Origin of the sequence: Enterovibrio makurazakiensis (assembly GCF_050336585.1) — a bacterium.
Taxonomy (GTDB): domain Bacteria; phylum Pseudomonadota; class Gammaproteobacteria; order Enterobacterales; family Vibrionaceae; genus Enterovibrio; species Enterovibrio gelatinilyticus.
Genome location: NZ_JAKJSE010000031.1, coordinates 1 through 57,671 on the forward strand (window position 1 = coordinate 1; position 57,671 = coordinate 57,671).

At 46.7% G+C, this 57,671-nt stretch carries 48 protein-coding genes (1 of these 48 running past the window's edge); 25 read left to right on the plus strand and 23 right to left on the minus strand.

What is annotated here, in order from left to right:
* Window positions 1-184: 184 nt before the first annotated feature.
* Window positions 185-1,732 carry a glutamate synthase-related protein gene (locus L4D06_RS21090; protein ID WP_429741158.1) on the plus strand — a complete coding sequence of 516 codons (1,548 nt, stop codon included), beginning with the start codon at window positions 185-187 and terminating at the stop codon, window positions 1,730-1,732.
* A gap of 111 nt (window positions 1,733-1,843) precedes the next feature.
* On the opposite strand, the gene L4D06_RS21095 is transcribed toward L4D06_RS21090, so the two are convergent.
* The 7 genes from L4D06_RS21095 to L4D06_RS21125 all read right to left on the minus strand — a co-directional run bounded on the left by L4D06_RS21095 (window position 1,844) and on the right by L4D06_RS21125 (window position 10,501).
* Window positions 1,844-2,980, minus strand: coding sequence for an ABC transporter ATP-binding protein (locus L4D06_RS21095; protein WP_429741160.1), 1,137 nt, complete (start codon window positions 2,978-2,980; stop codon window positions 1,844-1,846).
* Between the two features lie 9 nt (window positions 2,981-2,989).
* The gene (locus L4D06_RS21100; protein WP_429741162.1) at window positions 2,990-4,621 is read right to left on the minus strand and encodes an alpha-amylase family glycosyl hydrolase; all 1,632 of its coding nucleotides are present in this window, start codon (window positions 4,619-4,621) and stop codon (window positions 2,990-2,992) included.
* Window positions 4,622-4,628: 7 nt separating this feature from the next.
* The gene (locus L4D06_RS21105; protein WP_429741164.1) at window positions 4,629-5,459 is read right to left on the minus strand and encodes a carbohydrate ABC transporter permease; all 831 of its coding nucleotides are present in this window, start codon (window positions 5,457-5,459) and stop codon (window positions 4,629-4,631) included.
* 1 nt (window position 5,460) lies between these two features.
* Window positions 5,461-6,381 (minus strand): carbohydrate ABC transporter permease, encoded by a 921-nt coding sequence (locus L4D06_RS21110; RefSeq protein ID WP_274166524.1) that lies wholly within the window; start codon window positions 6,379-6,381, stop codon window positions 5,461-5,463.
* A 61-nt stretch (window positions 6,382-6,442) separates the two neighbouring features.
* Window positions 6,443-7,705 carry an ABC transporter substrate-binding protein gene (locus tag L4D06_RS21115; RefSeq protein WP_274166525.1) on the minus strand — a complete coding sequence of 421 codons (1,263 nt, stop codon included), beginning with the start codon at window positions 7,703-7,705 and terminating at the stop codon, window positions 6,443-6,445.
* A gap of 29 nt (window positions 7,706-7,734) precedes the next feature.
* Complete coding sequence (locus tag L4D06_RS21120) at window positions 7,735-8,103, minus strand: glyoxalase superfamily protein (RefSeq protein WP_429741167.1); 369 nt, start codon at window positions 8,101-8,103, stop codon at window positions 7,735-7,737.
* Between the two features lie 415 nt (window positions 8,104-8,518).
* Window positions 8,519-10,501 carry a replication initiator protein RctB domain-containing protein gene (locus L4D06_RS21125; protein ID WP_274166527.1) on the minus strand — a complete coding sequence of 661 codons (1,983 nt, stop codon included), beginning with the start codon at window positions 10,499-10,501 and terminating at the stop codon, window positions 8,519-8,521.
* Window positions 10,502-11,876: 1,375 nt separating this feature from the next.
* Here L4D06_RS21125 and L4D06_RS21130 point away from each other — a divergent pair.
* The 6 genes from L4D06_RS21130 (at window position 11,877) to L4D06_RS21155 (ending at window position 19,467) form a co-directional block, all read left to right on the plus strand.
* On the plus strand, window positions 11,877-13,085 hold the full coding sequence (locus tag L4D06_RS21130; protein ID WP_274166528.1) for an AAA family ATPase: 1,209 nt from the start codon (window positions 11,877-11,879) through the stop codon (window positions 13,083-13,085).
* A 4-nt stretch (window positions 13,086-13,089) separates the two neighbouring features.
* Window positions 13,090-14,058: a ParB/RepB/Spo0J family partition protein gene (locus L4D06_RS21135; RefSeq protein WP_274166529.1), complete on the plus strand. Its 969-nt coding sequence runs from the start codon at window positions 13,090-13,092 to the stop codon at window positions 14,056-14,058.
* Between the two features lie 92 nt (window positions 14,059-14,150).
* Window positions 14,151-16,235 (plus strand): tRNA(Met) cytidine acetyltransferase TmcA domain-containing protein, encoded by a 2,085-nt coding sequence (locus L4D06_RS21140; protein ID WP_429741170.1) that lies wholly within the window; start codon window positions 14,151-14,153, stop codon window positions 16,233-16,235.
* Window positions 16,232-16,981, plus strand: coding sequence for a phosphatase (locus L4D06_RS21145; RefSeq protein ID WP_429741172.1), 750 nt, complete (start codon window positions 16,232-16,234; stop codon window positions 16,979-16,981). The genes L4D06_RS21140 and L4D06_RS21145 overlap by 4 nt, the downstream gene beginning before the upstream one ends.
* Window positions 16,982-17,123: 142 nt before the next feature.
* A complete protein-coding gene (locus L4D06_RS21150; RefSeq protein ID WP_274166532.1) occupies window positions 17,124-17,513 on the plus strand; it encodes a PilZ domain-containing protein in 390 nt (129 codons plus the stop codon).
* Between the two features lie 295 nt (window positions 17,514-17,808).
* Entirely contained in the window at window positions 17,809-19,467 is a 1,659-nt protein-coding gene (locus L4D06_RS21155) for a flagellar assembly protein A (protein WP_429741174.1), read from the plus strand.
* A gap of 96 nt (window positions 19,468-19,563) precedes the next feature.
* On the opposite strand, the gene L4D06_RS21160 is transcribed toward L4D06_RS21155, so the two are convergent.
* The 8 genes from L4D06_RS21160 to L4D06_RS21195 form a co-directional block, all read right to left on the minus strand.
* The gene (locus L4D06_RS21160) at window positions 19,564-21,681 is read right to left on the minus strand and encodes a type I secretion system permease/ATPase (protein WP_429741176.1); all 2,118 of its coding nucleotides are present in this window, start codon (window positions 21,679-21,681) and stop codon (window positions 19,564-19,566) included.
* A complete protein-coding gene (locus L4D06_RS21165; RefSeq protein WP_429741250.1) occupies window positions 21,674-23,605 on the minus strand; it encodes a bifunctional diguanylate cyclase/phosphodiesterase in 1,932 nt (643 codons plus the stop codon). The genes L4D06_RS21160 and L4D06_RS21165 overlap by 8 nt, the downstream gene beginning before the upstream one ends.
* A 6-nt stretch (window positions 23,606-23,611) precedes the next feature.
* Window positions 23,612-24,280, minus strand: coding sequence for a transglutaminase-like cysteine peptidase (locus L4D06_RS21170; protein ID WP_274166536.1), 669 nt, complete (start codon window positions 24,278-24,280; stop codon window positions 23,612-23,614).
* 16 nt (window positions 24,281-24,296) lie between these two features.
* Window positions 24,297-24,890: an OmpA family protein gene (locus tag L4D06_RS21175; RefSeq protein WP_429741178.1), complete on the minus strand. Its 594-nt coding sequence runs from the start codon at window positions 24,888-24,890 to the stop codon at window positions 24,297-24,299.
* Between the two features lie 13 nt (window positions 24,891-24,903).
* Entirely contained in the window at window positions 24,904-26,214 is a 1,311-nt protein-coding gene (locus tag L4D06_RS21180; protein WP_429741180.1) for a TolC family outer membrane protein, read from the minus strand.
* A 54-nt stretch (window positions 26,215-26,268) separates the two neighbouring features.
* Entirely contained in the window at window positions 26,269-27,669 is a 1,401-nt protein-coding gene (locus L4D06_RS21185) for an HlyD family type I secretion periplasmic adaptor subunit (protein WP_274166539.1), read from the minus strand.
* 180 nt (window positions 27,670-27,849) lie between these two features.
* Window positions 27,850-29,157, minus strand: a complete 1,308-nt coding sequence (locus L4D06_RS21190; protein WP_429741182.1) for a sigma-54-dependent transcriptional regulator — start codon at window positions 29,155-29,157, stop codon at window positions 27,850-27,852.
* The gene (locus tag L4D06_RS21195) at window positions 29,154-30,962 is read right to left on the minus strand and encodes a sensor histidine kinase (RefSeq protein WP_429741184.1); all 1,809 of its coding nucleotides are present in this window, start codon (window positions 30,960-30,962) and stop codon (window positions 29,154-29,156) included. Before L4D06_RS21195 ends, L4D06_RS21190 begins: the two co-directional genes overlap by 4 nt.
* Before the next feature lie 121 nt (window positions 30,963-31,083).
* Between L4D06_RS21195 and pdxH the strand changes: the two genes are divergently transcribed.
* Complete coding sequence (gene pdxH, locus L4D06_RS21200) at window positions 31,084-31,722, plus strand: pyridoxamine 5'-phosphate oxidase (RefSeq protein WP_274166542.1); 639 nt, start codon at window positions 31,084-31,086, stop codon at window positions 31,720-31,722.
* A gap of 88 nt (window positions 31,723-31,810) precedes the next feature.
* Here pdxH and L4D06_RS21205 read toward each other — a convergent pair whose 3' ends face one another.
* Window positions 31,811-32,515: a helix-turn-helix transcriptional regulator gene (locus L4D06_RS21205; RefSeq protein WP_429741187.1), complete on the minus strand. Its 705-nt coding sequence runs from the start codon at window positions 32,513-32,515 to the stop codon at window positions 31,811-31,813.
* A 492-nt stretch (window positions 32,516-33,007) separates the two neighbouring features.
* The gene (locus L4D06_RS21210) at window positions 33,008-34,846 is read right to left on the minus strand and encodes an SUMF1/EgtB/PvdO family nonheme iron enzyme (protein WP_429741189.1); all 1,839 of its coding nucleotides are present in this window, start codon (window positions 34,844-34,846) and stop codon (window positions 33,008-33,010) included.
* A gap of 662 nt (window positions 34,847-35,508) precedes the next feature.
* Here L4D06_RS21210 and L4D06_RS21215 point away from each other — a divergent pair.
* From L4D06_RS21215 to L4D06_RS21235, 5 genes are all read left to right on the plus strand, one after another.
* A complete protein-coding gene (locus tag L4D06_RS21215) occupies window positions 35,509-36,282 on the plus strand; it encodes a helix-turn-helix domain-containing protein (protein ID WP_429741191.1) in 774 nt (257 codons plus the stop codon).
* 202 nt (window positions 36,283-36,484) lie between these two features.
* Complete coding sequence (gene putA, locus L4D06_RS21220; RefSeq protein WP_429741193.1) at window positions 36,485-39,592, plus strand: bifunctional proline dehydrogenase/L-glutamate gamma-semialdehyde dehydrogenase PutA; 3,108 nt, start codon at window positions 36,485-36,487, stop codon at window positions 39,590-39,592.
* Window positions 39,589-40,326: a delta 1-pyrroline-5-carboxylate dehydrogenase gene (locus tag L4D06_RS21225; protein WP_274166547.1), complete on the plus strand. Its 738-nt coding sequence runs from the start codon at window positions 39,589-39,591 to the stop codon at window positions 40,324-40,326. The genes putA and L4D06_RS21225 overlap by 4 nt, the downstream gene beginning before the upstream one ends.
* A gap of 54 nt (window positions 40,327-40,380) precedes the next feature.
* Complete coding sequence (gene putP / locus L4D06_RS21230; RefSeq protein WP_429741195.1) at window positions 40,381-41,877, plus strand: sodium/proline symporter PutP; 1,497 nt, start codon at window positions 40,381-40,383, stop codon at window positions 41,875-41,877.
* Window positions 41,878-42,131: 254 nt separating this feature from the next.
* On the plus strand, window positions 42,132-42,722 hold the full coding sequence (locus L4D06_RS21235; RefSeq protein WP_429741197.1) for a type I secretion C-terminal target domain-containing protein: 591 nt from the start codon (window positions 42,132-42,134) through the stop codon (window positions 42,720-42,722).
* A 49-nt stretch (window positions 42,723-42,771) separates the two neighbouring features.
* On the opposite strand, the gene yieH is transcribed toward L4D06_RS21235, so the two are convergent.
* Window positions 42,772-43,464, minus strand: a complete 693-nt coding sequence (gene yieH, locus L4D06_RS21240) for a 6-phosphogluconate phosphatase (RefSeq protein WP_429741199.1) — start codon at window positions 43,462-43,464, stop codon at window positions 42,772-42,774.
* A gap of 376 nt (window positions 43,465-43,840) precedes the next feature.
* Between yieH and L4D06_RS21245 the strand changes: the two genes are divergently transcribed.
* Complete coding sequence (locus L4D06_RS21245; RefSeq protein WP_429741201.1) at window positions 43,841-44,545, plus strand: fumarylacetoacetate hydrolase family protein; 705 nt, start codon at window positions 43,841-43,843, stop codon at window positions 44,543-44,545.
* Here the strand turns inward: L4D06_RS21245 and L4D06_RS21250 are convergent.
* The 3 genes from L4D06_RS21250 to L4D06_RS21260 form a co-directional block, all read right to left on the minus strand.
* Entirely contained in the window at window positions 44,523-45,101 is a 579-nt protein-coding gene (locus L4D06_RS21250; protein ID WP_429741203.1) for a DUF1415 domain-containing protein, read from the minus strand. The two genes, L4D06_RS21245 and L4D06_RS21250, sit on opposite strands and share 23 nt — an antisense overlap.
* Before the next feature lie 101 nt (window positions 45,102-45,202).
* On the minus strand, window positions 45,203-45,712 hold the full coding sequence (locus L4D06_RS21255) for a CreA family protein (RefSeq protein WP_429741205.1): 510 nt from the start codon (window positions 45,710-45,712) through the stop codon (window positions 45,203-45,205).
* A gap of 242 nt (window positions 45,713-45,954) precedes the next feature.
* A complete protein-coding gene (locus L4D06_RS21260) occupies window positions 45,955-46,284 on the minus strand; it encodes a hypothetical protein (RefSeq protein WP_274166208.1) in 330 nt (109 codons plus the stop codon).
* A gap of 245 nt (window positions 46,285-46,529) precedes the next feature.
* Between L4D06_RS21260 and L4D06_RS21265 the strand changes: the two genes are divergently transcribed.
* From L4D06_RS21265 to gltS, 4 genes are all read left to right on the plus strand, one after another.
* Complete coding sequence (locus tag L4D06_RS21265; protein WP_274166209.1) at window positions 46,530-46,985, plus strand: hypothetical protein; 456 nt, start codon at window positions 46,530-46,532, stop codon at window positions 46,983-46,985.
* Window positions 46,986-47,193: 208 nt separating this feature from the next.
* Complete coding sequence (locus L4D06_RS21270; RefSeq protein WP_274166210.1) at window positions 47,194-47,712, plus strand: hypothetical protein; 519 nt, start codon at window positions 47,194-47,196, stop codon at window positions 47,710-47,712.
* 211 nt (window positions 47,713-47,923) lie between these two features.
* Entirely contained in the window at window positions 47,924-48,364 is a 441-nt protein-coding gene (locus L4D06_RS21275; RefSeq protein WP_429741207.1) for an L-alanine exporter AlaE, read from the plus strand.
* Between the two features lie 265 nt (window positions 48,365-48,629).
* Complete coding sequence (gltS, locus tag L4D06_RS21280; protein ID WP_274166212.1) at window positions 48,630-49,859, plus strand: sodium/glutamate symporter; 1,230 nt, start codon at window positions 48,630-48,632, stop codon at window positions 49,857-49,859.
* 148 nt (window positions 49,860-50,007) lie between these two features.
* Here the strand turns inward: gltS and L4D06_RS21285 are convergent, their stop codons facing one another.
* Together L4D06_RS21285 and L4D06_RS21290 are read right to left on the minus strand one after the other, a co-directional pair.
* Complete coding sequence (locus tag L4D06_RS21285) at window positions 50,008-50,361, minus strand: VOC family protein (RefSeq protein ID WP_274166213.1); 354 nt, start codon at window positions 50,359-50,361, stop codon at window positions 50,008-50,010.
* 27 nt (window positions 50,362-50,388) lie between these two features.
* A complete protein-coding gene (locus L4D06_RS21290; RefSeq protein WP_429741209.1) occupies window positions 50,389-50,829 on the minus strand; it encodes a DUF3291 domain-containing protein in 441 nt (146 codons plus the stop codon).
* A 246-nt stretch (window positions 50,830-51,075) separates the two neighbouring features.
* Here L4D06_RS21290 and L4D06_RS21295 point away from each other — a divergent pair, with 246 nt between their 5' ends.
* From L4D06_RS21295 to L4D06_RS21325, 7 genes are all read left to right on the plus strand, one after another.
* A complete protein-coding gene (locus L4D06_RS21295) occupies window positions 51,076-53,283 on the plus strand; it encodes an esterase-like activity of phytase family protein (protein ID WP_429741211.1) in 2,208 nt (735 codons plus the stop codon).
* 285 nt (window positions 53,284-53,568) lie between these two features.
* On the plus strand, window positions 53,569-54,120 hold the full coding sequence (locus L4D06_RS21300; protein ID WP_429741213.1) for a PepSY domain-containing protein: 552 nt from the start codon (window positions 53,569-53,571) through the stop codon (window positions 54,118-54,120).
* A gap of 100 nt (window positions 54,121-54,220) precedes the next feature.
* A complete protein-coding gene (locus L4D06_RS21305; RefSeq protein ID WP_274166216.1) occupies window positions 54,221-54,478 on the plus strand; it encodes a hypothetical protein in 258 nt (85 codons plus the stop codon).
* Between the two features lie 26 nt (window positions 54,479-54,504).
* Window positions 54,505-55,239 (plus strand): response regulator transcription factor, encoded by a 735-nt coding sequence (locus tag L4D06_RS21310; RefSeq protein ID WP_429741215.1) that lies wholly within the window; start codon window positions 54,505-54,507, stop codon window positions 55,237-55,239.
* Window positions 55,236-56,444, plus strand: coding sequence for a sensor histidine kinase (locus tag L4D06_RS21315; RefSeq protein WP_429741217.1), 1,209 nt, complete (start codon window positions 55,236-55,238; stop codon window positions 56,442-56,444). Before L4D06_RS21310 ends, L4D06_RS21315 begins: the two co-directional genes overlap by 4 nt.
* Window positions 56,445-56,821: 377 nt before the next feature.
* Window positions 56,822-57,193 carry a hypothetical protein gene (locus tag L4D06_RS21320; RefSeq protein ID WP_274166219.1) on the plus strand — a complete coding sequence of 124 codons (372 nt, stop codon included), beginning with the start codon at window positions 56,822-56,824 and terminating at the stop codon, window positions 57,191-57,193.
* A 90-nt stretch (window positions 57,194-57,283) separates the two neighbouring features.
* Window positions 57,284-57,671: the 5' portion of a GNAT family N-acetyltransferase gene (locus L4D06_RS21325; protein WP_274166220.1), read on the plus strand. Its footprint extends 89 nt past the window's final position; 388 of the gene's 477 nt are visible here — the first part of the coding sequence; the start codon lies at window positions 57,284-57,286; its stop codon lies beyond the right edge, outside the window.

The window sequence follows — 57,671 nt, forward strand, 5'->3', positions numbered from 1 at the left end:
CTAGTTGTTTATAAGCATAAATCCTATATTGATTAACACCATACTAAGATGCCTCTAATTTAGAAAATGCTCATTGTTGAACACACAAACAGGGTAAATTACGACCATACTGTGATCTCCAAGCCCTCTATAAAACCTAACAAGCTTGGACAGTGGAAGTTATGTCGTTTAAAAGGAGATACTGATGACAGATCCTGTCGTGTTTGATAATAAACCTACAAAAGTCGACCTAGAAAAAGGCAAAGAGTATTACTACTGTCGTTGTGGGCGCTCAGCATCACAACCCTACTGCGACGGTTCCCATGCAGGTACTGATATCACCCCGCTCGCTTACAAAGCAGAGAAAGATGGCGAAGCCTATTTCTGTGCCTGTAAGCATTCTGCCAACTTACCCTTTTGCGATGGCACACATACACGCTATACCGAAGAGGATGTGGGTAAACCCGCGCCAGAAGTGATCGTTACTGACGCGGCAACACAACCCGCCGCAAAAGCGACGAAAGAAGAGCCGAACGTGGAGCTGATCCACCAGCTTGCAAAAGACGGCCTGACTAAGTTTGGGCATCACGGTCCTATGACCTCTATGGGTGTGCCTCGCTATCAATTACCAGAGTGGGATCAAATCCAAATCATGGTGGCGCAAATGGCGGCCAAACCATTGCTGGACGACGCAGTCGTAGGCACCGAATTGGTGATTGGCCCTAATGCGAAAAAACCGCTGACATTGAAAACGCCGCTGTTTGTATCCGACATGAGCTTTGGTGCACTGTCTGAAGAAGCGAAAGTGGCGTTAGCCAAAGGCGCTGAATTAGCGGGTACGGGAATTTGCTCAGGTGAAGGCGGTATGCTGCCCGAAGAGCAAGCTGCCAACAGCCGCTATTTTTACGAACTGGCCAGTGCAGAGTTTGGTTACAACAAAGACTTAATGAAAAAAGTCCAAGCCTTCCACTTTAAGGGCGGTCAAGGGGCAAAAACGGGTACTGGTGGTCACCTGCCAGGTATCAAAAACAAAGGGAAAATATCTCAAGTACGCGGCATTGCTGAGGGCACCGATGCCATCTCCCCGTCCACGTTCACGGACATGAAAACCGCGGCGGATTTTGCGCGCTTTGCGGATGACGTGAGAAAAGAAAGTGGCGGCATTCCTATTGGTTTCAAACTCAGTGCCAACCATGTTGAACGTGATATGGCGTTTGCACTGGAAGCGGGCGCTGACTACATCATTCTTGATGGACGTGGTGGCGGTACAGGTGCAGCCCCTGTCATGTTCCGTGACCACATCAGCGTGCCAACGATTCCCGCATTGGCGCGTGCACGTCACTTCCTTGATTCGCAAGGTGTCAACGGCGTAACACTGATCATCACTGGCGGTTTACGTGTACCGAGCGACTTTGTGAAAGCTATGGCATTGGGTGCGGACGGTATCGCCCTATCCAACAGCGCAATGCAAGCCATTGGTTGTGTCGGCGCGCGCATGTGTAATTCAAACATGTGCCCATCAGGCATTGCAACGCAAGACCCAGAGCTTCGCAAACGCATGAACGTGGACGTTGGCGCAGAGCGCTTACAAAACTTCTTCAATGCATCGACACACTTGATGCAAGTGATGGCACGAGCATGTGGACATGATCACCTCAACAAGTTTGTGATTGATGATCTGGCGACCTTCCACAAAGACATGGCAGAGCTTACAGGGATCCCATATTCCGGTGTTGGACCACGATCGTGGTAATTCACAAAGATTAAGCAAAAAAAGAGGCAGGGATCATCCCTGCCTCTTTCATTTCTAGTTTATGTTACTGAGATCTGACGAGCTAATTTGCAATCAACGCATCTCAACGCGTCAGTCGTTAGCAACAACCAGTGAAGGCTTGGTCTCTCCCACGACAGAACGCGGGTGTGCCTTACCGTCTTTGTCGAACAGATGGCAGTATTCCGCAGGGAACTCAATACAACGCTTGTCTCCCGCACGAATCGTCGTTTGCCCTTCTATGCGAATAACTACGGGGTCGTTACTTTGTGGTGTATTGAAATACATCAAGCATTCGTTACCCAATTGCTCAACCACACTAAGCTCAACACCCCCCTCTTGTATCGCATCCTTCTCGCCAAACTGAATATGCTCAGGACGAATACCTATCACCGCAGGATCGCCGACCTTGGCATGACGAGTATTCGCCGCCACGGTGATTTCCTGACCACGGTGAATTTGCACACGTGTCATCACATCCCCTGTTTCCACGATATCAGCCGTTAAAAAGTTCATTTTTGGCGAACCAATAAAGCCAGCCACAAACGTGTTTGCAGGGTGATTATATAGCTCAAGGGGCGAACCAACTTGCTCCACTCGACCCGCATCAAGCACCACGATCTTGGTAGCGAGCGTCATGGCTTCAACCTGATCGTGTGTCACGTAGATCATGGTTGCGCCCAAACGCTCATGCAAGCGAGCGATCTCCATACGCATCTGTACACGCAAAGACGCATCCAAATTTGACAGTGGTTCATCAAACAAGAACACTTTTGGCTCACGCACAATTGCTCGACCAATCGCAACACGCTGACGTTGTCCGCCCGACAACTCTTTCGGCTTCCGCTCCAACAGAGGTTCTAGCTGTAATGCCGCCGCCACTTCGCGCACTTTTTCATCCACGGTTTTCGGTTCGGTTTTAGCCAATTGAAGGCCAAAGGCCATATTTTCGTAGACCGTCATATGCGGGTAGAGCGCGTAAGACTGAAATACCATACCGATCCCACGCTCTGGTGGTGGAAGATCGTTACAAACACGCCCTTCGATCATAAGTTCGCCACTGGTGATATCTTCCAGCCCCGCGATCAATCGCAACAATGTCGATTTACCACAACCCGATGGACCGACAAACACCACGAAATCACCGGATTGAATATCTAGATCTACATCTTTGGTAACATGAACTTTGCCAAATTTCTTATTTACTTGCTTTAAAATGACCTCAGCCATAATGCATCCTTACCCGTTTAATTTTGTTGCGAATGCCGCCTGATACGGTGGCAAGATGACCGAGTCATCACGAATATCAAAGGTAAAGCCATGTCCTTCCAACGCTTGCCAATCGCCTGCGGGCAAAGTCATGGTCATCTCTGAGTCAGTGAGATTGAACGCCGCTATCACTGTCTGATTAGACGTAGAACGAACAAAGGACAATCCTTGCAAACTTGACGACAGGTCAGTGAGATCGCCATTCACCAGTGCAAGGTGCTGTTTACGCCAGCGCAAATAGCCTCGGTAATGCGCGAGCATGCTATTTACGTCCGCTTCCTGTCGATCCACAGCGAGCGCATTGTGTCGCACATCAACAGGTAGCCAAGGCTCATTTTCACTGAATCCCGCGTGATCTTGCTTTGCTGCCCAAGGGATGGGTGTGCGGCAACCATCTCGACCTTTGTATTCGGGCCAAAACGGAATGCCGTAAGGATCTTGAATCTTATCGAAGGGAATATCGGCTTCAGGAAGTCCCAACTCTTCACCTTGATACAAGCACACACTGCCTCTTAGCGAGGTCAGCAGCGCAAGCAGCACCTTGCCATAGGCGAATGGATCAGACTCTTTGTCACCCCATCGAGAGATGCAACGCACCACATCGTGGTTTGACAATGCCCAACACGGCCAGCCATCCCCAATCGCCGCTTCGATGTTTTTGATCACTGATGCCAAGTACGACGGAGAGCGATGCACGTTCAGCAAATCGAAGGTATACGCCATATGGAGTTTGTCGTTACCGCTGGTGTATTCCGCCATCAATGCCAGTGGATTGTCATCGCCAATCTCCCCCACTGTCGTGATGTGATCATATTGGTCCAACAGTGTTCGTAAGCGCTTAAGAAACCCAATATTCTCCGGCTGCGAAATATCGTAACGGTGCTTTTGCATGGAATACGGGTTGGTACCCGGTACGCCAAGTGATTTGCTGTCACCCGCAGACAATGGCGGGTTATCGCGCAATTGACGGTCATGGGTATAGAAATTGACGGTATCTAGACGAAATCCATCCACACCAAGATCCAGCCAAAATTTCACAACCTCAAGCAAATGTTCAACCACATCTGGATTGTGAAAGTTCAAGTCAGGCTGGCTGACCAAGAAGTTGTGAAGATAGTACTGTTGGCGGCGACTCTCCCATTGCCATGCGCACCCACCAAAGATCGAGAGCCAATTGTTCGGCGGCGTACCGTCAGGTTTAGGATCGGCCCAGACATACCAATCCGATTTAGCATTGTCGCGGCTCACGCGACTCTCCTCGAACCAAGCATGCTCATCCGACGTATGGCTAAGCACTTGATCAATCATAACTTTGAGTCCGAGGTCATGTGCGGCATGAACCAATGTTTTGAAGTCGTCTAACGACCCAAACAGAGGGTCAACATCGCAATAATCAGAGACGTCATAGCCGAAATCTTTCATTGGAGACGTAAAAAATGGCGACAGCCAAATCGCATCCACACCCAATGCTGCAATGTATGGGAGTTGCTGGGTGATACCCGGTAAATCCCCTATTCCATCTTGGTTGGCATCATAAAAGCTACGCGGATAGATTTGGTAAATCACTGCGCCACGCCACCAAGGCATAGTTTGTTGTGTCATATTGTCATTATCCCTTCACAGCGCCCGCAGTAAGGCCTGAAACAATGCGGCGCTGAAATACCAGTACCATCACAATGAGTGGCACAGTGACAATCACTGAAGCCGCCATGATCGTGCCCCATGGCAATTCATATTGACCCGCGCCCGATATCAAGGCGATCGCCACTGGCACAGTTCGCTCCTCGTTGGTCAAGGTGAACGTCAGTGCAAACAGGAACTCATTCCATGCAGCAATAAACGCCAACAAGCCTGTGGTCACCAACGCTGGCCAAAGCAGCGGCATCAACACCTTCGTAATGATTTGCCACGGCGTTGCACCATCCACTATCGCTGCCTCTTCCAGCTCTAATGGCAATTGCTGCATGAAGGTGGTCAGCACCCAAACCGTGAACGGCAAAGTGAAGATCATGTAAGCCAAGGCCAAACCGGGCATGGAGTTATAAAGCCCCAATCCGCGGATCAACTCGAACAACCCAGACAACACTGCCACTTGTGGGAACATGGACACGCCTAAAATCGTAAGAAGAACCACGTTTCGCCCTCTAAACCTTATACGCCCAAGCGCATAAGAGGCTGTAACGCCAAGCAAAAGTGAAATGGCGACGACCACGGTAGAAACACCCACAGAGTTGAGCAAATTCCGACCAAACGTCCCGCCAGAGAATACGGATGCGTAGTTGCTCCAATCAAACACTGAAGGGAAATATTCCACTTCAAACAAGGCTGATCCAGACTTGAATGAGGTGACAATGGCGTAGTAAAACGGGAACACGGAGAAAACAACGATCACCGCAACGAGCAGGTAAAAACCGGCTTGCAAATACCATTTTTTTGCCATGTTAAGTCCCCTCATTCATGTTTCTACGCCCGATATAGAGGTAGAAAATGGTGCACAGTGCCACAATCAAGAACAACAATGTTGAGGCTGCGGATCCGTAGCCGACGTCCTGGAAATCCACCAAATTTTGCCGTGCATATATCGACATCGACATGGTGGCTTCATTCGAGGGTGTGAGGACGTAAATCAAATCAAAGACCCGCAATGCATCAAGGGCACGGAAGACTACCGCCACCATCACCGCAGGCATGATCAAGGGAAGCGTCACTTTGAAAAACACGCGAACTGGATGGATCCCGTCGATTCTTGCGGCTTCGTAGCAATCGGAAGGCAGCATTTGCAATGCAGCGAGGACCAAGAGCGCCATGAACGGTGTGGTTTTCCACACATCGACCGCAATCACCACGTTGAGCGACATGTCGCTGTCTGCCGTCCATGCAAGGGGGGCTGCGATTAGACCAAATGTCATCAGAAAGTCATTCACAATGCCGAATTGATCGTGAAGCATCCAGCCCCACATTTTTGCCGAAACGATAGTAGGAATTGCCCACGGCACCAATACTGCCGCACGAACTAGCCCCTGCCCTTTAAACTTGGTGTTGAGCACTAACGCCACAATGATGCCGAAAACAGTTTCTAGACTGACTGACACAACAGCAAAGTACAGGGTGTTCCACACTGACTGCCACCATGTTGGGTCAAATAAAATGCCGTAGTATTCGCCGTCTTCGTAGATGAAGTAGTTATCAAACCCAATGAACTCTGTGATACCACTGCCGTCGAGCGTGGCATTGGTCATGCTGAACCAGAAGGTTCGCAGCAATGGCCACCCCGCCACCATGGCAAGGGTTATGAGCATAGGCGCGAGAAACCACCAAGCGGCGCGTACGCGTTTCCGCGTGAGAGCGCTTGTCTGTTCCATAGTATTTCCTTTTGAATGCAGCAGTCAGACGTCTAGTACGCCTGACTGCATGAAAGCCACCTTACCAACGACCACCGCGACTGATACGCTTGAGATCTTTTTGCAATTTCGTCAATGCAGCGTCTGCATCTTTACTGCCAGACAGAACGCTATGGGTCGCATTCCAAAACGCATTAGAAACTTGGTTATATTTCACGCCAGTCGCAGTAGACGGACGCGGCGTACCATTTGCAAAGGTGTCATAGAGGCTGCCGAAGAAGGGAACCGCAGTCAGCACTTCTTCATCTTCATAGAGGGATTCAATGGTAGGGTTGTAGGAGCCAACAATCGCACGACGTTTTTGCTCTTCAAGTGAGGTTAGATACATCACGAGACTTGCCGCTAGCTCTGGATTTTTCGAGTACTTGGAAACCGCAAGCTGCCAGCCACCCAAGGTGCCTGAATGGCTGCCATCATCGCCGCCTTTTGGCAAAGCAACAACACCAATGTTGCCTTTGATTGGAGAATCTTCGCTGTTGCCTAGTGACCATGCGTATGGCCAGTTGCGCATGAACACCGCGTTACCCGTTTGGAAAACGCCGCGCGCTTCTTCTTCACCATAGTTGAGCACGCCAGGCGGAGAAATCGTATCAACCCACCCTGCCGCGGTAGTCAGTGCTTGTTTCGCATTGTCATTATTGATGGTGATCTTGCCGTCTTGATCGACAATGGTACCGCCATTGTAGGAAGCAACCCACTCTAGCGCATCACAGGTCAATCCTTCGTAAGCACGCCCTTGCCAAACAAAGCCCCACATCTTGTCATTGCCCGCTTCGCGTTCACCATTCATGACTTTTTCGGCAGTTTCCGTTAACGCCTCCCACGTTTCAGGTGGCTCTTCGTCATACTTTTCGAGTAGATCGGTACGATAGTAGAGCACGCCAGCGTCGGTAAACCACGGCATGGCGACTAATCGATCTTTCACTGTGTTATTGGAAACAATGGAAGGAAAGTGACTGGCTTCATCACCATTCGAATACGGCTTCAAATCGATGAAATGGTTTCCGAGGATACCCGGCCAAATCACGTCAATCTGGAATACATCAATGTCGTTAGCACCCGCCGCAAGTAGCTGTTGATACAAGGCAAGTCGCTCGGTGGTTGAGTTTGGCGTCGTGACAATTTTTACAGTATGGCCGGTGTCTTTTTCCCAAGCCGCAACCCCTTGCTGACATAGTTCCAACTCTTGGCCTACCGCACCACATGATATGGAAATCGTCTCTGCGAATGCGCTAACACTGAGTAGAGAAGAGGCGAACATAGCTCCGATAATAGAACGTTTCATGAAAAACTCCCTGTCGCGTCATCCCGGCATTACACGTCTTTTTCTGTTTTCCACAAAGAAGATGGCACCTCAAGTTCCGACGTTTCGAAGCTGGGGTTATCTTCAATAGGAAGAGAAAAATCCGAGTAAGGTTTTCGACCGATCAACCAACCGAAAGGAACTGACGTGTACAGTGAGGTATCCAACAGCACGCGTTGCGTGCTCGATGCTTCGTCTTGAGCCTGATTATTGGCGCAATTCTCTGCAATTTTTATCACCTGATGCCAGCTATCAAAACCATTTTGGCGTGCGATCAGTTCCAGCGCCTGCATGTGGGTACATTGCAAGATACGTCGCTGCTGTTTCGCTTGCCGCTTAAAGGCTTTGAGATCTGAAGTGCTCAGGATCTTGGAAGTCACAGTGTTCCCTATGGATCATTGACCGGTGAAAATACGCACGAAGCGGCCCACTCACGACAAGCATCCCTTCCGGGTGACAACCAAATTCTTAGAAGTTTTAATTGAGGGGATATTGCGCTTGCTTTGCCATTGTGGACGGCAGGCCGATATCTGCGGCACTGGTTAAACGCTAGCATCGCATTAACAAATTTGCAATATTTTGCGGTATGAGTAATTTCTCAATTTGTCATATTGATAGAACTAATGCCGAAATTTTAGGCAAAAAAAACGAGCCATAAGGGCTCGTCAACGGGTTAGCAAATAATGCATCGGGTGGCCCCGAATGCCAATAGGACAAAGGTATCTATTCGCCTTTAATCCTAGTAGCTTCAGAAATTTCCCATGTCAGAGTTCTGTCAATACAGCGTCATATTTATTAACCGCCTGAAGCGACTTCGTCCAACACTGCAAGCACTGAACTGTCTAAATGACCGTCATAAACTTGGCGACAAACTTTACGTCGAACGGCAAGACCAGAGATCAAACGCTCAATGGACAAATGTTTGACATCTTGTTGCTGATTATAAAACTCGATGGTTTTACTTAGCGTTTCATAAGGCATGATATCGCCGTCTACCCGCAGCCAATCAAGCTTGTCCATGAACGACTGACACTCCTCTGCAATTGTGGCAACTGGGTGACCTGTCATTGCAGACAAAGCGGTAATACTGCGCTGCAAAGCTTCTGATGATGTGTACTTTGACAAGGTGATCGTCAATTCATCAGCATTGATCTCAACGAGATGTTTACGTTGCTTAACGCGACGCCCTAAACGGCCTCCGCGCTTTTCTTTGCGCTGGATAGGTTCAAACTCACCATCAATGATCCCGGAAAGCTGATCAAGGTCTTGCTTGGGCAGAATCTCGTTACGAAGGGGGTTGGGCATTGTAGGTGCCAAGGATCGTTTTCCTTCGTTGTACGTTTTGGCACGGGAATATCGGATCACCTCGTCGACATTACACTTGATGTCGATCCTGAAATCCGAATGCTTTTTATCATCATCCATTCGCGACACAGTGAGATGGTAACCGTAAAGGTTCAGTGCGAAGACATCCTCGGTTTGCGTTTCCTTCTTCGCCATTTTACGAAGCTCACGAATAAGATCACTCGAAAAACGTCTCCATTCGATGTTTCTAGCGATTTTCTGGTTCAAGTCACTCAGTGTCATCGAATCTTCTAATCGACGCGACATACGGCTTCTGAAGAGGCTATAGAGCTGAAATACTAAGGTATGCTGACGAAGGATCTCTGGCGGGAACAAGAAAAAGTAATCGCGTGTCATCAATTCTTCAAAAAATGACGGTTCCCAAACCAAGATATACAGATTTGGCTTAATACGGATTTCGCCGTCCTCTCCTTCTCGAGGCGCCTCTTCTGAGGCCGTTATAGTACGAGCTATAAATCGGAACCGGTCACTTTTGAAACCTTCAGGCATGTTTTCGCTGAGCCAACGACCTGTTAATTCATGTAACTGAAAATCAGTAAATTCAATACGATCAATACTTTCTCTAATAGAATCACGGGCAGGTCCACTGTCCTTTTTTCCGCGCAGAGACAAGATATCGGTAATATAAACGGGCGTTTTGTTACCGATCTTTTGAGTTTGCAGTTCGTAATTTGGCAGATGATGATCGTGGTATTGAACCGTCAATGTGAACAACGCAAACAACGTCATCAGATCATCCACAGTCATGATCGACTTTGAAGATCGTGTTTCAATGATCGCTTTAGTACCACTGATTGCGACCATGGATTTTTGATAGCTCTTTTTCGTGCGTGGCGGCGCAAGTGCTTGGTCAATGATCCCAGCCCAACTGGTTGGGGCGATCACAATGTGATCTTTCTCATCCTGCATGGAAGGCGGAATGCCCAACCCGTGCTCGCTAAGCAGTTGCTTATTAACATGATTTTGAGCTAATGCTTTGGATCGCTTTTGTTTTTCCATCACTTTGGCTTTTTCAGACATTAAGCCTGATGCGCCAAGTACAGAAATAAGCTGACTTGGATTCACAAAATGATGCAGCATGGTTTTTCCGGCCAAGCCTTCTTCGAATCGAACTCCTTGTTGTTTAAACAATCCAATTTGCACCGCAGCCCGAAGACGCTGTTGAATTGCTGCACGAGTGAGATGTCCATCTGTCGCTTCAATCAATTCTGTTGTGGAGACATAGCCGTCTTTTGATGCGAATCCACGCAATGAAATTAAATTGAGCAGCTCAAGAATGCTTTTAGTTACCCCTTTGAAATGTTCATACTGGGGAAGCCAATCGATCAATTGACCATGAACTTGAAATAGGTGTCCATCTTTGTGTGATCGTGGGGCTGTGATCAGTATTTTTTCAACGGGGTTTGAGGCCATCTCGCCACAGCTCCTTGTTAAGCCGAAAGGTTATCAGAATACACTTGACCGTAATTAGGCCATCTTTCCGAGAAGATTAATAGAAAAAAATGAAGAAAGAAAGATCTTTTTTGAAGAGTCTTTTTAACTGATCTTTATGATTAGATAGGATCTAAATGATTATATGATCTTATGATCAGGGCGTCTTTGTTAACGTAAAGCATTGAAAATTAAGTTTAATATTTATGACCCCATCGAAAGCATGATCATGTTTATTACGGAATGATGATCATTAAATGTTTGAAAGCATGATCATTAGACATGCGAAACTATGATCATCAAACTTATGAAAACGTGATCATCAATGGCCCAAAAGAATGATCATGGTTCGATCACAGCTTATCCACAGATGTTCGCTCTCTGATTGGGTATAACGTTATATTTTTCTACCGCTGTTGAAATTTTCTTTTCAAATAGGAGCGGAAAGATGATCATGAAAACGCGATTTGGACTCTGTTTTACATGTTTCTGCCAATTCTAAGTGGATTGTTGAACGGTATTTACGCAAGCGCATATGTGAATACGTTCAATTGAAATTACATCACGCGTAATTTAGTCAGGTATGCATATGTGTCCGAGGTACGAAAGAATGATCAAGCATCTCATTCGGTATTTCAACTGAATACTAGCATTCAACGCTGCCTTCCTATATTCAGGCTCTTTAGTGTTTGATTCTGCTCTCGAATCAGTATTGAAAAGGCATGAGTCGTAATTTAGACGGTGCCACTCATCGTTCCGAGTGGTGATCAACATGGATTTACAATCAAAACTGTCTTGATCATTTTTTCGGTAGTTGAGGATCGAACAGCAGAAAGAGATGTCGATTTGTTGCACTGAATTTCTCCTTGATCATTGTTCCTTATTGTCTGAACTTGTAGGGAATGATGATCAAGGTATCTTGCCCGCGCTTTCCTATTCATTCGGCTATTGTCTTTCATTTCTTGATCATTGTTCCGTAAACATGATCAAGAGAGAGCCGTTGTCTGCAGGAATCATGCATACTCTCTTCTCTTTTTGCCTTTTTTATCGTCGTAATGATAAATATCATGTCGAAACACATTTCACCGTAATCTAGTCGGGTGTTTTCAACGTTCCGGCATTTTTTAGCACTTTGAGCGATGTTTTTCTGGTTTACATTGTAAAAAGGTGACGCCGTAACACTTTAAATGTTGGAGATTTCTACGCAAGTTTAGACACAGAATTTTGCGCAGTTTTCTATTACATTGTATTAAAGTGACCTCGATCTTGATTCTTAAGCAACTTGTTCAGCTTTTTATTGTAAGTACCGTTATATGTTGTACAATCATTTTAATTCTCTTTTATGGCGAAAAGAAAAATGAATAGGGAAAAGACGATAGAAAACCTGCAAACTATTGCAGAGCAAACCAAACAGGTACAAGCCGATAGAATTGAAATCGTGATGGAAGAGCGTCATGATCAATTGTTTCCACCAATGTCGAAAGCGTTAATGGAAACGCGTTCTGGTTTAACTCGTCGTAAGCTTGATGAAGCCATTACGCGAATGGAAGAAGCGGGACATCAGTTTACAAAGAACAACGCCAATCACTATTCAATCACCTTAGATGAAGCTCACAATATTATGGAAGCGGCAAAAATGCCGGCGTTCCATCAAGGCAAAGGTGCAAACCACAAGCCGTGGGTGATCAACATTCAGAACCAAAAGGGTGGTACCGGCAAGTCGATGACAGCGGTACATCTTGCGGCGTGTTTGGCGCTCAACTTGGAAAAACGTTACCGCATCTGTTTGATAGACCTTGATCCACAAGGGTCTCTACGCCTTTTCTTAAACCCTCAAATTAGCGTAACTGAACAAGAGGGGATATATTCTGCTGTCGATGTGATGTTGGAAAACACGCCTCAGGAAGCTGACAAAGAGTTCATGATGAAAAATGTGCTCTTACCCACTCAATACCCCAATTTGAAAACCATCGCAGCCTTCCCTGAAGATGCGATGTTTAACGCCGAAGCCTGGCAGAGCTTGGCAACTGATGGTTCATTAGATGTAGTACAGCTTCTCAAAGAGAAGGTGATTGATAAAATTGCTGATGAATTTGACGTGATCATGGTTGATACTGGTCCACATATCGACCCACTCGTGTGGAATGCGATGTATGCGTCAAATGCCTTGTTGATTCCTTGTGCGGCGAAACGCTTGGATTGGGCTTCTACTGTTAACTTTTTTCAACATTTGCCAACCGTTTATCAAATGTTTCCTGAAGATTGGCCAGGGCTGGAGTTTGTCCGTCTTGTTCCGACTATGTTCGAAGATGACAATAAGAAGCAGGTTTCTGTGCTGACAGAGATGAACTACCTGCTCAGTGATCAAGTGATGATGGCAACTATTCCACGTAGTCGTGCGTTTGAGACGTGTGCAGATACCTACAGTACAGTGTTTGACCTGACTTCTCAGGATTTTGAGGGCGGCAAGAAAACACTCTCTACCGCACAAGAAGCGGTTCACCGAGCAGGACTGGAACTTGAGCGCGTGCTTCACAGTCACTGGTCGCAACGCAATCAGGAGTGATTAAATGGCCATTAAAACCTCTGAATTAAATGCGCGTTTGTTTGGGAAAGCGGATAAGCGACGTGCGTCCACTGTACAGGAAGCGCAAAAGGCAGCGTCTGAGAAAGCCGCTGTGATCGAGTTATCTGTTGCCGGTGAAGCGACGGTGGAATTTGAGCTGGTTCGTGTTCCTTCATCAGATGTGGTGACTCGCACTTCGGTGTTTTCTGAAAATGCGCGTGAACAATCGTTTCTAAACGAATTGGCGCTGTCAGATATTTTGGTGACGTTGAAGGACCGCGGCCAACAGTATCCTGCTGTTGGACGTTGGCTTGAAGATGACAAGATAGAAGTGCTCGACGGTAGTCGCCGTCGCATGTCATGTATCTTGGCGAATCAAGATTTTCTGATCTATGTTGCCAAGGGCATCAACAGTAAGCACGCAAAGTTCTTGTCCGACGTCGCGAATGCGCATAAGCCACTTTCACTATTTGAACGCGGTAAAGAGATGCAGACCATGCTTGAGCGTGGTGATGTGCTTGACCAAAAAGAATTGGCGAAAGTATGTCAATGTAGTGAAGCATTAGTGAGTGGGGCACTTAAGGCCGCCGCTTTGCCTTTGTCGCTGTTACAAGCTTATCCAAGTGTCGGTGAGCTAGGCAGACCTACCATTGTTAAGTTGCACCGTATGTTTTTCTCTCTGACTCATGATGAGCAGACCATGTTTTTGGTTAAGCTTGATGAGAACCCAGTTTGGAAAACGGTGGATGCATCAGGCGTAAGCCGCATTACTCGCGAAGTGACTTTGATTTTGGAACAGTGGTGCGAATCGTTGAAACCCGCGGTTGCAAAAGTAGAGGCTCCGTCTACTGAGCTCGTTAAAGGACGCGCAACGTATCGCCGTAAGGGTGATGCATTGTCGATAAGCCTAAAGAAAATGAGTGAAGAGGATGCTGAAGCGATTCTCTCGTTTATCAAATCTCGCCTTGATTGACGACATCTTAAATCAATTTTAATTAAATAAAACGTGCCTATAGGCACGTTTTTTTTTGAATCCACCGTCGTTCCGGTATCATGACTTTGTGTTTGATAACTATTGGCGACCCCGTGCTTTCTGACCCTATTTCTGCTCTACGACAACTCCACCAAATGGCAAAGCGAGGAAATGTTCGTGTGCCTGTTTTTATTCGCGGTGATCGAGATTTTACGTTTAGATTGGTATCTGCCGTACCAGGTATTTCTGTCGTCACGGATGATTCCAGTGTATTCCATGAGGCAACTTTTCCCCGTTTGAAGTGGAACGATGCCAGACAGTTGTTGGGACAAGAAATTGGTTCACTTGCGCTTGATGTGCGTGAACATATTGACGTTGAAAAGCTTTGTGCGATCAGTGGGTGCATTCGCGGGGGCGAGCTACTGTTCTTTCTCGTCAACAACGAAGAAGAAGCAATTTCAGGTTTTCGTCAGCGCTTTATAGATTTTTCATCTCACTCCAATGCAGCGATGTTTTGTCAATCAGGGCTTTTCTGGCTCCCCAAAGCCTCCATTGCTGATACCGAAAATGTTGTTCAACGCGAAACTACATTGGGTCAAGATACCGCAATTGATGCGATTGAGCGTGTTTTGTTGGGGCATCGTCGTCGTCCGGCACTATTGGTTGCTGATCGTGGACGCGGAAAATCATCAGCCATGGGCTTGGCTGCTGCCAAAATTATGCGTATTGCAACGAAGCGATTAATCGTCACATCGCCGACAGTCGCCAATGTTGATATCTTACTTCAGCACGCTGCTTCAGTGGGTGGCATTAGCCGCGAGGGCAAGTACGGTTTAAGGAGCGACAATGGCAGCGAGTTGGTATTTGTTGCCCCCGATGCCTTGTTGCTTAACCGGCCTGAATGCGACTTGCTATTGGTCGATGAGGCGGCTGCGATTCCTCTTCCTATGTTAGATGCCTGCCTCGAGCACTATAGCCGTGTGGTATTTTCTACCACTGAGCATGGTTACGAAGGAACGGGACGCTCTTTCAGCATCCGCTTTCGCCAATTGCTGGATGAGAGAACGAAAGGCTGGAAAGAGGTTCGATTGAAACAGCCGATTCGTTGGTCCGAAAATGACTTGTTGGAGCAATGGCTATTCGATACTTTCTTGTTCGATGCAGAGCCTAACAATGCCATTGCAAATGATGAGACAAATCTTCGTTTCATTGCTCAACACGAATTGTTAAATGATGAATCTTTGCTAAGGCAAGTCTTCGCGCTTTTGGTCAGTGCTCATTACCAGACTTCACCTAACGATTTGGTACAGTTACTTGACGGGCGCAATCAGTCTCTAATAACGGCGTTTAAAGGCGACACGTTGGTTGGCGTTGCTCTCGCCCAACAAGAAGGCGGGTTCGATAAGGATTTGGCGAAAGCGGTCGTGGCAGGTAAGCGGCGAGTGAAAGGCCATCTTCTTGCACAGAGTTTAGCTACGCATACGGGAATCATTGACCCGTTGCTGACGCCTTTGCTTCGAATTACACGTATTGCTGTTTTGGACAAAGTTCGTCACTGCGGAATAGGGCGCTCGCTGGTAGTCGCGATGGAATGTTTAGCAAGGGAAAACAACATTGCCACGATCGGTACCAGTTACGGCGTCAATTCTGAACTCTTTCAATTTTGGTCTTCGTTGGCCTATCTTCCCGTTCGACTGGGAGTATCGAGAGATGCGGCGAGTGGAACATATTCATTGCAGATGGCAAAAGCGCTATCTACAACAGAGTGTTGGCTAAGCAACGCAAACACACTCTTTGGTTTGAACTTCACACTTCAGCTTCATGAGCAATATAAGGCGATGAACCCCTATCTCATTGCGCAGCTGTTGTATCGAATACCTTGCATCGAGACACCTTGTTTGTTGGCCAAAAAACAAGTGTCTTTATTCGCAGAAGGTATACTGGGATATGATCTAGTGACGGGAAGTCTATGGCGTTGGTTTGTCCATTGGCTTTCCCTCAATAATGCCTTTTTTAATCAGGATAGGGCATGTACGGCGTTGATTGAACGTGTGGTCAAGCGTCGCTCTTGGCAGGATGTTGCTAGGGATTGTAATTATCAAGGACGCAAAGAAACAGAATCTGCCATTCGTTTTTGGGTGTCAGAACAACTCGCAAACGAAAAGGAACTCGAATGAAATTTATTGCTGACACTCATACGCATACTCTCGCGAGCGGTCACGCATATAGTACGGTGATAGAGAATGCTGCTGCCGCTGCCAAAGCTGGACTGCAGTATATGTGCGTCACTGATCACGCCACATCGATGCCGGGTGCACCGCATCATTGGCATTTCGTAAATCAACGTGTGTTACCTTCCTCTTTGAGCGGTGTGCGCCTTCTTAAAGGCGTTGAGGCCAACATTATGAATGGCGACGGTGAGCTCGACATGCCTATCTACGTCTATGGGGATTTGGAGTGGGTGAATGCGAGCCTTCATGAGGCGGTGTTCCGTTCTTCAGATGAACAAACGCACACTCAGGCTTTAATCAATGCCATGAGGTCTGAATGCGTTGATGCTATAGCCCATGTGGGCAACCCTTCTTACCCTATTGACGCAGAAGCTGTTGTTCGAGAAGCCGCTAGGTGTGGTGTTGCCATTGAACTCAATAACTCATCACTTAATGGCTCTAGGCAGGGCAGCGAACCGAATTGCTTAGCGATTGCGGCATTGGCAAAAGAACTCGGAGCTTGGGTAACGACGGGTTCAGACGCCCATTTCGCGCATAATGTTGGCGATCTTGTCAGTGTTTCTGAATTGATCCATAAAGTGGGTTTGCCGAAAGAGCAAATCATTACGACTGATACCGCGCTGTTTGAAGCGTTTATCACGAAACGCCAATTGATCCGCAAGCAGCGAGTACAAGCCGAGATATCTCGGTAAGTGATTTACACTGTAAACCCTCAAAATTAAACAAGGTTTCATGACTTGTGCGTCTAACTTTCAATACACTTGGTGTAACGGAATGCTAATATAATACAAACTTGCTGCAAGACGACTCGTTGGTGCGGTGGGGGGAGCCAGTATGATTAAGACCTATGAAAAGTTATGCGATGTATTGATTGAACAATCTGGTGGCGAAAGTGCATGTAAGCGATTTCAAGAGCGCGTCGAACTGGGTAATGGTGGCATCTATGCCCGGCTGCACGTTACTCCACACCATATAGAGAATGATCACGAAGAGTCGGAATTTGGACACCGTGTCCTTATACGTGACGTCAGCAGGAGCGGTTTAGGGCTCGTGACTGATGAGAATATAGAACTTGCTGCGTGTTGTTATTTGAACGTGGTTGATGTCCCTCAGCTAAAGGGCAGCCTTGTTTATCAAAATAACGAAGAAGAAGGCAAGTTTCGTTACGGTTTTAGTTTAGATGAGTGGCTATCTGATGAAATGCATCAAGCCTTGTCACCTTAGGTATGAGACAGTCATTTTCTTAAATAACTTACTGATTTTAAAAGCACGCTGATAGAGTGTGCTTTTTTTGTATGTCGGTTAAACAGATTAATCCCGCTCAATTAAAGCAGAATGGATAAAACTCTCTATAATTCATTTATATGGCTTTCGTTTCATAGCTGAGCCACTTGTGGTTTATTTAATGCGATCTGAATCTAACTTGCCTGTTGCGGTGATACTGTCTGAGTCTTGCATCTGGGTACAATGCTAGCGTGATGTTCGTTCGTATTTTTATTTTTCTGATTTAGGGGATTCCATGCTGCAACAGCTTTTGCGGCTGTCCAATGATGGTCGCAGGGTTTACATGACCGTAGTATCAAAGGCAGAAGAAGATGCACCCCAGATAGAGAAAAAGCATATTGTTAACTGGCTTCAAGAAAACAATGTGGCTAGTTTTTTTCGTTTCGACGAGACGATAGAGACTGTTCTCGAGAAAATCAATGCATCGAATGATGCGTGGAAAGGGGAGCCTGATGATGTCGTTGTGGCAGAACGCCGCGATGCGACGGTTAGTGCTCGCTTCGACGATCAAAAGATGACTGCGCTTCTTCGAGTTAACGGTGCTTGCGGCGGTAACCCGATAAAAGGAAATGATTTACTGGGTGCTTTGAAAAAATCGCAGATTGTGCGAGGTGTTAAAAAGCAAACATTGCAGAAATTGCTTACAGCATCTGCACGCTTAAAGCCAGGCGAGTACCTAGAAGTTCCAATAGCCTCAGGCAAATGGCCGACACCAGGTGAAGACTCCAAGATTGCTTACTTAGTACAAGATAGCAAAGCGCGTGTATTGCGGCCTCAAGAGCGTGAAGATGGAACTGTCGACATGCGTGATCTAGGCAGAATGATCACAGTACTGGAAGGGCAACCACTCGCAAAACGTATTCCGCCAACAAAAGGTATTGAAGGATTCCGAGTCACGGGTGAAGTTTTGCCTACGACGACGGGTAAAGACTTACCCCTCAAGCTCTATCCTGGCAGTAAATTCAGCGCGAATGACGAGAATGTGATTGTTTCCGAAACAGCAGGGATGCCCATCTTACATCCTGATGGTGTTGAAGTTGATAATGCTCTTTGCATGAAGTCGGTCACAGTGGCTACTGGCCACATAAACTTCGAGGGAAGTGTGGTCATTAACGGTGATGTCAACTCGGGCATGAAAGTACAGGCGACTGGCTCAATCACAGTTGGTGGTGTGGTTGAGTCAGCTTCTCTAGAGGCTGGCGGTGATATCATTATACATAATGGCATCTTGGGTCGTCAGGTTCAGTCAGATCAAGAAATTACTACAGTGATTAAAGCTAAGGGGTCTGTGGTTGCAAAGTTTGCTCAGTACGCGAGCATTGAAGCTAGAAAAGACATTACGATTAGTCAGCACGCTATGCACTGTAAAACGTATACTCATGACCATCTCATTGTCAGTGATCAGGCTAAACGAACCGGAACGCTCACGGGAGGAACTCACATTGCTGAGCGTGGCGTGCAGGTAGTTACGCTGGGGGCGGCTTCGGGTGTGCATACTCATGTTTATGCTTTTACAGGTTTGAGTGAATTGATGGAAGAAACTCAGAGCTTATCGAAAGAACTTGACCACGAACATGAACAGCTCATGAAAGTAAAAGACGCTGAATTGAAGCTGTTGCAGCAACCAGCAAACAAACGGCCTGACGAGCTCATAGAGCGTCTTTCATGGACTAAGACACACCACTTCGAACGTATAGCAGAGATCAAGTCAAAGATGGAAAGCAGTGCCTCCGAATTGAGCGCTCTTTATCGCCGGTACTCCATCGATGTATTGAAAAATTGCTACCCAGGTGCTCATGTTCATATTGGAGACACTGCATTGAATATTTCCAATGAGTATGGGGCGGGTCGCTTTGTTACCAATGGTAAAGAGGTCATCGCGGAACCACTTTGATGCTTATACCGTCATTTACACTGTAAATAAACACGTGGAAATCAAATAGAAAAAGCACCTAAGGGTGCTTTTTTAATGGGTGGTATTCGGTACTTGCTAACCCGCTTTTTGCACCTTCCCTTCTTTTAGCGCTTGAAGGACCGCCATTTTTGAACCATCAGCAACAATGCTTCCTTGTTCGATAACAATGATGCGGTCGACGATGTCTAGCATGCCTGTCTTATGCGTGTTCAAGATTAATGTCTCGTCACGGCGCAGTGTTGCCAATTGTTGCTTGATGTATTGCTCAGAACGGTTATCCATGGCACTGGTTGGTTCGTCCATCATCAATACGGGTGGCCGGCTAAGTAAAGCGCGTGCAATGGCTATAGCTTGGCGTTGACCACCAGAAAGCTGATTACCTCCTTCACCCACTTGTCGTTCTAAACCAGCGGGGTCGCGCTGTGTAAATGTGGTGACGCCTGAGCGGTTGGCGGCATCTAATATGTCTCGGTCATCAGCTAATGGACGCCCGAGTGTGATGTTGTCGCGAATAGAACCAAAGAACAGAACGGGGTCTTGCGGGACACAGCCTATATTGCGCCGTATGTCGATATTGTGGATTTGACTGATGTCGGTCTCATCAATCCTCACTGAGCCTTCTGTAGGGTGATACAGGCCCATCAATAAGCGACTAAGGGTGGTCTTGCCAGAACCTATACGTCCTATGATGGCAACTTTTTCTCCGGGGAGGATGGTGAAAGAAATGTCGCGCAACGCCGATACTTCAGAATTGGGGTAGTTGAAGTTAACGCGATCAAATTCGATTTTCCCTCGAATGATAGGGCGGTGAATGTAGCGCTTCCCTTCTTCTTGCTCAGACGGCATTTCCATCAGCTGGTTGATGATTTCCATCGCTGATTTAGCTTGGTTGTATCGGGTGGACAACAGAGAAAGTTGTACCAGTGGGCCGACGGCACGAGAGCTCAACATGGTGGCTGCAATCAAGCCGCCCATAGTAAGGTCGCCATTGGAGATGAGATAGACACCGAATACGATCATGGCAACGCTAACAAACTGCTGGATAAACCCAGCGGCATTCTGCACTGAGTCGGTTAAGCGGCGCGTTTTGATCCCCCAGTTTGCCATGTGTGCAACGGCTTCTTCCCAACGATATTGGAATTGGCTTTCAGCACCAAACAACTTAATCGTTTCTAGCCCTGCCAAGCTTTCAATTAGGTTGGCATTTTTCTGAGATGAAAGGCGCGACCCTTCTTCGATGGTGCGTCGTAGCGGTTTCTGAATAATCATGGCATGTATCATGAGAATCAATACCGCCACGATGGGCACCAACACCAGCGGGCCCGCGACAATCCATATGACGAAGAGGAAGAAGAACGCAAAAGGTAAGTCAATCAATGCTGATACGGAAGCGGAGGTGAAAAAATCCCTTATCGATTCGAATTCTTGCATGTGCCTTGCAAATGCCCCCACGGACGGCGGGCGAGCTTCCATACGAATGCCCATGACTTTCTGAAAGATACGAGCAGAAATCAGTAGGTCAGACTTTTTGCCTGAAATATCGATAAAGTAACTTCGCAACATCTTGAGCACGAGGTCGAAGATGAAAATGACGAAGACGCCACTCGCTAATACCCACAAAGAATCAAAGGCAAGATTAGGGACAATTTTGTCATAGACAATACGTGAGAATATCGGTGTCGCAATGGCAAAGGTATTGATGAATATCGACGCAATCAATACATCTCGATAAATGGATCTGGACTCCCACAGGGTGCTCCAAAACCAGTGTCCGGATCGTTCTTTTAGTATCTCGGGGGAACGTTCGTCATATCGAAAGCGCTTTTTGAGCAGGAAAACACGCCCTAGGTATTCTTCTTCTAGGTCTGTAATCAGAACAACGTTAGACGTGGTTTCGGTGTGAGGGGTCACAATTTCTGCTTCCCCTTTTTCTTGGCTGATACTAAGCAGTACACAGGCTTCATTATTTTTAAGAAGCAAGATACAAGGGCACAATAGCCCAGAGAGTTCACTAAGATTCATTCTTGTTTCTTTGGCGTCAATACCAGCGCGTTCTGCTGCGCGAGGAAACAGAAATGGCGCGAGGTAGCCATCAGAAATCGGCAAGCCTGATACTAATGCATCAGGCGAGTTTGACTGACCGAAGTAACGGCTAACATATACCAAAGATTGCAAGAGTGGATCTTTAACCATGATTCTCTACTTTCTTTTCAAAGATGAACCCTTGGAAACCGCTAACAAACAGTTCAGAAAGCTTGTTGAGTTGGGCTTCCGTTTCTACTCGAGTTGCAATGGTGGTTATATTTAAGTTGTGAGCCGTTCGACAAATGGATGCTAGCACGTGGCTTTGTGCTTCATCATCAAGGTTGCTGGTGTAAGCAAAGTCAATTTTAACGTATGACGGCTTGAACTTATTGAGGTAATCCAACGACTGGAAGTTACGCCCGTAGTTATCAACGCCAAATCCAAAATTGAAACGGTGTGCTTGTTCCGTGAGCAAACTAACGTGATCGGGGAAGCGAACGAAGACACTTTCTGGTATTTCAAAGAACAGACGCCCAGCTAAGTTTCTATGTTTTTGCATTGCAGTGGTCAGCCAACGAATGAACGATGCATTGGTAACACTGTTTTGCGTTAAGTTAATCGCCACTGGACCAAGTTCCGGCTCGTCCGTCAACCGCTCAATCATGTGATTGACTACGTAACGGTCAAATGATTCGCCCAATTGCAATTGCTCAACAGCACCAAGGAAGTGCGCAGCACCGTAATAGTCTTCGCCTTTCTCAATGGCAGAGAAAACTTCGCGGTGAAGCACTTGCTTGTCGCTCGTAGATGCAGGTTGAAGCTTAAACACAAACCAATCGTGTGCGATAGCATCCAAAATAAGGGCTTTCCATTGTTGTTTGCCCATAGATGAATCGTTTGCGGTTTGGTCAATCATCGAGATTGGGTGGCTTGGTGAGTTACGCGCCTGTGTAAGTGCGTTGTCCACTTGAGAAAGCAATACACTTGGATCGCGGTTGATGGAATTGTTGACCGCCAGACCGATGGCTACTTTGGGAGGTGTGATCCCCATAGGGTCGTGCTGCATATCGTTAACGATGGCGAGGAGACTTTCACCAATCAGTGTCAGCTCTTCGCTGCTGCAGTTAGGAGCAAGAATCACGAATTCGTCTTTTGAAATGCGTGATGCCGTGACGTCTGCATCTGTGATAGTTGTGTTCAATTTTTTGGAGAATTGAGTAACGAGCGTATCACCTTGCGCAAAGCCTTGGCTCTGATAGGTGTCGGTGATCAAATCCACTTTGGCCATCACCAAACCACCAACGGCTGATTCGGCGAGCCAAGATTTTAGCTGACCCACGAAGAAGCTGCGGTTACCTAGACCGGAAACGGTATCTCTATAAGCGTGCTCTCTAAGTCTGTCCGCCTCTTTCGCCTGTTGTTCGAAATAAGCTTCAAGCTGGCTACTCATCTGGTTGATTGCTTTTACTACGGTTCTCAACTCAGTGGTTGGTGGTAGTTCAATCGGTTCACCAAACTTGTTGCGTGCAATGTCTCTAGCTCGTTCGGTGATGCTTGCGAGTGGCTTGAGTGAACGACTTAGCTGAACAGCGATGATCAGCATGGCTGCTACAAATAGCGCACCAATCCAAATACCAAGCTGGATGGTAGAGTGCCACATTTCACGATAGGCATAACCAGGGTGAGAAACCACTTTGACTTCGGCTAGTTGGAGCCAACCACTGGTAAACGTCCGTTCTTCTGTGATGACAGGAAAGAGATCTAACGAAATGTACCAATTCGGAACCCCTTCGACGGTGACGGGGTACTCGCGGATAATCTCACTCCCATCGGATAGCATTTTCAACCGAACTTCTTGATAGAAGCCGCCATCAAACAAGGCATTGATGACAGATTCAGTGGCAACCTTGTCATCATCTTCTAGATACGGTGCGAGTGCGAGCCCCATTGAATTGATTGTGTTATTCACCTCAGCAGATTGCTGAGTCAGCAGGAAGTTACGAGTGGTGTTGAGTTCAATGCCCGTCACCGCTAGGATCAGCAGGAAGAATATTGCCAACATCCATGTAAACAATTGCCGGTATAAAGTCATAGACATTTACCCATCATAGTTTTTGATCGGTCTGTTTAGCTTGACAGACCCCATACGCGCTCTGAGATCGTTCCACAATCCTAAGCGTGATGATTTGCCTGCAAGCTCACCTTTACCGCGTTCTTTCATGAGCCACAACCGACTACCGTTAAAGCTGTAGACCGGAAGCAGATCTCGTCGTTTCGACGCCTTTTTAATCTCAGGATCAATATTATCGAGCAGGACTGGCTCTGAAGAGGCGGTGGGATAATAAGCAACAACCATGTGAAACTGATTTAGCTTGATGGCTTTTACGTAAACAAGCCTTAGCTTTTTGTCATCTACCCCGAGCTCTCGTAACGTGAAGTACTTTGCAATACTAAAGTCTTCACAGTCACCGGCAGCGCTACCTAAAAACTCCAGTGGCGTTGCCCAGTAATCCTTCTTTCCCCACAGGTCGATATCATTGACGAAATAGAGTTGGTTAAAGAAATTGTTAACCGCTGCTAGCTTCTCCTGTTCAGAGAGATTCGCAGCATCAGCAACTACGTTACGCCAAGCCGTAACGCGCTTTCCTGCTCTTTCGCCATAAAAGCTTGCCACTTTATTAACCCACTGAGCATCAGTGCTATTAAGTGCAAACGTCATTATCGACGGCAACAGGAACAATGAAAAAAGCGCTGCACGCTTAAGCATTAAGCGATCTCAACACTTATCGTTCCCGTCGGGTAAAGATGGTCCATGCTTCTTTTATATCTCCTTTCAATCCTTTAACCCGGCCAACGACACGTCTGTTAACCAATTGTGTGGTTTCTGTGCTGTCGGCTAGCATCAAATCGCCTTCACCAAGACCGAGTATGGTGAGACGGTCGGCGTCTATGCCTCTTTCAATAAGTTGTGCTTGTACTGCTTCGGCACGTCGGATAGACAAGTCAGCATTGTAATCGTTAGATCCAATAGAACTTGTATGTCCTTGAAGTTCAAGAGAGGTTTCAGGATAAAGATTAAGGAATTCCGCCATTTTGTCCAGTGCTTCTAAGTAAGCAGGTTCGACAATTGCAGCATCGTTAGCAAACTGAATTCTTAGTGAATTGTCACTTTCATGTAAAAGGTATGTTGGGCAGCCATCATTGTCGATAACTGCGACACTTGGCGTATCGTCACAATAGTCGCGTGCGTTAATAACGCCATCGTTATCGGCGTCGAGTAAATCAAAACGTTGTTCAGCAAGGGGAGGTGCATCGGCGGAAAGTGAACAGCCGCTAATGGACAACAGAATGCTGCTGAAAAGCCAAACGTATTTCATGAATCAAACCTTCTTATTCAATAACGGAATCAAGCCATTCCTCCGGTACATCTACTCGCAGGGCGTCAAGTAAATTCCCCATGCTGTTGAGTACGCGGTACTTGGCGGTGATGTGAGCGTAATGAGCATCTAGGTATGAACGACGGGCCTCAAACAATTCGTTTTCGGTGTTCAATAAATCAAGCAGAGTCCTTCGGCCGATTCGAAACTGCTTTTCGTAAGCAATAACGGTTTCGGAAGCCGCATCAACATGTTGTGCTAGATATTTTTTCTGTTGTTCCGTCAATTCATATGCGCTCCACGCGAGACGAGTACTTTCTCCTAATAGACGAGATGCATTTTCGAAGACATCTTTGGATTTGTTGAGTTGATAGGCGCTGCGTCGAACGTTGGCACGATCGCTGCCTCCGTTATAGATATTGAAACGAAGGCGCAGCATGGCACTGAACTCGTTGACCTCTTCCTCGACGCCATTGGCGTCTTCTGTCCAGTTTTGGCTGGCTTCAAAAGAGAGTGTTGGGTAAAAACTACCTTTGTTTTGCCTGTATTGCGCCCGCGCAGCATCAATATCGTAAGTGGCGAGCTTAATGACAGGGTTGGTTGAGTAAGCGATTTCTATCGCTTCAGCCTGGTTTTGGGGCATATAGAGCGAATCTACTTCTGGATCAATCGGCGCATCGAGTCTTACGCCGACGAGGCGGAAAAATTCAGTGTGAGCATCATCAAGATTGCTTTTCGCCGCTAGCATATTGGTAAAAGACCGCGCAACACGCGCTTGAACTTGTGAAAGGTCAGCGGTAGAACCTATGCCTGACTCTGCGCGACGCTGAATGTCAGAAAGCATTTTGTTGTGTACTTCAACATTTGCTTTAGAGAGTGATAGCAGTTGCTTGGCAAGCAACACTGCGACGTAGGCTTCAGTCACTCTGAGGGATTTGTCTTGAGCATCTGACAGTAATTGATAACGCTGCGCTTCGGCTTCGAATTCAGAACGCTCAATATTATTAAGCGTAGTTTTATCCCAAATAAGCTGTGTCAGCCTTAGGTTGGCGTCTTTTCGGTTGTAGTCTTTCTTTCCGCTTGCTTGTGTGGAGCTGTTATCGATATTCTCAAAGCCATAACCCGCGTTTAAATTGATATCAGGCAGGTATTCACCTTGTGCGGAATCAATGTCTTCACGATTACTCATAAAGTCATTGAACGCACTTTTTAATTCAGGATCGGTCGCCATCGTGGTAGCAACAGCTTGCTCGACCGACATCGACCATGCTTGTGTGCATAGCGTACTGACGGCAGACGCAATAAGTAGCATTTTCCAGTTCAAAGCACATTCCCCCTCAATTGGCTGAATAACCAGCCCAAATGTTTCTCGATCAGCTTATTCTCTGAGTGCTGATTTCTGAGCCTGTAAAATTGGTTTCAATAAATAATCAAGCACACTGCGCTTGCCGGTAATAATGTCTGTAGACGCAGTCATTCCGGGAATAATAGGCAGTTCTTCGCCATCGCCGATGTTGTTCGATTCGGTGCGAATTTTGACCAGATAGAAGCTATTACCTTCTTCATCCTGAATGGTATCGGCACTAATGGTTTCAAGAATGCCCGTTAATCCGCCATATACGGTAAAGTCATAGGCACTGAATTTGACGATGGCTTCTAATCCTGGGCGTAAGAATGCGATGTCCTGAGGGGCGATTTTGGCTTCAATAAGCAAATTGTCTTCACTGGGGACGATTTCCACCAAATCCATGCCAGGCTGAATAACCCCGCCTACCGTATTGACGTGAAGCTTCTTGATGGTGCCATCAACGGGGCTGAGGACCACAGTACGTTGCACACGGTCGGCCAGCGTGACTCGCGTCTCAGTCATGGCTAACAATTTGTCTTCAACGTCGTTCAAACGCTCTTGTTGTTCCCCCCGAAACTTCAAGGCAACATCAATATGTTTGAACACCATCTCTTGAAGTGATGACGAAAGGGAAGGTAACGAAAGTTCGGCTGAGGACATTTCTCTTTTGGTATCGTTGACCTGACGCTGTAATTTCAACAGATCAATTTGAGGAACAACGCCTTCATCCGCCAATGGCTTTGTGATGTTGTACTCTTCGAGAGCATAGTTGTAGCTTTGTCTGAGGTTTTGCACCCGAGACTTCACCTCAATCAGTTCTTGTTCCTTTTGGCGGATTTGTTGAGAGGTGACAGAGAGCTGATTTTGTAAATTGTTGAGTTTTTCTCGGTACTCTGCACGCTGTCTAGATACAACGGTGCGATGTTCCTCTTCAAACTTCGGCTGAAACACCAACTCATTGCGTGGCAACGTGACGGACTGTTGCCAGTTATCAATATCGGTATTTGGGTTGACCACGACCGAGTTAATCAGCGCACTCAAGGTCACGGAGTTACCTTGTAAACTCGTTAACTCTTGAACGCGCTCTCGAAAGTCAGAGCGAAACATGGTGTCATCGATTAACAGCAGTTGCTGATCTTTGGTGACAACATCGCCTTCTCGGATAAGCAGCTCCTTAACCAAGCCTCCTTCTAGGTTTTGGACAACTTGAAGCTGCGACGATGGGATCACTTTCCCTTGTCCCACTGTGACTTTGTCTAATTCGGCAAACGAAGCCCAGATAACGCTGATACAAAGAAATAGAACGATAACCCACAATAAAACTCTGGCACTTTTGGGTGAACTCAACAAAAGTGCGGCCGTTTTATCGTCAATATAATCGAGGTGTTCACTGGCTGGCAGTCTGGTTCCAGACTGATCCCGTTTTGTCATTGTTTTACCAACTATAAAATCAACGAAACTTACTATGTAAGAGTAGTTTAACTATCAGGTTCTCACGAATTTGGATCAGTCTACTGACAGTGACTCATCTCTTTACGCTCATAAATGAGAATGTTGAATTATAGTTTAGCTCAGTAAAAATGCGGGCTGCGGAGGATTTGAGAGGAGAAATCAGCCCTTAAAATTTTCCTTGTCTAAATGGTGTTTTTTTAGCTTTTCGTACAAGGTTTTTCGTGCCAAACCCAGCTCAGTTTGAACTTCTTTTAGCATGCCGTTATGTCTATTAAGAGAATCAAAAAGAATTGCCCTTTCAACTTGTTGCATACGTTCGCTCAGCGAATCAAGTTCATTTTCATAACTGCTTTGATTATCTTGATTTAAGGGTTGCTCGCCCATGAGCACCCATCGCTCTGCATAGGATCTTAGCTCACGGACATTGCCATGCCATGGGTGGTTGATAATTTTGGCTTTTTGCGTTGAATCTACATTGGGTGGCGCAATACCGAATCGAGAGGCGGTTGTTCTCAAGAAATTTTGACATAACGTGACGATATCATCTTGTCGCTGACGTAAGGGTGGGAACACCAGCGTAGTGTCTGAAAGTGATGTTAGTAGTGATTGAGAAAACCCGTTTTGCTTGGCGCTTTCTGAGAGATCAATCCGTGTCGACGCAATAATTCGAGGCCGAGGAGACACTAAAAGCATTTGATTGAGCTTATTCTGCACCTGCAACGGCAGTGATTCGATACCATCGAGAAAGAGTGTGCCTTGTCCTGCTGCAGCTACCTTGTTGTTTTTATGGGTAGGTAGCGTAGAGAGTGCACTTTGCTCTGCGCCAAATAATTCAAGATCCATCAGGGCTTCTGGCGTTTGACGGCATTTAAAGGATACAAATGGCTCATCTTGTCGATTGCCGTGATCGTGAATAAAACGCGCTGCTAGTTCTTTGCCTGTGCCTCTCTCTCCTTGCAACAATACATCGGTTGATTGATCTTTCAGATGAGAAATGGAGCGTCTTAGCTGTTTTATCGATTCGCAATTTCCAAGAATTCGTGGGCCTGGTGCGCTTTGCGTTTCCAGCTCTCTTTTTAGTTCTCTGTTCTCAATCACCAAGCGGCGTTTTTCGATACCCCGTCGTAAAACATCCAGAAGGTGGTTTGTTGAAAAGGGCTTTTCGAGAAAATCATAAGCACCTTTTCGTATTGCAGATACCGCCGTTGAAATGTCGCCATGTCCGGTTAGCATGACGATGGATAATTCGGGGTCAATGGCTTGTGCTTGGGTGAGAAACGTCATCCCATCCATGATGGGCATATTGATGTCGGATACAATCACACCCTCAAAGGTTGAAGAAAGCTGTGCAAGTGCTTCTAGGGCGGATGAAAAAGCCCGCGATTGGTAGCCTTCGATTTCCAACGTTTGGCTTAGCGCATCTCGGATCGCGCGTTCATCATCAATAATCCATATCTCGTGCGTCATGCTTGGGCATCTCCATCGTAAAGCCGCTGCAGGTTAACAATAAACTCTGCGCCTCCTGAGGCATGATCTCGCACTTGTAAGCTGCCGCCAAAGCCCTCAATGATTCGACGACAAATCGTCAAACCAAGGCCGAGACCCTCTTTTTTCGTTGTGTAGAAAGGAGAGAAAATGTGTTTTTTTGTGCTGTTGTCCATGCCAGGACCGTTATCCCATACATGAATTGAAACTCGGTCTAAATGCGTGTCAATGGTCATGCCTATTTGCGCTGATGGCTCGTTGGCGACCGCTTGTGAAGCATTGCTTAACAGATTCAGAATGACTTGCTCAAGTTGAACGGTATCGGCATTCACTATCAGCCCCTGCTCGGGGATATCACAGTCAATGTGGATGCCAATTTTGTTGAAGCTGGCCTCTGACAGTTTGATTGATGCATTGATGACATCGTCAATGGCAGCACGCGATTTGCGGTCGTTATTTTGCTTGCGAGCAAAGATCTTAAACCGAGCAACGATGTCGGCCACCAAGCTAATTAACTCATTGAGTGTAGCGAGATTGCTCTTGACTGCGTCGTAGCGTTCTCGTTGCATCAACTTAATGCTGTTCTCCGTGTAGGTCCGCATGGCAGAAAGGGGCTGATTGATTTCATGGTTAATACTTGCGGACATTTCACCCAACATCGCCAGCTTAGCGGCCTGAATCAGTTCGGATTCGGTTTGTCGTAGCGCTTGTTGTGTTTCTTCATATTGTTGGATGCTTTTACGTAAAGCTGAATTGGTTTCTTCAAGGCTAGCGGTACGATCTGCGACTGTTTGTTCTAGCCCATCATTGAGTTTGGCCAGTTTTCTTTGGGTTTTTAAGGTTTGTAGCCACGCCGTAATGACCAAAACAAGAAGCACGTAAAACGTAGCAAAAAGTAACACGGCTTGGATGACTACCGGCCAAATATTGCTGGTGGGGATAAAGCCATAGATCCGCCAACCAGCACTGCCGAGATCGGTACTGGACAGTAGCACTCGTGTTCTGTCTTGTGCCTGGATCCCTAAGGACAGCGTAGACAGAGGCTTGATGGATGCAAGATCTGTGTAATGAGTGAGGCTGCTGAGTGATGAGTTACCATATCGGCGAGACGCTCGAATGGCTTGCTTTTGATTGTCAGACAGTATGGCGAGAGATTGATAAAGCCACTCATCACGAGAACTGTAGAAAACCACGCCTAGTGGGTCTGCAATCAAGTAGTCAAATTGTTGCTGATCCCAAATTCTTTCAATAATAGATAAGTCGACTTTCAGGGTTAATACGCCAGTAATGGATCCTTCATCCCAAACGGGATAGGAAAAATAGTAGCCGCGTTTATCTGATACCACGCCCAATGCGTAATATTGTCCTTTGTCACCCTGAATAGCTTGCTGAAAGTAAGGACGATAGTTGTAGTTGTGCCCAACGAAACTTGCCTTGTCTTGATGGTTACTCGATGACAGCGTTAAGCCATTGCGATCCATCAAATACAGAACGTCACTGTTTAAACGTGTATTCCAATCTGACAGAAGTTGATGGGTGTTTTTAAGAAGTCGGGGACTGTTGGGGACTCGTAGCAGCCGCTTTAAACGTGGGTCAGCAGAGAGTACGACGGGGATTTCGCTATATCTGGCGAGCTCAGCGGTTAGCTTTTCTTGTAGTTGGTAGACATCTTCTTTGACGTCGCTGTTAAGGCGCTTTTCAACGGACAGGTAAGTGACAGCCGCAACAAGAGCTGCCAAAAGTAAGCCAATGAGGGTGACGATCGTAATAAATATTTGTCGATGCATAGCTTCCCTGACGAGTGATGAATTTCTCTGGCATACCGAATAGTTATTAATGCCATGAAATTCTCTTGAGAAAAGAGACCAGCCACATCAAAATGATGAAAACAGAAATCGGAGCACCACAATGGATTTGTATGATATTCGAAGAGAATATAACCAAGGCGGATTGAGACGCAAAGACCTGCCTGAAAACCCTGTTCAATTCTTTGAGCACTGGCTCAAACAAGCCATTGACGCGAAGCTGCCCGATCCTACTGCGATGACAGTGGCGACGGTTGACGAAAATGGTCAGCCTTTTCAACGCATTGTGCTGTTAAAGCACGTAGATGATGGCGGCTTCGTTTTTTATACCAATCTCGGTAGCCGCAAAGCTAAACAACTGGCTGACAATGCGCGCATCAGCTTGCACTTTCCCTGGCATCCACTAGAGCGCCAAGTGCACATCACCGGTACTGCTGAGAAGTTAAGTAAATTGGAAGTGATGAAGTACTTTATGTCGCGTCCAAAAGAGAGTCAGCTTGCGGCGTGGGCGAGTCGCCAGAGTGAACGTATTACTGCGCGTACTGCATTAGAAAGCAAATACATGGAACTCAAGCAACAGTTTGAGAAGGGTGAAGTGCCGGTGCCAACGTTTTGGGGGGGCTTTCGTGTTAAGCCGTCTTCATTTGAATTTTGGCAAGGCGGCGAACACAGACTACATGACAGATTTGTTTATCAAGACATACACGATGGCTCTTGGGACATAGAACGCCTCGCTCCATAAATTTAGCGAGGTTCCTTCGTGATATTAAAAAGCAGCTTACGCTGCTTTTTTTGTGCAGAAAGGCCTGTGTGATTAAAGCTGAATGCGTCTACTCGGAAATGACAAGGGCCATTTGTTGCTTAAGTAAGGAGTCAGGAATACGCGAGCCAACGCCGTATTCAAGAGCTTTGTCGGCTAATTCTGTTTTTGATGATGCGCCGAGCTTTACTCTGAGATTGGCAAAATGATTTTCGATGGTTTTAACCGATAGCCCCAAAATTTGAGCGATCAATTGAGGTTTTTTGCCGTAAAGGTGAAGAAAGAGAACCTCTGATTCTCGTGGTGTTAGAGAAGGGCAGTCTGGGTGATCTTTCTTGTGAGGAGGTATCGCAGTTTCATGTTCTATGGCTTTGCACAGCCATTGTCCGACTTCTAGTATGGCGTTGTTATTGATAGCTTGCCCGTGTAATAGAACGCCTCTTACATTCCCCTCATCATCATACCAAGGGACTTTAGTAAATACATGTGCGCGCCAGTGGCCATCGGGATAGGGGTGGACATTGAGAATGCGCATGGATCGCTTGGTTTCCATGACCTGAGTGTCTTGCTGCTGGAAAGCGTCAGCGAAAGCAGAGAGAGACGTTGAGAGTTCGGTGCCCTTTTTGCCAATAAGGGCATCAGGAGAACTGGCACCCACGAGCATAGAAAATTCGCTGTTGACGTAAACAAAGCAAGAATGGGTGTCTTTGCATCCCCAGCATCCTGGCATTTGTTCAAACACGGAGGCTAGCGGTGGGAGAGAGAGGTTTTTCATATCGTGACTAGATATATACCTTAAAATTAAATGTATTGTAATTTCTTACATTTAATTGCGACTGTATCATATTTTGGGCTTTTTAGGCGAAAAAAAACCGGCTCGTAGAAGCCGGTAAAGACAAGAACACTGTGACTAATCACCGAGTCTTGTACGACGTGTAGAAGAGCCACTTATTTTCTCGTTATCAGCGTAATAACATTGAAAAACAAGTGGGACACCGAGGTAAATTCAGTGTTTAAACAGAGACATACTGCAATATGTCCTGTTCGCGAATGACTATACAGAGTTACTAGAAAGTCGGACATGGGGGGAATGGACTAGTTTGCGATTTATTGATGAAATTATTTTTATCTAGAGAGAAAGATCGCGATAACGATGTCTTGTTATTCATGCCTGATAGGGTATAGCGAGTCTGCGTTGCTTCGATAAAAGAAAAGCCCGTCATACTTAGGGACGGGCTTTCATCAATGATTTAGTCATTGTGAGTGACTAGATGTTTCTTACCACTCGGAATCCCAAATAGTTTGCGCTAAGGTCGGACTTGAGTTCCAAACGCTCCGCTACGCGTGCGCTGCTTGGAGAAAAGCTCCACGCCCCACCACGAGCTACTGGCGCTTGGCTTTCAGCCCACTCCCATACATTCCCAGCGGTGTCGTAAACGCCGAATGGGTTAGCGGGGAAGCTGCCCACTGGCGATGTGCTTCTGTTTGACCAAGCGGTACCGCTCCAACCTGTGTTAGCGTTGCCAACACCGATGTCGTTGCCCCACCAAAAATCTGATGCACTACCAGCACGCGCAGCGACTTCCCACTGAACCTCAGAAGGCAATGCGTAGTTGAAACCAGTTTGTTTACTTAACCACGAAGAGTAAGTGATGGCATCTTGACGGGTAATGCAAACAACAGGGGAGTTATCTGCTTGGTCAAAGCCCGGCTTACGCCAGTTATGATTGAGGAGCTGTTTAGGTTCGCCATTGACAAGGGAGGTACAACCTTGACCTTCTTCTGCTTCCGTCACGTAACCTGTTGCAGCAACAAACTCACCAAACTGCTTCACCGTGACTGGCGTTGCAGCGATAGAGAAGGGCTGATCAACGACCACAGGCTGTTTGGCTTCAAAACCGACGTTATACTGGCCTGCGCCGATAACGACCATTTTAGGAGCTTGACGGTTGTTTGATAGCTTGTCAGCGAATCGCTTTCCCGGTTTTGGGCGGTTCTCTTGTTCCCTTAGACTCGCCCATACAACGGAATCTTTGTTCATGTTCATTTGACGGCTATAAGGTTCAAACCCAGGCTTTTCTACCGTCAGTTGATGCTGACCAGCTGGTAGCATGATTTCAACGGGTGTTGAGCCGTAGGTGACGCCGTTAATGGTGACATTATCTTCAAAGCGATTTGAGCGGATCTTTACGTTGACCCAACGTTTAGCCTGCTGTTTTGGCGTCGCTTTTGCGGACGTAAACGACTTATCAACACAGTAGCGCTCTGCAAAATCAAGCAGTTTACACGCAGCATTGTCGTCAGGTTTGCTTCGCATTTCAGCTTGCAAGCGCGTGATGTAGCGGTTGTTACCGCTAAATCCACTGTCTACAACGTTACTGTTCATCACGTGAATGTTGAACGAAACACGGTTAGCATTCAGCTTGGCGGTCGATGATTCCGTTACTTTGTCTAAAACGTGTGATTGAAAGGTGTTAACGGCTTTCTGCATCGTCAGGGTTTTACCCTGATTAGAACATGCAGCTAACGTCATCGACTCGCTACACGTAATGGTGTGGACCACTTCGATGGTATCGGCAAACGTCAATTCTTGGCGAAGACGCTTTACGCGTGCTTCTTTTTTCGACTCTTGCAAATTTTCAAGCGAACTGACCAACAATTGCTTCTGGCGGTTTTCGCCTTCAACAATGCGTTGTTGTTCAGCGACGGCTTGATCATTACTCAGTGTCGAAGATTGATTTTCTTTTACCGCTTTCCATGCAGCTTGGTAATCATCTTTATACTGCGTGAGATCGGTATCAGGATTTTCAATGAGGCGACGGAATTGTTCGTCTAGACGCTCTTGCGCCAATGTCCGTCTTTTTTCCAAATCAATCGCTTTAGTTGCCAAAGTTTCACGTTCGGAAAGTAAAGCGTCCAGTCTATCTCTTTGCGTCTGGAGGTTCTCAGCATGAGAGCCGATTTCACTTCTTTTATCTGCTAGCTTTTGTTCCAGAGCAACGACCGGGTCATTGGTTGCTACATTGGTTTCATTGGCAAGCGATTGACCACTAAGAAGAATCGGTGTTAGCGCGAAGACCAACGCGGTGATGCGATTACTTTTCATATGTCCCTTGCTTATTCTCAGAATTTCAATAGAAAAGCGTTGTCCCAAATAGCTAGATTAACACGTCAGTGTCATTTAGCTCGTCCATGTTACTAATTATTTGATGCTTATCGTTATTAATCAATATCTATATTTTGATAAACAACTCAATAATTAGCGGTGACATTTAGTTGACGCCAAAAATATAACGCGTTAACTGCTTAATGAAATGGAAATAATGGATAGTTTGGCGTTAAATTATTATTTAGCGTCATATTATTGACGATGTGAGAAATAATGTTAATTCCGCGGGTGGGTTAACGATACGATGAAACAGGAAGGATCGCTTTCATCGGAACGATGATCATGGCTGGATCCTTTGTGGAATAACTCGAAAGCATGATCAAGTATTGTAAAACATGCCTAATCGACAATGAATGCCAGGTAATCCACGTATTTTCAATCGGTTAGATATAGATTGGTGAGTCATTGCTCGATGAGTGGGTCATGTTGACCTTGATCAACCGGGTTCATTCGTTGAGATCATGCACAAAAATCGAATCAAAATGACATTGCCCGTAGTTTACGCATCTCTTGATCATCTTTCCGTGGTGATTTTACTTCTCGTTTTTAGGTGTTGCGTGTAAGAATGACAAGTTGTTAAGTCATCTATCATTATTTCTATGGCATCTGAATTTAAGCACTCGCAAGTCATGGCACTTCCCAATCATCCGTCGCTGCATGCGCATGACTACCGTCAGGTCGTGATTGGGTTGCAAGGCCAAACAGAGTTTGAGCTTTCTGGGCGCGGCAGTCTTGTCGGGCCAGGTCAAGGGTGTCTGGTCTCTGAGTCTGAGCTTCATGCGTTTTCCGGTGTAGGACACAATGAAATTCTGGTGATAAACCTCCCCGAGCCTCTGTTGTTAGGGGAGCTAAGTATGAAACAGAAAGTGGATGCGCTGTTCGCGAGAGAAGCGTACTTCCAACTGGATAGCCAAGCACAAACCTTAGTGAAAGCGTTAACCGCTGAAATGGTTGCAAATCCAAATGACAAGCTTTTGGGACGCGCATGTGCCGACACCTTGCTGTGTGTGATGGAGCGGCATTTTCGTGATCAACTCGCCCCGCGCCGTCATGGCCACCGCCTGAATATGGACATAATTGATCTCTATATTCGTCAACATATCAGCCGCAAGATCAGCGTGGCGCAAATGGCAGGTTCCGTATTTTTGGCAGAGAGTCAGTTCCACCAACTGTTTAAGACACAAGTTGGTATGACGCCACATCAGTACGTTTTGATGCGACGCTTTGAGCTTGCACAAGAATTGTTGCGCAGTAGTGAACTGAACCTCACTCAGATCTCGGACAGCTGTGGTTTCTCATCTCAGAGCGGATTCACCTCTGCATTTTCTCGTCAATTTGGTATTTCCCCTTCTCGCTTCCGCCAGCAAGACTGATCTAAATCAATAGATATGAAACAAATTGTTATCAGGCAACAGAAGCTGCGGTTCTCTGTTTGTTAATGATCGGAGTTTTTTGCAATAATGCCGCAGAATTTTGAAAGACTCCGCATCGCATCCTACCTAGAATCGGTCGTTAATCTAACATATTAGTAACATATGCCACTGTGTTGTGGTCATAGGAGAGAGGAATCTGCTTATGTTGAAAGCGACCGATGTGTTGGCGCCAAGTTATCTTGAGCAGCCATCAAAACAACTGTGGGCGTCTATTTCGTCGCACTATTGTGTGGATGAGAGTGAGCTATTGGAATCGCTGATTCCTTTGGCTACTCCCTCCGCGCAAGAGCGTGATGAAGCACAATCGCGTGCTGCCGAGTTGATCGAACGTGTGAGAGCGGACAAAAAAGCCGTACAGATGATCGATGCATTGTTGCTTGAATATAGTCTTGATACCCGCGAGGGCATTTTGCTGATGTGTTTGGCTGAAGCGCTAATGCGCGTGCCTGACGCGAAAACAGCAGACGCGCTAATCCGTGACAAACTCGGCGTGGCAGACTGGAAAGCGCACCTAAAAGGGTCTGATTCTCTCTTCGTGAATGCGTCTACTTGGGGCTTAATGTTGACGGGTAAAGTCGTCAACTTGGATGAGCGAGAAGAAAGTACACCAAGCAAGGTGATCAACCGTTTGGTGAATAAGATGTCTGAACCCGTGATCCGCCAAGCCATGCATCAAGCGATGAAAGTGATGGGACACCAATTTGTGTTGGGTCGCGATATCAACGAAGCGCTTGGCAATGGTAAGCCACAGCGCCAAAAAGGCTTCACATACTCTTTCGATATGCTGGGTGAAGCGGCATTGACTACGCAAGACGCGCAGAAATACTTCAATGATTACATGCAAGCCATTGAGACTGTGTCACAACATCTAACTGTTGGAGGCGCACCTGCGCCTTCTGTCTCAATCAAACTCTCTGCACTTCATCCTCGCTATGAAGTCGCCAACGAAGAGCGCGTTCTCTCCGAATTGTTTGATACGGTGCTGGGATTGCTCAAGCGCGCACGTGCATTAAAGGTCGCTATTACCATTGATGCGGAAGAAGCCGATCGTTTAGAACTGTCATTGAAGTTGTTCGAAAAGCTGTTTACTCATGAAGACATTGTAGGGTGGGGGCAATTTGGACTCGTGGTTCAAGCGTATTCCAAACGTGCGTTGCCTGTGGTTGTTTGGCTCGCTGCTTTAGCGCGTGAAAACAACACCATTATTCCGATGCGATTGGTGAAAGGCGCGTATTGGGACAGCGAGATCAAACTGTCACAACAAAATGGTTTGCAAGGCTATCCGGTTTATACGCGTAAAGAAGGGACGGATGTCGCTTATCTCGTTTGCGCTCGCTTTCTTTTGTCTCAGCATATTTGCGGCCTAATCTTTCCGCAATTTGCTAGCCATAACGCCCAAACCGTGTCTGCTATTTCAGCTATGGCTCGCCATGATCAGTATGAATTTCAGCGCTTGCATGGCATGGGTGATGCCCTGTATGCGCATGCCCACGATATGTTTGGGCAATCCGTTAGAATTTACGCGCCGGTAGGCAACCATAAAGATCTCCTTCCTTATTTGGTTCGACGCCTTCTAGAAAACGGCGCAAACAGTTCGTTTGTTCACCGCCTTGTGGATGCTCGATGCCCAATCAGCGATTTGACGCAGCACCCTGTTGATATGCTTGTTTCGCGACCTTCGCTTCACAACCCGCGCATTCCAATGCCAAGCGAGATATTTGGCGATTCCCGCAAAAACTCATCGGGCGTTGCCATTGATATTGAAAGTGAATGGCAACGTTATGATGCATGCGTGCAGCAGCACATGAGCACACACTGGAAAGCTGGCCCCATTATCAATGGTGAACGCTTACTCGGTGACATACACACTGTCGTTGCGCCTTATGATCACCGTCTTGAAGTTGGTTCAATCCGTTGGGCGACAGAAGAAGACGTCGATATTGCGCTGGAGGCTGCATCTAACAGTGTCGTTACCTGGCAAGCTTTTAGCGCAAGAGAAAGAGGTGAGTACTTACTTCTGTTGGCAGATAAGCTTGAAGAGAATCTAGGTGAGCTGGTGGCACTCTGTCATCGCGAAGCGGGCAAAACGATTCACGACAGTATTGATGAAGTGCGTGAAGCGGTTGATTTCCTTCGCTACTACCCAGTAGAAGCGGAAAAAATGATGGAAGAAGGCCAGCACTTTACTCGCTTCGATGGTACCAAGGCGACACTCCACCGTGAAGGTCGTGGTGTGTTTACCTGTATCAGTCCGTGGAACTTTCCACTCGCAATTTTCATCGGACAGATTTCAGCGGCGCTCGTGACGGGTAATACCGTGGTGGCTAAACCCGCTGAACAATCGTCGCTGATTGCCTTTCGTACCATTGAACTATTGCTCGAAACGGGTATTCCCGCAGGCGTTATTCATCTCCTGCCTGGTACGGGGGCGGTGGTCGGAAGTGCGTTAACGGGTGATGAGCGTATCGCGGGTGTAGCATTTACCGGTTCGACGCCGACTGCACAACGTATTAATCAAACCCTTGCTTCTCGCCAAGCACTGCCAGTGCCTTTTATTGCTGAGACGGGCGGTCAAAACGCCATGATCGTTGATAGCACTGCATTGCCAGAACAGGTTGCTCGCGATGTTGTTCGATCAGCATTTGCCTCGGCGGGGCAACGTTGTTCGGCGCTGCGCGTGTTATATGTTCAGCAAGACGTTGCCGAGCGTGTGATTGGCCTTATCAAGGGAGCAATGGCAGAAATGCACGTTGGCTTGCCTTTTTTACATGCTACCGATGTCGGCCCAGTGATCGACGAAGCGGCACAATCGAAACTTCAAAATCACATCGACCAGTTGTTTAAAACCAGCACTTTCATTGCTAAAGCGCCAATGAGCAGTGAAACACGTGCAGGGACATACATTGCACCAGTGGCGTTCGAAATCAACAGTATTTCTGAGCTTTCACAAGAGCACTTTGGCCCGATTTTGCACGTGGTACGTTATCACGCGGATCATCTCGATCGCGTGATTGATGATATCAACCATGCCGGTTTCGGCCTCACACTTGGCGTTCATAGCCGAAATGAAAGCACCTACCGCCACATAGAAGCACGCGCAAAAGTGGGTAACTGCTATATCAATCGCGATCAAGTTGGCGCTGTCGTTGGAGTGCAACCTTTTGGCGGACAAGGCTTATCTGGAACGGGGCCAAAAGCGGGTGGGCCGCACTATCTCTATCGCTTCACTAAAGAAGAGGTGGTCGCATGAACAACTTTCAAGGAATGAAGAACATGACGGATATCGAGCGTTTGGCGGCACAAAGCATGTCGGTATGGGAAGAATGGAATGGGCTCGGCGTGAGCGGTCGTCGCGCATTGCTCGGTGCTTGGGCTGAAAACGTGAGTCAACGAGGTGGAGACTTTGCATTTGCCGCACAAATGATCCGCTTCCATTTGCAGCAAGCAGAAACCTTGCTCGAGCCTGTGCACGATATGCCGGGGCCAACGGGTGAAACCAATGAACTGTATACGGCAGGGCGCGGGTTGTTTTTGGTCACTGGTGATGAGTCGTTGACTCTCTCGGGACTGGCAGGGCAACTCACCGCGGCGCTAGTCGCAGGAAACTGTGCGTTGGTTGCGGTAGCGAACGTGCTTCGCCATGAAACAGACGCATTATTGGCGGATTTGGTGAAAGCGAGTGCGCCAAATCGCCTTGTGCTTACAACAGAATTTGAAAAGCTAGATGACGTATTGCAGCAAGCCCCAATTTTCGGCGTTGCAGCCATTGCTAGTGAAAAACGTTTGATTGAAATAAACCGAATTTTGGCGTCTCGGGAAGGGGTTTTGGTTCAGTTCGTAGCGGAAAGCAACGTAGAACAACTTCCTCTCATTGCGTCGCCAACCTATCTGCTTCGCTTTATTACAGAGCGAACGCGTACCATCAACATCACTGCTGTAGGAGGCAATGCGACGTTATTGGAACTTGGCAGTGGTGAACATTAAATCCAACCGGAATTGGGCGCCGGATTTTGGTGCCCGTGTATTGAGGGAAATAGAATGATCGGAAACAGCGTTGCAATCAGTGCCACGTTTATCGTGTACCTGATTCTTATGCTTGGTATTGGCGTTTATGCCTACAAACGAACAGCGAACTCAGAAGACTACTTCTTGGGTGGCCGTTCGCTAGGCCCTTGGCCTGCAGCTTTGTCTGCGGGTGCATCAGACATGAGCGGATGGTTGCTGCTCGGGTTACCTGGTTACGCTTATGCTGCAGGCGTGGAATCGCTATGGTTAGCTGGTGGTTTGTTAGCGGGTACTTACTTAAACTGGCTGATATGTGCCAAGAGGCTTCGTACTTACAGCATTGAAGTCGACAATGCGTTGACCATCCCTGAATTTTTGTCACGCCGCTTTGAAGATAACTCCAAGTTATTACAAACCATTTCAGCCTTCTTCATTTTGCTATTTTTCCTTTTTTACACCAGCTCCGGTCTAGTGGCTGGTGGCAAACTGTTCGAAACGGTTTTCGGTCTTGATTACAGTGTCGCCGTCGTTATTGGTACGGTTTGTGTGGTGTCGTACACCCTCTTTGGTGGCTTCTTAGCGGTTTCTTGGACTGACTTGGTACAAGGCTTGCTGATGTCTGCTGCACTGATGATTGTTCCCATTGCCACAATGGAAGGGTCGTTCACTCAATTGCCTAGTGAGTTGGCCGCGAAGAACCCGGAGTTGCTGACGTTGTGGAATGACGTTAGCGGTGAGCCTCTGTCAGCGATTGCGATCATTTCTCTTGTTGCTTGGGGATTAGGTTATTTCGGTCAGCCACATATTCTTGCGCGTTTTCAAGCGACACGCACGAACAAAGACATTACCACGGCGCGTCGTATAGCCGTGGTATGGAGTGCGGTATCAATGATAGGTGCTATCCTGATTGGCTTGGTGGGCATCTTGTATGTTGATCAACACCTTGGTGGAGAGCTTGCCGATGGTGAGACTATTTTCATGTACTTGGTCAATGCAGCCTTCCACCCAGTGGTTGCTGGTATATTATTGGCGGCGATTTTGGCCGCTGTAATGAGTACGGCTGACTCACAACTGCTCGTATCTTCGTCAGCGCTGGCTGAAGATTTCTACAAACAAGTCTTCCGTCCTGACGCATCCACTAAAGAAGTGGTTATGGTTGGTCGCTTTGCTGTAGTGAGCCTTTCCGCGGTGGCATTGGCATTAGCGATGAATCCAGAAAGTTCTGTACTTGGCCTCGTATCGTACGCGTGGGCTGGCTTTGGGGCTGCATTTGGCCCAGCGTTGCTATTGAGTTTGTTCTGGAAAGACATGAACCGGAATGGCGCGTTAGCGGGTGTTGTAGTAGGTGGTGTGACTGTCGTGGCTTGGAAACAAGTTTCAGGTGGTATCTTCGATATTTATGAAATTGTTCCTGGGTTTATTCTTGCTTCTGTTGCCATTATTGCCGTGAGTAAAATGACCGGCGGAGCGAAAGCGACGGTGATGCAGAGATTTGATGACTATGAGAACAGCCTGAAAACTCTGCCTTAATATGCCCTGACACATAGAATGTATCTGACAGCAAAAGGGACGTTAATACGTTCCTTTTTTATTTGTGTTCAATAAGTTAATTGGATACCAATGTCATCTTCTAATGCTTTCCTCATTCCTAGTATGAATATTGAATGTGTGACTAGTGACTCACATGCGAGATTTGTGAGCTACGGTTATCTATGGAGAACTGCGGCTAGGATGTTCTGCTCACGTTTTTCATTCTAGAGAGGGGTTGTACTGAGGGAAGAAGCATGGCGAGTAAATTGATCATCACACAGCTAAACGGCGAGGCGCTGATTTTTGCCTCTGACGGTAGTGTGAGGGTCGCTGAAATGTATGCCGAACTCAAGCCTGATGAAGTTCTCGTGACTGAGCGCGGTGGCGCTGTCTTGAAAGAAAATGGTGAACGAGAAATCAATGTTGGGCCAAACAGTGGATTTTTGTTTGAACCACCGCCAAATCAAGATGATGATTTACTGGCCGCGCGTCAAGGTGTCGAAGAGGGAGATGTGTTCGCGTTTCTTCGTGGGGATGCTGATGCACCTGCCGTAGATATTATTACCGACTTTAACGTGACTGAGGGGGACAACATCAGCCTGTATGATTTATTGGAAGGCGCGAATGACGATAACATTGGCGACTATCTTGTGTCTTTGGCTGATGAGAGTGGTAAAGCAACCTTGAGTGTTGCAAGTGATGGTGAAACAGTCGATCAAAAGATTGTTTTTGAAGACAAGTCTTTGGCAGAGCTTAGTGACGACGTACTTGGACTTGCATCGGGTTCTGGTGCGGAAATTTTGGAGAAAATGCTACTTGATGGGATGTTAGTTACCCAACAATAACGTTGATAGGAAAAATGTTTAGTCTTAAATTGCGCGAGGAAGTGAGTGCCTAAGCCCAACTGTTAGAGAGAGGGAGACGAGCCATCAATGCGTGGAGTTCTTTAATAGACCTGACGCATGTTACCAAAGGGTGGTCTATTTGAACCCGTTTACTGCTGTTCAAATATATAGTCCTCATGCCTGCATTCACGCCTGCTTGGACACCGATAATCGTATCATCCACAAATAAACATTGATCCGTTGGCGCAGCCATATTCATGGCGGAGTAGTGCAGTAAATCCGGCGCAGGTTTCCAACTGTTAGCATCAAACGCGCTAAATAAGCGACCTGCAAAATGTGGTAGCAGCCCTGTCATCTCAAGCGACATCTTCATTTTCTCAATGGGCCCATTGGATGCGACGCATATGTCCACTCCCGCATTCTCCAGCATGCTTAGTAACTCAGGCACTCCCTCAATCGGCTGCAGATGGGTTTTGAACAGCATTTCACACTTTTCACGATACAGCGGTTCGAGCTCATCTAACGAAATCGAGAGCCCGTATCGCTCACAAGTTTGCAGCAAAATGTCGGCGAGCTTGCCACCTTGAAAATTATCTAAACATTCCTGTAAATCAAGTACGATGCCATAGTGCGCAAACACGTCAACCATGGCCTTTTGGCTGAGTATTTCACTGTCGACTAGCGTACCGTCACAATCGAAAATGACGCATGACAGAGGCATATCGTAGTCAAAAAGATTCATTCGATTTCAGTTAACCTAGTTGAATGGTCAGTCATACAGTAAGCCTTGACCTGACTAGTTAATTCAACAACATGGTATTTAGTAAATTGCCAACTAGGTCTTACCATTACGCGTGACTAGCCAGAAAAATCAACGCCAGATCTAGTTTTATTATAAGCAAGTCAATGTGTTAAAAGTGAGATGTTATCTCATTGGAATTGACCGTATTTAATGCAAAGTCAGTCAGCTGTATTGATGCATTCAGCAACCATCTTGTTGTGCTTAACCTTTCGGTAAGGAGAGCGCCTACCTTTGTTAATGTTAAGAATCGAGTACACTGGTGATATTGAATACGAGATAGAGATGTTATAGACAGAAACACAGGGAAGGAGAACCCATGTATTCGCATCAATGGTTAAGTGGCGGCGACATTGCATTGCCGACAGGGAAAGTGGTTTGTATTGGTAGAAACTACGTGGAACACGCACAAGAACTCAATAACCCAGTACCAGATGAGCCAGTGTTGTTTATCAAACCTTCAACTGCATTGGTTGGGACATCCTCAAACGTGGTGCTTCGAGCGGAATTAGCGCCCATACATTATGAAGCGGAGCTATCGGTTCTCATTGATAAGCCACTAACCCATGCATCAGCATTAGACGTGCAAGACGCGATTGCAGGTATTGGTGTTGCGCTGGATCTGACGCGACGTGAAGCGCAGAGTGCGTTAAAAGAAAAAGGGCTGCCCTGGGAGATTTCAAAAGCGTTTGATGGTAGTTGCGTACAATCCCCTTTTGTTTGCGTGAACAAAACGGATGATTTGAGCGCAATTCAATATGGGCTAGATATCAATGGGGCGCCGCGCCAGCGTGGTAATACCGCGTTAATGATTACACCGATAATCAGCTTAATATGTCATCTAACTCAGTATTTCACCTTGCTTCCCGGAGACATCGTCCTGACGGGGACGCCAAAAGGTGTGGGACAACTCCACCATGGCGATTCGCTCAGCTTGTCGTTGTCCGGCGATACAGTTGCATCGTTTAACTGTGTGGTTAGTAGCGCAGTTGGTGGTGTAGTTAGCGATGTGGTGTCGCCCTAAACAAATACGGGAATAGGGTTTTCTTTTCCGCTTCAGAAAGTCCACATACGCGGTCGATGTTGATCTGAGGAATGTCTTCCGCGTTTCCACCATAGTATTTGAACGCTTTCTCGATACTCGCTTCGCGGATAAGGTGAAAAACGGGGTACGGCGAACGATTGGTGAGGTTACTTTCGTCCTCAGGCTCTACATCTGCAAAACAATAGTTTGGGTGGAAACTGGCAATCTGATAAATCCCTCGCCAGCCAAACTGGTCAACCAGCATGTCTGCGACATCCAAAAATTGATTGTAGTCGTCAAAGTCTTGGAAAATATTCGGGGTGACAACTAGGGTAGTTTCCAGTTCTGCCGCGTCACTGCTATCGAGTAGTGTCAGTTCGGCAAGCAGACAATCCATGACCGTCTGATCATCTGTTCCTTCACACACTTCAATTTTAATCTGTTTGTTGCGCTGCGGTTTGGCAGCAAAAGGGCAAAGGTTAAGGCCAATGACGACCTGCTCTAACCATTGTGTTGTTTCTTGTTCGATGTCGTGAACGGAAAGATGCGTAGTCATGGTAAGTACCCTATTAAATGCAAGCGGGTATCTTAGCGACAGGAAAGAGAAAAGCCTACGGCCAAGGGTGATTTACACTGCAAATCACCCTTGGTTGTTGATTAATTGGTCGTGACAGGGGCCTTCCATGCCTTGGTACCCCACAAAGGTACGGTTGAGAGGCTGTGCTTGTGGCTACCTTGGGTCTCTTTGGTCGAGTAAGACAGATACATCAAGGTTTGGTTTTCACTATCGAAAATACGGCGTATCTTCATTGATTTGAACAGAATACTTTTCGATGCGGTAAAGACCACTTCACCTGACTTTGACTTGTCGACATTTTCAATCATTTCTTCAGTGATCTCACCAGTTTGACGACAAGAGATCCCCATATCTGAAGGATCTGAAAAATCCAAATCTGCTTTAACATGACTGATGTGACAAGTGACACCTGATACCTCAGGGTCATTGAAAATTTGTATTTTGATATCTTTGGTGGTGAATAGACCTAAGCTTACGTCTCCCACTTCATTGTCTGAGCAACCCGTTAAGGAGAGCGCGAGTACTGAAGCCGCAAGTAAAGGGCGTGAAAAAGTACGAAGAGAAGCCAAAGCTGAAGTGTTAGGTCGCATAGCGGGATAACCTGCTTATTGGTTGGTTTAAAAAGAGTACTAACAATGATGCGTTTCACTTTAACAGTGGCTTGCACCATTTGTCTAACAACGACTTATCATTGCGCTTTACAGTCACAGGGCATTCACATAAAGCGGCAATAATCGCGCCGCGGTGAGGCGACGCAGATTTGTTAGTACTCAGTGATGCATGAGGGGAAACAGTGAAAGCGGGACTGCTTGGGTACAGTGTTCGAGCCTAGTTAGTTAAATTGAGCATCACCCGGCTTGCGATCCAAATTTTCGGGATTGAAGGTTTGGAGTTCATCATAAGCATCGCAGTAACTTGCCGTTAGGTTGTATTTCTCACGGGCTGCCTCGATTTTTCGTTCAGCGACTCGACGACTATCGGCGCCATTACGATTTGAGCTAAAAATACGTTGCTGAGTAAACAATTCCTGCGTGAACTTTTGTTTACAAATTGACTCGTTTCTTTCGGTTACGACTTCCCCCAATGTTTCTTTCTTGGTTGCAAAAGCAGTGGATGTTGCCATAAGAACAAAAAGTATCGTTGTTACAAGGAGATAACGCATCAAGTGAACCTCATAATGAACCGCCTAGATTAAAGATAGTTCACGCATGACCGCCTCTCCAGTGCGACAAGTGAATGATTGTTGATGCAGTACAATTTATCCTCATTTGACGGCGAGATTATTTGTGTTGTTGAAAATGTGCGCAGATATCGGTGCGGGTTAACATTCTTGTGAAAAGACAGATGAAGCGAAGGAAGGTTTGGCGTTATCTTCTTCTTTTTGATGGAACGACAGTGACGTAGCAGATGCCAAAACAGGTTAATAGTTCATACTTACAACTCTTTATGCGTGAGTCAGACACCGCAGCCATGCTAAATATTGAGCAATTGCCAGATGTGTCAGACGTCGATGCGATTGCGCTTTTTGATTGGATGTCGAGCAAGCGGTCCTTTTCAAATGCTGATGTGAGTGGTCAGCGTTGGATCAAAACGTGCAGCGCAGGTTATGTGACTGAGTTGTTTTTGCATCTGGATGGGTCGTTGGAAGAATATACGCTCTTCAATCGACTCCCGACGAAAGGAAGTTGGAAGTTAGAACAAGGTGTTTTGGATATTGAAATCATCAAGGGTAACAATATCTACCAAAGCCGTGTGATTGCCAATAAATCGGTAAATATCCACTCTGCCATCGAATATAAGAACGGCGAATTACACTCTTATTTGAAGCTTGCCCATATCATGCCGGTTGCGCAAAGCGCGTAGACCTTCGTTCTGAACCCTCTTTCTCTGAGCATGCACAAAGCCAGCATTATGCTGGCTTTGTTTCGTTTTAATGCTAAGAAAAACACAGTATTGAAAGTAATCGGGTATCCGCACGTTCTGTTCTCAACTATACCTGAAGTTGTATACGGGTTTGGTGGCGTCCATGGTTAGGGATGTGATCATGTAAGGATAAACAAGGAGTGAAGGTGTGCGAATAGGAATGCCAACGTGGGTGATTGTTGCCATAGGGCTTGTGCTGAATATTGTAGCAGCCTTGATGACAAACTTTGTGATTGATGACTTGGGCGAGGAGGCCGCCTTAGTGATTGAAACGCAAACCAACAATAACCAAATCATTCAACTCACATGGCAACAAGTCGACGCACTTGAGCGACGCCGTGAAACCATCACGATCATCTTGGCGAGTAGCACGGAAAATAACGCCTTAACTGAAATGTTTAGCAAACGATTGTTGGCATCGTTTAGTGACATGGCGGATATCAACATTTCTCTGCAGAACATGCCTATGATTATGTCCAGCATAGACAAGAAGCAGGATCTCCTAAGAAATAAGATTGATACGTTATATCTCGATAACCTTTCCTTGGCGGAAACCCAACGCGATTTGGGTGGGAAAATTTCGGCCTATCGAAACCTCGCATTGTTCTTACAGGTACTTGGGCTGGCGCTTATCATGGCAAGAGACCTTTCTAGGAAATCAAAATAATCCTATAAACACAGCAAGATACCCTTTCAATATGTCGAAGTGTTTAATTCTAATTTTCACATGTAAGTTAAAATTAAATACTGTGTATTTCGATAAATATGTTGTCAAAATTTGCCCGTCTTTTGTTCTAATAGCCGAATAACGTGTTCACGTTTTAAGACTTTTTAGCAGCGTTTTGCTGCACTATTTTGATGCGATTTTGGGGTGAGAAATGAAAGGCGCTAACCGCGTTCGTTCTGTCGTGGCTGACATGTTTGCCATGGTGGTGTTTTGCTTTGTGACAGGCATGATGATCGAGATCTTCGTGTCTGGTATGTCATTTGAACAATCGCTGGCATCCCGACTGCTATCGATCCCAGTTAACATTATGATCGCGTGGCCTTACGGCGTGTTCCGAGACAGCATCCTTGCATTTGCAAAGCGCCACTCGTCGTCTCGCTTGAGCAAACGTGCTGCGGATTTCTTTGCTTATGTGACGTTTCAATCGCCAGTTTATGCTGCCATTTTGTTTAGTGTGGGTGCAGAGCCGAGCCAAATTATTACCGCTGTCGCGAGTAATGCGGTGTTATCAGGCATATTGGGCATGTTCTATGGCGTGTTTCTTGAGCGTTGCCGCCGAGTTTTCCGTGTCGAGGTGCTTACTGCGGTTTGATAGCGCTATGGTGCAACCGCACTGAATGTCAGCGAACGAGATAACTCATTGTCGATCGTTACCGATGATAAGCTTTGTCGCTGACCGTTTTTCAACAGCAAGTCTGTTTCTTCCGAACAGTCGTGCTTGTTGTAGAGTCACTCGCAAAATCAATCATCACAATCCCTCGCCCATATAACGGTCAGAATATTACTGTTTCTCTTTATTTTCGTGTGGTTAGCTATCTGCATTTATTAATCATCAACAATAATGGGTCAGATAAACAATGGACGTTTTGCTCGAACAAAATCTCATTCAAATTAATGCGTTTTTCGCCGTAACGATAGGGATCCTTGTGCTCTTTATTGGTCGACGACTTAACCAAGCGATTCCCTTTTTAAAAGAATTCAGTATTCCAGAACCCGTCACAGGCGGTATTTTGTTCTCGGTGCTTTTCTCTCTTTTCTATGCATTTACCAGCCTTGAGGTGTCATTTAACCTAGTGGCGAGAGACATTCTTCTCGTCTACTTCTTTACCACGATTGGCATCAACTCTAGTTTGAAAGACCTGATGCAAGGCGGAAAACCGCTGGTGGTTTTGCTGCTCATCACTATTGGTTACATGGTGATTCAGAACTTAACGGGCATTAGTGTTGCCAGTCTGTTTGGGCTAGATGCGCCTGTGGGTTTGTTAGGTGGTAGTGTTTCATTGATTGGCGGTCACGGTACGGCGATTGCCTGGTCACCGCGGATCGCCGAAGAGTACGGTATCTCGAATGCAATGGAAATTGGCATAGCGAGCGCAACCTTTGGTTTGATTCTCGCCAGTTTGATGGGGGGGCCCATTGCCAAGTTTTTGATCAATAAGCACCAACTAAAGCCGAATAGTGTCGAACCGTTAGATATTGGTTCTGCGGATAACAAAGCCCCAGAGCAAATCAACAGCTTTGATTTTCTTGATGCCGTGTTTGCCATTCATGTTTGTATTATCTTGGGCTTTGGAATCAATGAAGGTATTAGCCAACTAGGTTTGCAGTTACCGTTATTTGTGAGCTGTTTGTTCGCTGGCATCATCATGACTAACATTGTGCCTAATTCATTTCCACGACTCACTGGTACCACATGGCCTTCACGTAAACCTGCTGTTGCGTTGCTTGCTGATATTTCGCTAGGCACCTTCTTAGCCATGTCTTTGATGAGTATGCAGCTATGGACGTTGATCGATTTGGCGGGGCCTATCTTTACCATTCTTGCTGCGCAGTTCTTGGTGGCGATTTTGATCAATATCTATGTGGTATTTCCCGCTATGGGTAAGAATTTCGATGCGGCTGTCATTTGTAGTGGTTTTGGCGGGATTTCATTGGGCTCAACACCGACAGCCATGGCTAACATGTCAGCGGTATCGCAACGCTACGGTAACTCTCACCTTGCGTTCATTATCGTGCCGTTAGTGTGTGCATTCTTTATTGATTTGGTGAACGCACTGATGATTCCGTTCTTCCTTTCAAGTTTCTAATGACAAGCAGGGCGTGGGAGAGATCCCAACGTCGCTTTCGCAAAGGAGCTGATTCACAAAAAGATAAAGCCGCTGATGCGGCTTTTTGCTTATTTTCGGCAATCTTTTCTTCTACATTGGGTATTGCTTTCTCATCGCTGAATACCGTTTATTTGTCTGACCAAACCGCCAGTTCATTGCCGCTTGGCTCGGTGAAGTGAAAGCGTCGTCCTCCAGGAAAAGAGAATATAGATTGGACGATTTTTCCGCCGCTTTCTTTTACTTTGTCTTGGGCTTCCTCTAATGCATCGCTGTACAGCACGATGAGCGCCGAGCCATTAGCCGTGCTTGCACTTTGATTCGCGCGAAAGAAACCGCCGTCTAAACCCTGATCGGCAAAGGCTGTGTAATCGGGGCCGTAATCGGTAAACGTCCAGCCGAAGGCATCTGAAAAAAATGATTTTGTCGCGTCTAAGTCGCAAGCTGGGAATTCAACGTAATTGATTTTTCCGTTCGGGTTCATGCGGTGCTCCATTGGGTGACGTGATGGTTAGGCTGGCGGCGAAAAGATGTCAGCGAACGTGAAGGCATGTTGGCTATCACCGTGTTCACGGAGATATTCCAAACGTTCGACGGCTTCTTGCAATGGTGGGATGTGCCCATCTTCGATCCACCACATGACATAGGTGTGCGTTTTGGGCTTTTCAAACCATTCACTACGACGTTTCATGATGTTCAAGTGGTGGGTTTTGAACATAAAGGTTTTCAACGATTCCACGGAGTCCCACACAGATAGATTGACTAATAGATCAGGGTCGTCAAAGACCTGAATGTCTGTCGCATTGCCCGAATCACCTTTCAGTCGCCACACAAAACCCGGAGATGCTTCCGCCATGGCATTCACTGGGTCAAGGTTATCGACAAAATCTTTCATGGCAGGATCATCCATCGGGGTTTTCGCTTTGGCTATGTTCAATTCGGCAAGTTGCATGACAGGCTCCATTATCGTGGCGACGAATGAAAACAGTGTCACGTCTGGGAGCGTGAGGCCATAGAGCATGCTATCAACCCGATGTTTGATCTCATTAATGTTGCAACGTGAAAACAGTGAAACTTAAATTGACGGCTCTGAGACACATTTATTTCACATCATCAAAATGCCATCTCTTTGTCATGAGGTTGTCACCGCCAGAGGAAAAAGTAGCGCCGTCTTATTTTGGTATTTTGGAGTTTTCCCATGCGTGCGAAGCACACTCTTATTCTCTCTCTTTTAGCGGCATCGGTGACGGCGGGCGTTCACGCTGCAGACAAACAGTCGTTTCACCGCATCAGTGCGTTTTCAACGGACAATAACATCCCAGTAGGTGTGGATCGAGCGCATGAAAGCTCTGCGGAAATTATAGCTGTCAGTGAAGATGGTAATACACTCGTGTATTCCGACAGCCCATTGGCAGGCATTGGTATGGTCGATATCCGCGATCCTAAACAACCAAGGAGCAAAGGCTTTATCTCAATGGGTGGTGAACCAACCTCCGTCGACGTGGTAGGAAACACCTTTGTTAGCGCCATTAATACGTCGCAAAGTTACACGCAACCGTCCGGCTTTTTGCTGCAAGGCCGTTTGAATACTGGCAAGCAAATTGCCAAGTGTGATTTAGGGGGGCAGCCAGATTCTGTTGCCGTGGCAAAAGACGGTAGCTTTGTCGCGATTGCCATTGAAAATGAGCGCGACGAAGATTTGAATGACGGCGTGTTACCTCAATTTCCTGCAGGTCATTTGTCACTTATTCCGCTTGCCAACGGCGTGTTGGACTGTGATGGGCAAATGAAAGTCGCGATGACGGGGCTGTCTAATATCGCGCCTAGTGATCCAGAACCTGAGTTCGTAGACATTAATGCCTTGGGTGAAGTGGTCGTGACTCTACAAGAGAACAACCATCTCGTTGTGGTTAACGGTAAAACAGGAACGGTGATCAACGACTTCTCTGCCGGAGATGTGGATTTAAATAACGTGGATTTGGATGAAGAACGTGCCCTAACGTTTGACGGTAAACAAATGGCGCGCAAACGCGAACCTGATGCCGTGAAATGGCTGGATGACACACGCTTTGTCACCGCAAACGAAGGCGACTATCAAGGCGGCTCGCGTAGCTTTACTATTTTCGATAAAAAAGGAAATGTGCTGTTCGAGTCTGGGTTAGATTTTGAATACCGCGTGGCCTTGGCGGGGCACTACCCAGAAAAACGTTCGGGTAACAAGGGTGTAGAGCCTGAAGGCCTAGAAGTGGGCACGTTCAATGGCGAACGTTTTATCTTTGTCACCTCTGAGCGAGGCTCACTGGTTGGTGTTTATCGCGACACGGGTGCAGCACCTGAATTTGTTCAATTGCTACCTTCTGGCATTTCCCCTGAATCCGCCGTTGCGATCCCAAGCCGTGGTTTACTGGCGACCGCAAACGAAACGGATTTGATTGAAGATGGTGGCGCCCGTTCGCACGTGATGCTCTACCAAGTGACAACCGATGCACCCGCTTATCCGCAAATTGAATCTGTTATGCAAGATGGCAAACCTATTGGCTGGGGGGCGTTGTCCGGCTTGGTTGCCGATCCGAATGATGAAAACATTTTGTATGCTGTCAATGACAGTTTCTATAAAGCGCAGCCTTCTATCTTCGTGATTGATGCGACAACCCAACCTGCCAAAATCACTCAGCGCATTTCGGTTACTGCAAACAATAAGCCCGCACAAAAACTAGATTTGGAAGGGATCACCACGGATGGAAAGGGCGGATTTTGGCTAGCCTCTGAAGGTCGAAAAGACAAGAACGTCCCGCATGCTCTGTACCGAACCGATGCAAATGGAAAGATCATTGATACCGTTGGCTTCCCTGCGGAATTATTGGCGGTGGAAGAGCGTTATGGCGCAGAGGGGATCACCCGCGTTGGCGATCATCTTTGGATTGCGATTCAACGTAGTTGGAAAGATGACCCAGAAAGCACGGTTAAGTTGTTGCAATACAACACCAAGACGGGTGAGTGGAAAGCCGTACGTTACCCAATCGATGTGGTCAAAAAAGGCTGGATTGGTTTGTCAGAAATTACAGCGTATGACGGTGCGTTGTACATCATTGAGCGAGACAATCAAATCGGTGATGCGGCCAAGGTGAAGCAATTGACTCGCGTGATCATGGCAGGAGTAGAACCCGCGCCGATAGGTGAGCCGTTACCTTTGGTCAAAAAAGAGGTGGTGTACGATTTCATCCCTGATTTGAAAGCGACGGGGGGCTACGTCACTGACAAAATCGAGGGCTTTGCTATTACCAATAATGGCCGTGCCTTCGCCATCACCGACAATGACGGTGTGGATGATAGCAGCGGTGAAACCTTGTTCTTCTCGCTAACCCAAGGCGGGAAGGCCGTGGACTTCGCCACATTGCGCCCGTAACAACTTAAAATTCAACATGCGTAATGTGTTGATATGAAGACCTATTCAAACGCCAGTGCCTACTGGCGTTTTTTATTTTTCTCCGCGTAATGCTCTGCGTTTATTCTTTCGTTTTTACACTGTAAAACCTCGATTTTGTGATTTGTTGTGAACAAGACAGCGTGCCACAGAGAACCTTACAAAAATGTATAGTTCAGGAAAACTCTTTGAAAACGACACCGCGTAAAGTTATCTCATCGACAGCAACACAGACTGTCGCACAAAACCAATAACGAGGACGTGACCATGAAAAATACGATGAATTTTAAGCCTGCTGCTGTTTCTGTACTACTAGGTATGAGCACCATGATGGCAATGGGTGTCGCCCATGCAGATGATGCGCCTACTTCACTTAATCAAGATGCTGTCTCTTTGCTTCAAGCGGTAGAAATAGCGAAAAACGAAACGGGCGCTGTGCCATTGGAAGCTGAGCGTGACATGAAGAAAGGTCAGGCTGTTTATCAAATTGAATTAGCCACAACAGATGGGCAAGAGATAAAAACCTTGATTGATGCCCAAACGGGTGACGTTATTTTGACAAAAAAGCGTCGCGATCATGACCACGACGATCGTGAAGACCAAGTGGAAAATGCGATGTGGCTGTCAGGGCTAAAAAATAACACCTACTTATCTTTAGAGCAGGCGGTTCTGAAAGCTGAAGCCGAGTTTGGTGGGAAAGCGTGGAGCGTTGATGTCGACGACCACTGGGGTGACATCACTTATGAAGTTGAATTATTGGATGCCAATGGCAAACGTGTAGAAACGCACATTGACGCCATGATCAGCGCAGCTAAGTAAAACGCGAAGTAAGCAGTTATATCATCCTACAAGCGTGCTGTGGTAACGCAGCACACACTGAATACTGACGCTGATATTGTAGCGTCGATGAGGAGTCAATATGCGTAAACTGATGTCAAACCTATGGTTACGTGCCAAAGCAGTATCAAAACGAGTTCGAGAAAATGGCCTGACGACGGTTGTTGGTGTCGTGAGTTTTTCTCTGCTTTTCATGTTGGGACTGGTTACACTAGGAATCACACTGTTAGCGGGTGTCGCTGCCATAGTGATGGCTGCATGGAAACAGCGTCAGTTCGAAAATGACGTTGCTAATCCAACCCATAATAACGCTAACGACGAGCCAATTGCTGCGGTGTAATCCGCTGAGTGATAGAGAGAAAAGGCATGCGAATACTACTGGTTGAAGACGATGTGAGTCTCAGCAGTTTTGTTGAAAAAGGGTTTCGTGAAGCGGGCCATCATGTTGAAGTGACTGACAATGGCAAGTACGCGTTAACCCTTTGCATGACGGAACAATATGACGTTGCGGTAGTGGATCGCATGCTCCCAGGCCTAGATGGATTATCATTGGTCAAAGCACTCCGCGCCGCACAAATCGGCACGCCGATTTTATTTCTTACTTCTTTGGGCGGTGTTGATGACCGTGTGGAAGGACTAGAAGCGGGTGGTGATGACTACCTAACCAAGCCTTTTGCCTTCTCAGAACTGCTTGCGCGAGTAACGGCTTTATCTCGCCGCTCGGTGTTGAAAGCCAATGAAACCAACCCTGAACTGAGCTACGACGATGTCGTGGTCAATTTGTTCGAACATACAGCAACACGCCAAGGTGTGGCGCTTGATCTTCAGCCAAAAGAGTTTCGTATTCTTGAACTGTTCTTGCGCCACCCTGGGCGCGTGATCACGCGTACTATGTTGCTTGAGCATGTTTGGGATATTCACTTTGATCCTCAAACCAGCGTAGTAGAAACGCATATCAGCCGCTTGAGGAACAAACTCGAAAAACCCTTTGGGGATACCTTGATCCAAACGGTGCGGGGCGCGGGTTACAAGCTTGACCGCAAGATACGAGCAAACAGCCTCGAAGAACCTCGTTTAGACGATCGCGGGGATGTGAAATGATCGCAACCTATTTAACGTCTCTCCGACGGCTGCTCTCTCGCCGTCGGCTTTTAGACCGACTCCCGTCTTGGATGAAAACCTCCGCGACCCAGCAAGGCTTAATGTTTGGTGCGGTCTCCCTGCTTAGTCTTGTGCTCATGGCGACGGTGACGTTTGTTTATGTTGAGCACGAACTGAGCAGCCAAAATCGTGAAATCGTCAAAGAATCTCTTGAGCTTGTCAAAGGGCATGAAAGAAAGATTGATGATGACCCCATCGAAGACGATGAAATTCTGGCAGTACTCACGTCAGGATTTATTCTCGCAGGTATCTTGGTGTCGCTGTTAACTACAGCCATCGTGATTGCTATGGGGCGAATGAGCCAAAAACGCATTAACCGTATTGAGCGTGTTTTGAATTTAGCTGCCGATGGCGATTTGTCTGCGCGTACAGGTGAACGACATACCTACAATGACCTCGCCCGAATCTCGGTTTCCGTCGATGAAATGCTATCTCGCCTTGAAGGCTCCGTCGCGGCAATGAGCGATATTTCGTCCAACATCGCCCACGAACTAAAAACACCAATTACCCGTTTACGCCATAACCTTTTAACGTTGCGTGAAGAGGCCGAAGTATTGAACGTGACAGAGCAAGACGCGTTTATGCTGGAGCTTGATCATGCGTTGTCCGATTCACAACGATTGGCTTCAATTTTTGATGCGCTTCTACGTATATCTCAAATTGAATCAGGAGCCCGTCGAAGCCGTTTTACACAGGTGGACTTGGTACAAATCATGGATACCGTGACGGAAATCTATGGTGATGTCGCTGAGGATGCCGGAATGCTGTTGGTGGTGAATCTGCCAACTGAACCGCTTTTGTTGCAAGGCGACAGAGAACTGCTTATTCAACAAGTCGCGAACCTGATTGAAAATGCCCTGAGATACTGCCCTGAAGGCAGCCAAATCAAGTTAAGTTGCGGCAGATCGTCAACCAGCCACGACGTTTGGTTAACTGTCGAAGATAACGGGCCAGGTATTCCCGAAGCGGAGCGAGAGCGTGTGTTTGAGCGATTATATCGCGTGGACAAAAGCCGTACCGATGGTGGTTTAGGCTTAGGGCTTTCTCTCGCCAAGGCCGTTGCAGGCTTGCATCACGGCACGATCACACTTACAGACAGCAAACCGGGTTTAGGCGTGAACGTGTCTATGCCTCAGGCATTTTAGTTTAGCGATTTGTCGGCAACGACAAATCGCTTTCTCGCTTTTAACTTCGTACTATATTCTCTACTCTGCAACAAAGCGTTGAACCCGATGTGCTTACAATTCAGTCAGGATGAATTGATAGTTTTGTATGTCTAATCATTAAGATAAAACATGCCTCTAAGAGTCGCTAACTGGATGTTAAAAGGCTTCAACATGCGTGCTTTAATCTCTAAGATTTCGACGTGTTATCTCTCAACCTTAACTCAATCAACGTTAACTCAATCAACCTGAGGGTCTCCCTTCGTGCGAGTTTGCAGACGCCTTGATCATAACGTCGGTAAACCTCGCTGAATCCTGCATCTTTAGGTTATTTGGGTATATACCAATAAGGAAGGTAAATGAACGTTCTAAAATATGTCGCTTTGTTATCTATCGCAGGGTCTTTTTCGACAAGTGCATTTGAAGTTGAGAAAGCAGACTGGGTCAACGCGATGAAAACAGCGCTACCCACCGCATTCTGTGCCCCCCAACAGTATTTCCGACAGTGCTTTGATGTCACTCCCGTACAGTGCGAAGAAACAGCGGCATCCGCAACACGAGTTTGCTTAACCAACTATCAAGATCAGTTGCCAGAAATTTTCGTGCAGCCCAAGGATGGATCTCATTGGGGAACCATCATAGGTACATGTGCGGGCGAAGCCTATATCGCGACACTTCCAGAAAAGTACTTAGAAAGTGAGAAATGCAATAATCCTGAAAATTGGCGATAGGAGTTATTTCTCCACTGATATGTGAATCAGTCATTTCCGAGTCGGTTTTTCCTAGCTTCCGCATGACTTTGTTTAGGGCAAAGGAGAAAAATGAAACCTGATTTATCGGGAAACCGAGTTGATTTAAGGACCATCCAAACGAGTGATGCCGACGATCTGTTTGAGATTTATGGCAATGCCCAAACCATGGAGTTTGCGTCAGACCCAGTGTTTAGTTCTCAAGGGATGATTCTGCAATTGCTGGAAAGCGTGGTACGGCTAGAGAAGTCCGGTGAGTCATTGGAATGGGCGGTGGTAGAGCGAGCCTCAAATAAAGTTATTGGGACGTGTGGTTTGCATAGTTTTAGTGAAGCTGACCACTCATGTGAAGTGGGTTGTTTGCTGAATTCAGAGTACTGGCAGCAAGGTTATATGTCAGAAGCACTGTTGTTGCTGTTTGCGTATGCAAAGTCATTCGGTATCAGAAAGCTAAATGCCG

Coding starts and splice junctions, on each gene's coding strand:
- L4D06_RS21260 (WP_274166208.1), bottom strand. CDS start 46,284: ATGCGTTATCTCCTTGTAACAACGATACTTTTTGTTCTTATGGCAACA.
- L4D06_RS21175 (WP_429741178.1), bottom strand. CDS start 24,890: ATGAAATACGTTTGGCTTTTCAGCAGCATTCTGTTGTCCATTAGCGGC.
- L4D06_RS21275 (WP_429741207.1), top strand. CDS start 47,924: ATGAAAGGCGCTAACCGCGTTCGTTCTGTCGTGGCTGACATGTTTGCC.
- L4D06_RS21145 (WP_429741172.1), top strand. CDS start 16,232: ATGAAATTTATTGCTGACACTCATACGCATACTCTCGCGAGCGGTCAC.
- L4D06_RS21150 (WP_274166532.1), top strand. CDS start 17,124: ATGATTAAGACCTATGAAAAGTTATGCGATGTATTGATTGAACAATCT.
- L4D06_RS21300 (WP_429741213.1), top strand. CDS start 53,569: ATGAAAAATACGATGAATTTTAAGCCTGCTGCTGTTTCTGTACTACTA.
- L4D06_RS21265 (WP_274166209.1), top strand. CDS start 46,530: ATGCCAAAACAGGTTAATAGTTCATACTTACAACTCTTTATGCGTGAG.
- L4D06_RS21205 (WP_429741187.1), bottom strand. CDS start 32,515: ATGAAAAACCTCTCTCTCCCACCGCTAGCCTCCGTGTTTGAACAAATG.
- L4D06_RS21155 (WP_429741174.1), top strand. CDS start 17,809: ATGCTGCAACAGCTTTTGCGGCTGTCCAATGATGGTCGCAGGGTTTAC.
- L4D06_RS21090 (WP_429741158.1), top strand. CDS start 185: ATGACAGATCCTGTCGTGTTTGATAATAAACCTACAAAAGTCGACCTA.
- pdxH (WP_274166542.1), top strand. CDS start 31,084: ATGGATTTGTATGATATTCGAAGAGAATATAACCAAGGCGGATTGAGA.
- L4D06_RS21315 (WP_429741217.1), top strand. CDS start 55,236: ATGATCGCAACCTATTTAACGTCTCTCCGACGGCTGCTCTCTCGCCGT.
- L4D06_RS21130 (WP_274166528.1), top strand. CDS start 11,877: ATGAATAGGGAAAAGACGATAGAAAACCTGCAAACTATTGCAGAGCAA.
- L4D06_RS21170 (WP_274166536.1), bottom strand. CDS start 24,280: ATGCTTAAGCGTGCAGCGCTTTTTTCATTGTTCCTGTTGCCGTCGATA.
- L4D06_RS21290 (WP_429741209.1), bottom strand. CDS start 50,829: ATGCAACTTGCCGAATTGAACATAGCCAAAGCGAAAACCCCGATGGAT.
- L4D06_RS21255 (WP_429741205.1), bottom strand. CDS start 45,712: ATGCGACCTAACACTTCAGCTTTGGCTTCTCTTCGTACTTTTTCACGC.
- L4D06_RS21305 (WP_274166216.1), top strand. CDS start 54,221: ATGCGTAAACTGATGTCAAACCTATGGTTACGTGCCAAAGCAGTATCA.
- L4D06_RS21110 (WP_274166524.1), bottom strand. CDS start 6,381: ATGGAACAGACAAGCGCTCTCACGCGGAAACGCGTACGCGCCGCTTGG.
- L4D06_RS21185 (WP_274166539.1), bottom strand. CDS start 27,669: ATGACAAAACGGGATCAGTCTGGAACCAGACTGCCAGCCAGTGAACAC.
- L4D06_RS21135 (WP_274166529.1), top strand. CDS start 13,090: ATGGCCATTAAAACCTCTGAATTAAATGCGCGTTTGTTTGGGAAAGCG.
- L4D06_RS21100 (WP_429741162.1), bottom strand. CDS start 4,621: ATGACACAACAAACTATGCCTTGGTGGCGTGGCGCAGTGATTTACCAA.
- L4D06_RS21295 (WP_429741211.1), top strand. CDS start 51,076: ATGCGTGCGAAGCACACTCTTATTCTCTCTCTTTTAGCGGCATCGGTG.
- L4D06_RS21215 (WP_429741191.1), top strand. CDS start 35,509: ATGGCATCTGAATTTAAGCACTCGCAAGTCATGGCACTTCCCAATCAT.
- L4D06_RS21235 (WP_429741197.1), top strand. CDS start 42,132: ATGGCGAGTAAATTGATCATCACACAGCTAAACGGCGAGGCGCTGATT.
- L4D06_RS21250 (WP_429741203.1), bottom strand. CDS start 45,101: ATGACTACGCATCTTTCCGTTCACGACATCGAACAAGAAACAACACAA.
- L4D06_RS21245 (WP_429741201.1), top strand. CDS start 43,841: ATGTATTCGCATCAATGGTTAAGTGGCGGCGACATTGCATTGCCGACA.
- putA (WP_429741193.1), top strand. CDS start 36,485: ATGTTGAAAGCGACCGATGTGTTGGCGCCAAGTTATCTTGAGCAGCCA.
- L4D06_RS21320 (WP_274166219.1), top strand. CDS start 56,822: ATGAACGTTCTAAAATATGTCGCTTTGTTATCTATCGCAGGGTCTTTT.
- L4D06_RS21165 (WP_429741250.1), bottom strand. CDS start 23,605: ATGACTTTATACCGGCAATTGTTTACATGGATGTTGGCAATATTCTTC.
- putP (WP_429741195.1), top strand. CDS start 40,381: ATGATCGGAAACAGCGTTGCAATCAGTGCCACGTTTATCGTGTACCTG.
- L4D06_RS21190 (WP_429741182.1), bottom strand. CDS start 29,157: ATGACGCACGAGATATGGATTATTGATGATGAACGCGCGATCCGAGAT.
- L4D06_RS21125 (WP_274166527.1), bottom strand. CDS start 10,501: ATGGCCTCAAACCCCGTTGAAAAAATACTGATCACAGCCCCACGATCA.
- yieH (WP_429741199.1), bottom strand. CDS start 43,464: ATGAATCTTTTTGACTACGATATGCCTCTGTCATGCGTCATTTTCGAT.
- L4D06_RS21225 (WP_274166547.1), top strand. CDS start 39,589: ATGAACAACTTTCAAGGAATGAAGAACATGACGGATATCGAGCGTTTG.
- L4D06_RS21115 (WP_274166525.1), bottom strand. CDS start 7,705: ATGAAACGTTCTATTATCGGAGCTATGTTCGCCTCTTCTCTACTCAGT.
- gltS (WP_274166212.1), top strand. CDS start 48,630: ATGGACGTTTTGCTCGAACAAAATCTCATTCAAATTAATGCGTTTTTC.
- L4D06_RS21210 (WP_429741189.1), bottom strand. CDS start 34,846: ATGAAAAGTAATCGCATCACCGCGTTGGTCTTCGCGCTAACACCGATT.
- L4D06_RS21195 (WP_429741184.1), bottom strand. CDS start 30,962: ATGCATCGACAAATATTTATTACGATCGTCACCCTCATTGGCTTACTT.
- L4D06_RS21160 (WP_429741176.1), bottom strand. CDS start 21,681: ATGGTTAAAGATCCACTCTTGCAATCTTTGGTATATGTTAGCCGTTAC.
- L4D06_RS21095 (WP_429741160.1), bottom strand. CDS start 2,980: ATGGCTGAGGTCATTTTAAAGCAAGTAAATAAGAAATTTGGCAAAGTT.
- L4D06_RS21285 (WP_274166213.1), bottom strand. CDS start 50,361: ATGAACCCGAACGGAAAAATCAATTACGTTGAATTCCCAGCTTGCGAC.
- L4D06_RS21105 (WP_429741164.1), bottom strand. CDS start 5,459: ATGGCAAAAAAATGGTATTTGCAAGCCGGTTTTTACCTGCTCGTTGCG.
- L4D06_RS21310 (WP_429741215.1), top strand. CDS start 54,505: ATGCGAATACTACTGGTTGAAGACGATGTGAGTCTCAGCAGTTTTGTT.